The following is a 55976-nucleotide window of genomic DNA, read 5'->3' as shown; positions in this document are numbered from 1 at the left end:
GATGACGAAGGCCCCAGTGTCGGCAGCTTCGGCCACCGCGGCGCACGCCGCACCGCCATGTGGATCGACCCAAAAAACGGGCTGGCCATGGTGATTCTCGTCGAGCGTTTCGACATGACCGGCGAGGAGCAGAAAATCATGTACGGCGGCTTCATGAAGGCGGCGGTGGCGGCCTTTGGCAAAGCTGAAAAGAATCGCCCCTGACGACGTTGCCCTGGGATCCACCATGAAACTGCTGCTCATCCTAGGTCTCTCCGTTTTGCTTCTTCCGCAGTTCTTGCAGGCGGAGGGCAGGCGCCCCAACATCCTCTTCATCCTCGTGGATGACATGGGCTGGAGCGATCTGGGCTGCTATGGCGCGGATTTGCACGAGACGCCACGCATCGACCAGCTTGCAGCCGAATCGGTGCGCTTTACCAACGCCTATGCCATGTCGGTGTGCTCGCCCACGCGCTCGACCCTGATGACGGGCAAGCATGCAGCGCGGCTGCATTTCACCATCTGGTCTGAAGGCGCGCAGGAGGGCGGTCCCAAAAACCGCAAACTGCGCGATGCGCCGGCCATCTGGAACCTGCCGCGCTCGGAGACCACGATTGCGAAGCATCTGCACGACGCCGGCTATCTCACTGCTCTGGTGGGCAAATGGCATCTGGGCGACTGGCAGCATTACCCGGAAGCCCATGGCTTCGACATCAACATCGGTGGCACGAACTGGGGCGCACCGCAGACTTTCTGGTGGCCCTACAGCGGCAGCGGACGTTTCGGAAGCGAATTCCGCTATGTGCCGCACCTGGAGTTTGGCAAGCCGGGCGAATACTTGACCGACCGCCTCACGGATGAAGCGATCAAAGTGATGGACCGCGCGGGTGAGCAGCCGTTTTTTATCTACCTCGCCCATCATTCGGTGCACACACCCATCGAGGCCAAGGAGGCCGATGTGAAGCACTTTGATGAAAAGCTGCGCGAGGGCATGAACCACAAGCACGGGGTCTATGCCGCGATGAACAAGAACCTCGACGACAATGTGGGGCGTGTGCTGGATCATCTGAAGAAGAGCGGTCTTGATAAGAACACCCTCGTCATCTTCGCCAGTGATAACGGCGGCTACATCGGCTCTGACAAAGCCGGCGGGCGCGACATGCCGGTGACGAGCAATGCACCGCTGCGTTCCGGAAAAGGATCGCTCTATGAGGGCGGCATTCGCATCCCACTGATCATCCGCTGGCCAGGGATCACGAAGGCCGGCGTGTGTGACGAACCCGTGGTCACCATGGACCTCTTCAACACGCTGCTGGGCGCCGCCGGCCTGCCGCCTGAAAAAAACGATGGTCTTGATCTTTCCCCTCTGCTGAAGCAGCCCGCGACAAAGCTGGGCCGCGAGGCATTGTATTTCCATTACCCGCATTATTACCATACCACCACGCCGGTGAGCGCCATGCGTACCGGCGACTGGAAGCTGCTGGAGTTTTTTGAAGACCAGCATCTGGAGCTCTACGACCTGCGTAATGACCCCGGCGAGCAGCGCGACATGGCGAAGCAGATGCCCGAAAAGGCCGGTGCCCTGCGCGATCAGCTTCATGCCTGGCGCGCAGCGGTCAACGCTGCGGAGCCGGTGCCCAATCCCGACTTCAAACCCGGCAAAGGAAAGGCCAGACCATGAAACCCACCACCACCCGCCGTCATTTTCTTCGCAGCACCGGCACCGTCGTTGCGCTGCCTGCGCTGGAGTCCCTGGGATTTCGCGCCTTTGCCGCTCCAGCACCTGCGGCACGCCCGAAGCGCGCGATCTTTCTCGGCTTTGGCTGGGGCGTGACAGAGGAAACGTGGATGCCGGATGCCAAAACGACGGGCCCTAGTTACACCCTGCCGCCGGGCCTGGCGCCGCTGGCGCGGCATCAGAAGGACATCACCATCGTGCAGGGACTCTCCAACAAATTTGCCAATGAAGCGCACTGGGGCAGCACCTTCTGGCTCACCGGAGCCAACCGATATGCGGAGCCGGGCCAGAGTTTTCACAACAGCATCTCCGCGGACCAGGTGATCGCCGCCGGGCTCGGCAAAAACACGCGTTTTTCCTCGATCCAACTCAGCAGCCCGGACGGTGTGGCCAATGGCCATGGGCCCGGCCTGTCGCTGGCCAGGGATGCCCGCGGCAAGCCGGTGGCAGGAATTGACAGTCCGCTGCTGGCCTACCACCGCATGTTTTCGGATGAGACCATGCCGCTCGCGAAGCGGCAGGCTTTGCTGGCGCAGCAGCGCAGCGTGCTTGATGCGCTGATGACGGACGCAAAGCGTGTGAAACGCGGTCTCAATCAAACCGACAACGACAAGCTGGACGAGTATTTCCAGGGCATCCGCGACATCGAGACCCGGCTCTCAAAGGATGAGCAATGGCTGGGCGTGCCCAAGGCAAAAGTGCCGCTGGATGAACCCAAGCCGGGCCTGTCCGGACGCGATGAGATCCAGCCCACCTTTCACACCAAATGAGAAGCCAAATGCGCAAAAGACTCCGCCCTTCGCTGCATCAGTTCATGATCTGCGTGCTCACCTTCGCAGTGTGCCTGACAGTACGCGCCGCAGAAGTTCCCTCAAAGCCCAACATCTTGTGGATCATTGCCGAGGACGCCTGCAGAGACTTCGGCTGCTACGGTCTCGATGCGGCGCGCACGCCGAACATCGATCATCTTGCCTCCGAGTCCTGCCTGTATCGGAATGCCTTCGCCACAGGTCCGGTGTGCTCCGCCTCGCGCTCTGCTTTCATGACGGGTCTCTACCAGACGCGCATCGGAGCGCACAATCACCGCAGCCACCGGACGAAGGAGTTCACGCGGCCCGCAGGGGTGAGACTGATCACCGAGCGACTGCGTGAGGCAGGCTACTTCACCGCGAATGTGCGCACACTGCCACCGGAACTCGGCTTCAATGGTGCGGGCAAAACCGACTGGAATTTTTTTGAAAACGGCAAGGCTTTTGACAGTGCGAAGTGGAGCGATTTGAAGACGCGCCAGCCATTTTATGCGCAGGTAAATCTTCACGAGACTCACCGCCCCTACTACCGCGCGGCCAAGGACCCGACCGATCCCGCCAAGGTGGATCTCCCGCCTTATCTCGCCGATGACCCGATCATCCGCGCCGACTGGGCCGCTTATCTCGACGAAGTGGCGGTGCTGGACGAAAGAGTCGGCGCGCTGCTGCGCCTGATCGACAGCGAAGGCATGCGGGAAAACACGGTGGTGTTCTTTTTCTCCGATCACGGACGAGAAGATTTTCGGGGCAAATATTTCCCTTTCGAGCAGGGGTTTGAAGTACCGCTCATGGTGCGCTGGCCTGCCCTGCTGAAGCCTGGGAGCCACAATGACGACCTGGTGTCTCTTCTCGATGTACATGCCACTTCGCTATCCCTGGCAGGGGTGAATGCCACGGGCCTTGATGGAGCTCCCTTTTTTGGACCGGGGGCAAAGAAGCGCGCGTTTATCTTCGGCGCCCGCGACCGCATTGATGACACGCCTGACCGTGTGCGCACCGTGCGTGATGCGCGTTTCAAACTCGTCCGCAATTACGAGCCACAGCGCCCCTACCTGCAGCGCATGGCCTACGCAGAGCTGACGAATCCGACCTACAATCGCATGCGCCAGCTTTTTGCCGAAGGAAAGCTCAACGCCGACCAGGCCAGATTCATGGCCTCCGAACGCCCTGCCGAAGAGCTCTACGACCTTCAAAACGATCCCTTCGAACTGCACAACCTCGCCGCTGACCCTGCGCAAAACAACACACTGGTGCGGCTGCGCCAGCAGCTCGATGCCTGGATCTCCGACACGAATGACCAAGGGGCCGTTCCCGAGGATCCCAAGACCGCGGCAGAGGATCTGAAGCGCAATGAAAAGACCGACGAAAAGCTGCGCGCAGAATTCGGCCTCGGCCCCAATGAGGTACTGCTGAAGACCTTCGAACGCCCTGTCAAAACACACTGATATGCGCTTTTTCTCCCGTCTGATTTTTCCAACCCTCCTTTTCGCCCTGTCCGTCCAGGCGGCTGAGCGTGCACCCAACGTGATTCTCATCGTGGCAGATGACCTTGGCTATTCCGATGTCGGAGTGTATGGCGCGAAGGGCTTTGCAACGCCCAACCTGGACAGGCTGGCGCATGAAGGCGTGCGCTTCACAGATTTCCACGTCGCGCAGGCTGTGTGCTCCGCTTCGCGCGCGGCCATCATGACCGGGTGCTACCCCAACCGGGTCGGCATCGAGGGGGCGATGGAGCCTTGGTACAAATTCGGCATTCATGAAAAGGAGCTGACGATGCCCGGGATGATGAAGCAGAAGGGGTATGCCACCGGCATGGTGGGCAAATGGCATCTGGGCACACCCACGGAGTTTCTTCCCACGCATCGCGGCTTTGATGAATGGCTGGGCCTGCCTTACTCGAACGACCAGTGGCCGCTGCATCCGGAAAAGCCCGGCAAATTTCCCCCGCTGCCCCTCTACGATGGTGACAAAGTCATCAACCCCGACGTGAGCCATCGTGACATGGAGAAGCTGACGGAGCAGTACACCGAGCGCGCGGTGAGTTTTATTGAGCGGAACAAAGACCGGCCGTTCTTTCTTTATGTGGCGCACACGATGCCGCACGTCCCACTCGCAGTGAGCGAAAAGTTTCGCGGCACCACCCAGCGCGGCCTCTACGGTGACGCCGTCTCGGAGATCGACTGGAGCACCGGAGAGATCCTCTCCGCCCTGAAGAAGAACGGCCTCGAAGACGACACCCTGATCATGTTCATGTCTGACAATGGTCCCTGGCTGCTCTTCGGCAATCACGGCGGCTCGGCGCAGCCGTACCGCGAGGGCAAAACCACCGCCTGGGAGGGAGGCACGCGTGTGCCTTTCATCGCTCGCTGGCCGGGCCACATTCCTGCCGGCAGCGAATGCAAGGAGATGGCCTGCGCCATCGACCTGCTGCCCACTCTGGCCAACCTCACGGGAGCAAAACTGCCTGAGCACAAAATTGACGGGCAGGACATCTGGCCGCTTTTTGCCGGCACGAAGGATGCCAGAAACCCGCATGAAGCCTATTTCTTTTACGGCGTCCCGTTTGGCGGCTGGACTGGCGCTGAGCTCGAATCCGTGCGCACACGCGAATGGAAGCTCGTGCTGCCGCACAACTACCGTACCCTGGGCGGCCACAAGCCCGGCATGGACGGCTGGCCCGGCGAGTACATGAAACAGCCCGTCACCGAGCCCGAGCTCTACAGCATGGTCAGCGACACGGAAGAGAAGCACAATGTCGCCGCGGAACATCCGGACCTGGTTAAAAAGATGCTGGAACAAGCCGAGCAGTGCCTCGCCGAACTCGGCGACACGACGCTCAATCGGAAGGGTACTGGCGTGCGCGAACCTGGCAGGCTGCCCGAATGATCCTCCTCCCTGCCGGCCTCCGCTTGTGACTTTCTCCACCCTTTCGAACACCGCATTCCTGAGTGAAGCAGCCGCCCATGCCTCTTGACGTTTTATGCATCGGTCATGCGGCCTGTGATGTCAGCTTCTTCGTGGACCAGCATCCGCAGGAAAATACGAAGTGTGAAACGCATGAGTCTTTGGAGGCCTGCGGCGGACCGGCGGCAAACGCTGCGTGGCTGCTCTCATCATGGGGACTTCGCACCGGATTCGCCGGTCTGGCAGGCCACGACGCTCATGGCAGGCGCATTCGCGAGGAGTTTGTCTCTGTCGGCACTGATGTCTCACTGCTGGAGCTGCGCCCGGGACATCTGACGCCTCTGTCAATGATCCTGATCAATCGGCAGAACGGCAGCCGAACCATCATCAATCGCAAGGAGAAGGGAGCCTTCTTATCCGTGGACACCATTGCTCTTCTGCCGCTGAAGCCACGAGTGCTGCTTTTCGACGGCCATGAGCTTGAGGCCTCGCTCGCTGCCATGGAGGCATTTCCAGACGCCATCTCGATTCTGGATGCGGGCTCATGGCGCGAGGGCACCGCCGCCCTGGCTGGCAGGGTGAACTATCTCGCAGCCTCCGAGCGCTTCGCCCTGCAGGCCACGGGCCTGCCGGATTTGCAGGCCGATGCCAGCCGGCGCCAATGTCTGGTGGATTTACGAAAGCAGTTTGCCACACGGACGATCATCACACTGGGGGAGCGCGGCCTGATCTATGACGAGGGTCACGGCTTCAATGAACTGCCCGCGTTTCCAGCCCATGCCCTGGACACCACCGCCGCAGGAGACACATTTCACGGAGCTTTCGCATATGCCATTTTCTGCAGCATGCCTCTGCCCGACGCGCTGCGGTTTTCATCCATGGCGGCGGCACTGTCGGTGCGCAAAGCAGGCGGCAGAACGTCCATTCCCACCCTGACCGAAGTGAAGGAGGCGCTGGCGCATGTTTGAAGGTTCATCGCTCCGCGTCGTCTGCAACATCAACCGCGATGTGAAGACTTCGCCGCTCCGTGCAGCAGGCATCTGCAATGCGGTGAAAAATCCCCCCTCGTTCTCATTTCGACGCTTGTCGGCAAGCGTTCCACTGTTCGCATGAAAGCCTTTCTCCACCTCTTCGGCCTCTGCCTTCTTGCCGCCAGCCTGCATGCGGCCCCTTCCCTGCCCAACATCGTCATCATCCTTGCTGACGACTACGGTTACGGCAGCGCCGGCTGCTACGGGGCGGATGCCAGGCTGGTGCGCACGCCTAATATCGACCGCCTCGCGGCGGAGGGCCGTCGCTTCACGGATGCGAGCACCCCGTCCTCGGTATGTTCACCCACGCGCTACGCGCTGCTCACCGGGCGTTATTGCTGGCGCACCTCGCTGAAGTTTGAAACGCTCAGCACCTTTGCGCCGCTGCACATCGAGCCCGGCCGCCTCACCATGGCCTCAATGTTGAAGACGCGCGGCTATCAAACCGCCGCCATCGGCAAATGGCATCTCGGCTATGGCCCCCCGGGCAAAGATCCCAAATGGCGGACCGACTACACCGCAGAACTCAACCCAGGCCCGCTGGAGCTTGGGTTTGACCACCATTTTTCCGTCCCGCAGAATCATGGCGATGTGACCGGCGTGTTTGTGGAGGATCATTTTGTCTATGGCCTGCGTTCCGGAAAAATCCCTGCCGGCTTGAAACTTCCTGGCCCCGCTCCGGACGATGACCACTTTGCCACCGGATATGAAAGCGAAGCCCAGCAGAAGCGTGGCAAAATGCCCCTGGACCTCGATGCACCGCACCGCAAAGACGAGCATGTGATGACTGTGCTCACTGAGAAAACGGTGGCATGGATCGGGAAACAAAAGGCGGGCCGTCCCTTCTTTCTGTACTACACTCCCGTCGCCGTGCATGAGCCGGTCACACCACCCAAGGACCTGCAAGGCTCCAGCGCCGCTGGAAAATTCGGTGACTGGATTCATGAACTGGACCGCAGCGTGGGAGAGGTGCTCGGCGCCCTGAAGAAAAACGGCTTCGCTGAAAACACGCTCGTCATTTTCACCAGCGACAACGGCGGCATCTTTGAGCCAGCCAATGCAGCAAGACCCGAATCCCAGGCGGTGGCTGCCGGACTCAAGGTGAACGGCACCTGGCGCAGCGGAAAGACCCATATCTATGAAGGTGGTTTTCGTGTGCCTTTCATCGCACGCTGGCCGGGCCGGATTCCAGCAGGGACTGTCTGCGACGAGATGGTGAACGTGGTGGATCTCCTCGCCACAATCGCGGCCGTTGTGGGTGAAAAGCTGCCGCCTGGGGACACCGTGGCCGAAGACAGCCAGAACATTCTTCCCGCGCTGCTGGGGACTCCGAATGCGCCGCCATCTCGTGGTGACATGATCCTCCACAGCAATGACGGCGTCTTCGCCATCCGCAAGGGCCCCTGGAAATGGATCGAAGGCGTGCCTGCGGAGCGTCTCCCGCCGAACATGCGCAAATCCCACGCGAAGGAATTTCAGCGCGCGCTTTACAATCTTCATGATGATCCCGGCGAAACCCAGGATGTCAGCGCAGCACACCCGGAGATCCTCCAGGAGCTGGAAGCCCTGCTGAAGGCCCGACGCGGTGCCGGCGCCGCGCCGTAGGAAAGCGCCAGATAGATTCGTCACCTACGTTCCTTCTCCCAATCCCTCATGCCCGCAAAACTTCACCTTCTCCTCTGTGCGCTCGCTTTGATCACCTGTCCTGCTTCCGTTCAGGCTGCGGAGGCCCGTAACCCAAAACGTCCGGACATTTTGTTCATCATGACCGACCAGCACCGCTGGGACTGCATCGCGGCCAATGGCAACAAGCTCATCAAGACGCCCAATCTCGACCGTCTGGCGGCGCGCGGCGCCAATTTCACCCATGCCTTTGTCTCCTCGCCGGTGTGCGTGCCTTCGCGCATCAGTTTCTTCACAGGACGTTATGCGCATTCGCATAAAAACCGTGTGAACTACACACCGCTGGATCGAAATGAAGTCCTGATGCAGGCCCGTTTCAAGGAGGCGGGTTACCGCACGGCCGCGGTGGGAAAGCTGCACTACTACCCGCCGAACAAAGAGGAGGCCTTTCGCACCGGCTTTGAGACAGCCGAGTTGCATGATGGCTCCGGCATTACCGACCTATGGTCGGATTACGTGAAGTGGCTGCGGCAGCAAAATCCCCAGTTGAAGCCCTATTATCGGGCGACAGCCAAGGACATCGCTCCGGGCAGGAACCCGTATCGTTCAGTGCTGGATCTCAAATGGACCGACACCGCCTGGACCGGCGAACGCTCCCGGGCCGTGCTGAATGATTTGGTGAAGCAGGAGCAGCCGTTCTTCTTCTACGTCTCGTTCTGGAAGCCGCACTCGCCTTATGAAGTCGCGGCACCGTACGACTCCATGTATGACGATGTGGAGATTCCGATCCCCGCCACCGTCAGTCTGGAGACGGTCAAAGATCTGCCGCTGCCCGTGCAAAAGCTCGCCATGCGCCATGGCGGCCCCAAGCTGGACCGCGAGCGCCTGGAGTGGGCCTACCGCAGCTACTATGGCACCATCACTCACGTCGATCACGAGATCGGTCTGCTGCTGGATGCTCTCGAAGCCTCCGGCAGGGCGGCAAACACTCTCATCGTGTTCAGTTCGGATCACGGCGACCAGTTGTTTGAGCACGCCATCACGGACAAGAACTGCTTCTTTGATCCCTCCGTGCGCGTGCCCTTCATGGTGAGCCTGCCAGGCCGCATCAAAAGCGCGCGGTACGACCAGCTCATCGAAACCGTCGATCTCCTGCCCACGCTGCTCGAGTTTTCCGGTCTTCCCGAGCCCCGCGAAGTGGAGGGCCGCAGCTTTGCCCCGCTGATCGCCGACATGGGCCGGACCTACGAGCCGCACACGGAAGTGTTCAGCGAAAACATCATCCCCGAAGTGATCACCGGCGGGAAAAACGACATGCCCTTTGAAAAAGGCCAGGGCGTGGGCGGCATCCGCCATCCCGATGCCAAGATGGTCCGCACCGAGCGCTGGAAGTACTGCTATTACCCTTCCGGCTATGCCGAGCTTTATGACCTGCAGGCAGATCCGCTGGAAACAAAAAACCTCGCCGGGCAGACGGACAAACGTGAGGTGGAATTTGATCTGCGCACGCGGCTGCTGAACTGGCTCATCAACAGCCAGGAGACGGATCAGATCCAGAACCGCTGGCTGCTGCCGGAAAAAAAGTGAAACCAGCCGGCCGCTTTCCTCATTACATCGCATGATGAAAATCTGCCTCAGCTTGATCTGTGTGTTTCTTGCCACTGCATGGCTGCGGGCGGACGAGTTCACCTCCAGCGGTGTGAAAGTTTTCTACGCCGTACAGGGCAGCGGCACTCCGGTGGTCTTGATTCATGGCCTGCACTCCAGCGGCGCTATCAACTGGACCCTGCCCGGCACCACGGCGGCGCTGGCGCAGAAACATCGCGTCATTGTCATGGACTGCCGCGGTCATGGGAAGTCTGACAAGCCGCAGACGGAGGCAGACTATGGAGTCGCGATGGTGGAGGATGTGGTGTCGCTGCTGAACCACCTGGACATCCGGAAGGCGCACATCGCCGGCTATTCCATGGGCGGCATGATTGCGCTGAAGACGGCGGTGCTGCATCCCGAGCGCGTGCAGGGCCTGCTGCTCTGCGGCATGGGCTGGCTGCAGGATGGCAGCGCGCTGCAGGGCTTCTGGCAGCACATTCCCGTGCGGGAACGTTTGATCGGTGGCAGCAGCGGCAGCGCCTGCATGAAGGGCATGGCACGCCTGGCAGTGAGGGAGGCGGAGGTGAAGGCGCTCACAATGCCCGCCGCCATCATCGTGGGAGACTGGGATCCAGTGGAGAAGCTCTACGTCCTGCCCCTCGTGCATATCCGCCCCGGCTGGCCTGTGTCAAAGATCGCGGGGGCAGGCCACCTCACCTGCGTGATGAAGCCGGAGTTTCGAGATGAGGTGGTGAAGGCGATTGCGGCCTTTGAAAAGTAGGGCACTGCTCTGCACCCGACCATGAAACACCTTTTTTACACCTGCCTTGTCCTGCTGAGCACCTTACTGCATGCCCAGGAGCCGGAGCGCATTCGAGATGTCATCTACACCAAGCATGATGGCGTGGCCCTGACGATGGATGTCTTCAAGCCTGGGAAGCCCAACGGCGCGGGGATCATCAAAATCATCAGCGGCGGGTGGAAGTCGAACCACAACGGCATCAACGACGGCGGCTGGCCCAAGGCGGGCTACACCACGTTCGTGGTGGTTCACGGCACGCAGCCGCGCTTTCAGGTGGAGGAGATCGTGGCGGACCTGAACCGCGCGGTGAGATTTGTGCGCGCGCATGCGGCGGATTACGGTGTGGATCCGCAAAAGCTCGGCGTCACGGGCAGCAGCGCGGGCGGGCATCTGAGCCTGATGCTGGCCACGCGTGGCGGCCCGGGAGATGCAAAGGCGGCCGACCCGATTGACCGCGAAAGCAGCGCGGTGAATGCCGTAGCGTGCTTTTATCCGCCGACCGATTATCTGAACTGGTTCGAGCCGGGAGACAATGCCGTGGGCATCGGCAGGCTTTCGGCCTACGCCGCGGCCTTTGGTCCGAAAGCGGCGACCGAGGAGGGACGCGCAGCCCTGGGCCGTGAATTGTCGTCGATCTATTGGGTTCATAAAGGCCAGCCGCCCATCTTCATCGTGCATGGCGATGCCGACCCGCAGGTGTCCATCACCCAGTCGCAGCGTTTTCTGAAGCGCTGCCACGAAGAAGGAGCGGTGTGTGAACTCGTCATCCGCGAAGGCGCAGGGCATGGCGGCTGGCAGGAAATGCCGCAGGACACAGAGCGCATGGTGGAATGGTTTGACCTGCAACTGCTGGGCAAAAAACCCGCCAAGGCCTTCACGCTGGATGTCACGTTCCTGCCCAGCACACCGGTGAAGAAAAAATAAAATCCACGCCATCCTGCCATGAAGTCCCTGCTCTGCCTTCTCCTGCTCACCACCGCTGTTCGGGCGGATGATTCAGCCGTGCTCACGGAACTGCTGGCCAAAGGCGGCGTGGTGATGATTCCGGCAGGTGATTATCATCTCGATGGTGCGAAGCCGCTGCCCCTGGCTTCAAACATGACTGTCTTCGCACACGGAGCCAGGTTCATCCTGCCGGACACACTGCCGGACAAGGCGCGGGTGGTGCTGTTTGCGGGCCAGGACATCTCACACCTCACCTGGCATGGAGGAGAGTTTGTGGGGCATGTGTTTGACCCGGCGCAGAAGGAAAACCTCTGGGAGCCGAATGCGAACACGAAGGGCATCGAGATCACCACCAGCAAGGAAGGCGGCACGCATGACATCCTGTTTCGCGAGGTGAAATCCTCCGGCATGGCCGGCGCGGTGATCGGCGTGCATGGCCTCGTGGGAAAACGCAGCGAGAGCGAGGTCACCGCCTATGCCGAACGGGTGGCGGTGGAAAGCTGCACCCTGCTGCGCAGCGGAAAGTTCATGTGGGACTACGGCTACCTGTGGCAGATCATGACCTTCCCCGAGGCCTATGACCCCTGGGAGGTGGAGCGGGCCCGAAAGTATTTCCGCACCGATCTCGTGCGTGAAGTGGCCTTCAGCGAAGATCTGGTGAAGTTTGACAACACGAACCGCCCGCTCGCCGTCAGCGAAACTGATGATCCCAAGGAAGCGCTCACTTTCATGGGCGCGGATCTGCCAAAAAACATCGTCCGTGGCCGGCAGTACTTTGTGGTCGAATCCACCCCCGATCACATCAAGATCGCCGACCAGCCCAAGGGCGCGCCGATTCGCTTCGAAGGCGGAAGCGGCGGCAGCCTCGCCTTCAACATCAGCGGCACTTATCTGGGCGCCTATGCACCCACGGGCAGCGGCCCTGGAAAAGGGGCCTTTGACATCGTGGGGGCAAAGAACGTGCGCGTCACCGGCTGCCAGCTCAGCGCCGTGGGCGACACGATGCACATCCAGCGCTGCCGTAACGTGATCTTTGCCAGCAACCACATCCTCGGCAGCCGCATGGGCGCGTTTTTCCTGGCGGAGTACTGCCAGAACGCCGCCATCACCGGCAATCTCGTGGACGGCACCAACGGCTCCCGCGTGATCAGTGTGGAAAAGAGCTGCACAGACGTGACGATGACGGGAAACACCTTCCGCAACGGTGGCCGCGGTGCCTGGATCAACCAGCCCGTCAATTTCATCATGACGGGGAATGTCTTCGTGAACAACACCACGAAGAACGAGCCGGACATGCGGCGCGGCCGCATCGCCTACCGCACCGCAAAGCCGGGGCAGTTCCCGGAGCTCTATTTCACGATTTATGAGCCGGGAGCGACCTACGGGCCGGTCATTGTGCGTGACAACATCTTCATCCTTGGCGACTCCGCCCCCGCTGAAGCCGTCACTTTCGCGCCGAACGGCCACGACCTGCAGTTCACCGGCAACACGTTTCAAGACAAGGCCGCCACCATTGTCGTGGATCCCACCTGCAAAAAGGCGCTGGTCGAAAACAATCCAGGCGCCACCACCGTCAGCAAGCCGGTGGATTTTAATCATGGGAGGCGATAGGAGTCGGCACACGAATCCGCTCGAAAGGCGCGGGTGCCCTGTGCTATAGGCAGCTTCATGGCTCTCACCCGCATTTATCTCATCCGTCATGGCGCCACCATCCTGACCGCCGAGGACCGTTTTGCTGGCGCAACCAACGTGCCGCTCTCGGATGAAGGCCGCTCCCAGGCCGGACGTCTGGCTCAGCGCCTCAAAGGTTTGCCGGTCACGGCGGTTTATGCGTCGCCGCTGGACCGCACCATGGAGACAGCACGCATTCTGGCCGCCGCCCATGAGCTGGATGTGCATCCGCGCGAGGGTTTGAAAGAGATTTCACACGGCCATTGGGAGCAGCTCACCCGTGCTGAAGTGGAGCAGCAGTTCCCCACGGAGGCTGCCGCATGGGACGAAGACCCCTACACCTTCGCGCCTGAAGGCGGAGAAAGCGGCCTCGCGGTGACAGCCCGCGCCCTGCCGGCTCTCATGGAAATCGTGCGCCAGCATGAAGGGGAATCCATCATCGTCGTTTCACATAAAGCGACGATCCGCCTGCTGCTCAGCTCTCTGCTGGGATTCGATCCACGGCGGTACCGGGACAATCTGGATCAAAACCCGGCGGCCCTGAATGTCGTGGATTTCAAGGATCCCGTGCGTGCACGCTTGATGCTCTTCAACGACACCTCTCACTACTCCGAGGACACGCTGATCAAGCCGGACACGCCCAAGGCCTGCCTTTCGAGCTGGTGGGCGAAGTAACGATCCGCGTTATTTCTTCGCCGCACCAGCTTTGAATTTTGTCAGCAAGTCCTGCACTTTTTTGCGCAGCTCCACGGCTTCGGCGCTTTTGCGATCCATCCCCTGAAGCTTCGCGTTCAAGGTTTTGATCTCCGTGGCCAGCGCACGGCGTTCCTCCAGTGCCTTGTCCGCCGCCGAGGGTGGCGGAGCGGCTTCCACGTCATTCCAGTCGTCCGTGCGAAAGACAGAGGCAGGGAGCCCATCGCTGTTGATGAGATTGGCCCCTTCGGGATTTGCCGCCCACGCGTAGCGCACAGCCACCGGAGCCTTCACTTCGGTGCTGCTGAGGATGACGCTGTCTTTGCCATCCACTTTGGCATCTGCCCAATGCCAGACATGATCCGCGCCTGCGATCTCAAAGCGCTTCAATTCGCCGCCGTCGCGAGACTTCAATCCAGCGCCGGTCTGATCAAAGGTCACACGCACCGCACCATCCTTCACCTGGCTGGATTTGTACAAAGGTCCGCTGTAGATGATGTCGCGCCCGTAGTCCTTCGCCAGCGCCCAGCGAGCAAGGCGTTCTCCCGGAGTCTTCTTGTCCTTCGGGTGAATGTCATTCGCCTCGCCCACGTCGTTGATGATCGCCATGCCGGTCTTCGGTGTGGAAGTCAGGACATGGCGCATGCGATCCTGCAGCAGCGCCCACGGATCAGGCGTGCCCGGCGCGGTGGAGGGCGCGTGGAAGTTCGCCAGCTGCACAAAGTAGAAGGAGAACTCATCGCCCCAGCGCTTGCGCCAGTCATTGATCATCAGCGGCAGCGTCTGATCATACGGCACCGCTCCGGCCTTCGCATTGCCTTCACCCTGGTACCAAATGGCGCCGCGCATCGTGTAACCGGCAAAGGGGTTGATCATCGCATTGAAGAGCACACCCGGTTTGCCCTCGGTCTCCAGCGGTGGTTTGGGCTCGGCGGGTTTCTTCGGCAGGCGCCTGCGCTCCTCGGCGGATTTTCCCTTCGCTGCCGCCATCGTGGCCTTCCACTTTTCCAGACTGGCCTCGTAGGCAGTCTTGGCCTTGGCAGGGTCATACGCCGCGGCGTCCGCCATGAGCTTGTCCACCATCGCCTTGGTGCCTGGCAGCGTGTTCAGCGCCTCCCGGCTGGTGAAGGTCTCCACCGGCTTGCCACCCCAGGCGGTTTTCAGCACCCCCACCGGCACGCCCAGCTCCTGGTGCAGTTTCAGCGCAAAGAAAAATGCCACGGCGGAATAGCCGGGCACGGACTGCGGAGTGCTGGATGTCCACTCGCCCGCAATGTCATCCTGCGGGTCCACGGCCGTGACCAGCGGCGCATTGAACATGCGCAGGCCCGGATGCTCGGCTTTGGCAATGAGCTCCGCATACCCAGGCGTCCGGTTCATGGTGTAAAACATGTTTGACTGCCCCGAGGCCAGCCAGACCTCCCCCACCAGCACATCCTTGATCGTCACGCTGTCATCACCGGCCTTCACCGTGAGCACCGCCCCCTGGGCGTCAGCCTTGCCGGTTTCGATGGTGGCATGCCACCGGCCTTTGTCATCCGCAGTGGCGGCTCCGGTTTTGCCTTTGAACTCGATCTTCACCTCCGCCTTCGGATTCGCCTTTCCCCAGATCGCCGCCGCGCGCTCGCGCTGCAGCACCATGTGATCGCTGAAAAAATGCGGCAGTGAAAGTTCAGCCGCCAGACTGGCGGGCAGCCCCAGGCAGAGGGCGACGACGAAGAGATGCGGGAGTGATTTCATGGGAATTGGGCGGGTTGAGAACGATCTGGAAATCCCGGCCTATCGCGAAGATCGTTGCGAAATGCCCCTGCATCCCGACAGTCCGGCACCGATGAACGACGACCTCCTGCGCGACACCGAGCGCTTCCTCCATGAGCAGATCCCGCTCACACGCGCCATGGGCGTGCAGATGGAAAGCTACGATGGCTCGCAGCTCGTGGTGACAGCGCCGCTGGAGCCCAATCACAATCATCTCGGCACTGCCTTTGGCGGCAGCCTCAGCGCCCTGGCCACCCTGGCCGGATATGCCATGCTCTGGCTGCAGCTCGGCGACCGCCATGCTCACATCGTGATCCGCGAGAGCACCCTGCGCTACAAGCGTCCGGTGCGCGGCACCCTGCGCGCCGTATGCCTGCGGCCGGACGACGCCTCCATGACAGCCTTCAGAAACACCTTCGCAGACACCGGCAAAGCGCGGCTCGCCCTCCAGGTTCAGATCATTGACGCAGATCAAATCTGCGTGCTGTTCGAAGGCACGTTCGTAGCCTTGCGATAGTTCTCACAGATCCTGCGTCACGATTTTGCCGTTTTGAATGGAGCGCCGGCGTGTCTCCTTGCGGCGTCCTTCTCGCAGGTCGTAGTAGGTGTAGACAGGCAGCCTGCCGCTCCAGTCGATGCTGAATCCCTGACGCCCATCGTTGACGTCGAGCACCTGATCCGCCGAATTAACGAACGGGCTTTCTCCAATCGGCCAGTGCTCGAAATCGAGCTTCGCACCATTCACCGTTGCTTCCGGCAGCCACGTCCCTGGCACAGACTTCACGCTCAAGCGATGACCACGCGTGCTGGTGTAGGCCGCGGTTTTGGCCGAATGAAGCTGTGTGAGATCCAGAGCAGCCGCAGAAACGCGGGGCCGCATCGGAAACCCTGCCGTCATCTGCGGCAAAAGCCGGCAGCACGCCATAAGATCCGGCCAGCCCGCCAGCTGTGATTTGCGCTAGAAAGCTGCGACGCGTGAGAGAAAAGGCATTCATGGGAGCTTGAGGGCACCTGGTTTCACGAGGCCGCTGCCCCGCCGCCCTTCGAACGCGGAAAGAGGCGGAAAAAATCACGCAAATGAGCGCCGCTGCCGCTTTCAGCACCGCATTCGTGATGGAGAACAGCGGATGCGGCGTAGAAACAGGATGCGCTACCTGACTGCACTGCTGTTTTTCCAGCTCTCATCCTTCCTCCTCGCCGAAGGGGCCTTCACGCTCACCGTCCTTGAAATTCCGGACATCCAGCGCGGAGCGGGGCTCGCCATCGTCATGCAGACTCCGGAAGGCAGAACCTTTCTCTATGACACCGGCTCCGCCTACCCCTCACGCGCATCATCGGATGGCTGGGAGGCAAACTTCAATGCCGGCAGAGACCTGATCGATCCTTTTCTCAAACAGCAGGGCGTGAAGCAGCTCGATGGCGTGCTCATCAGCCACGCGCATTATGATCACTTCGGCGGCCTCATCTGGCTGGCAGATCATTTTCCCATCACCAAACTGATCGACTCCGGCTATGTCTTTCCCGGCACCGCCGACGGCAGCTATACAGGCGAGCTCGGCCACTACAACCAGCTTCGCGACGAATTCAAAAAGCGCGGCGCCTATCTCCAGGCCAACGCGGGCGACTCCATCACTCTGGATCCCGCGCTCAAGGTGGAGGTCATCGCTCCGCCAAAGACCTGGTTCTCTGAACCGAATCCTGAATCCCGCCCGAAGAATGATCCTCCTGCGCACTATCTCGTCAATTCCAACTCCCTCGGCATCCGCATTCAGCATGGCGACATCGTCTTTTACCTTCCAGGCGACATCCAGAGCGAGGACATCAATCAGAGCCTGCTCAAGTCGGTCGATCCGGCCAAATTGAAATGCCACGTGCTCATCGCCCCGGGTCATGGCATTCACTGCACGAAGGAATTCGCCGAGGCCACCAGTCCGGAGGTTTCCATCGCCAGCGTCTTCCCGCGCTACGCACGCGGTTTGAAAAGCACGCCCATGCTGAAAGCCGTGGGCGCCAAAACTTACATCACGGGCCTCAATGGCCGTGTGCAGGTCGTGTGCGATGGTCAAAGCTACCGTGTCATCACAGAACGTGACGACACCCAAAAGCCTGCTCAGTCGGCCAGGTAGTGGGCACCCCTTGTCGCTTTCGCCTCGCCCACCCGCTCTGCGTGGCTGCGCTTTCATTCTTAGCCACGGCACCGCGCACATGCGGACTTGCAAGAAGGAACGACAGGGAGCGTTGAATCGCTCCCATGATACGCACGACATTCCTATCCCTCCTTCTCGGCACGGCTTCCATCGCCGTTGCTGCCGAGCCCCTTCCTGAAAGCGCCAAAGTCGGCCAGTTCTACGCCGGCTGCCAGGCCTACACCTTCAAGGCCTTTGACCTCATGACGGCGCTCGAAAAGATCGCCGCCTGCGGTGGCAAGACGGTGGAGTTTTTCCCCGGCCACCTGATGTCCAAGGATGATCCGAAATCCAAGTTTGACCACAACACCACCGCCGAGCAGCGCGCCCCGGTGAAGGCCAGGCTCAAGGAGCTGGGACTCACCCCCGTGGGCTACGGCGTGGTGCGTCTGGCCAACAATGAGGCTGAGTGCCGCAAGATCTTTGACTTCTGCAAGGACATGGGCGTGGGCATCGTGGTCAGCGAACCCGCTGAAGACGCCTTCGACCTCATCGAAAAACTGGTGAAGGAATACGACATCAAGATGGCGATTCACAACCATCCCAAGAAGCCGCTCGACCGCAGCTACCGCTACTGGGATCCTGAATACGTACTGAGCCTGGTGAAGGACCGCGACCCCCGCATGGGTTCCTGCGCGGACATCGGCCACTGGGTGCGCTCTGGAGTGAAGCCCACCGATGCCATCAAAATCCTCAAAGGCCGCATCTTTGACAGCCATATCAAGGACCTCGACGCCTTCGGCGTGCGTGAGGCCAAGGACATGATCTGGGGCACCGGCCAGTCGGACATTCCCGCCGTGCTGAATCTCTACGCGGAGCAGGGCTTCTACGGCCCGCTGGATGCCGAGTGGGAAAAGGACTGGGAAACCAGCCAGCCTGATGTGACCAAGTGCCTGGAGTTCGTGAAGAATTTCAAGCCCACGACCACGAAGTAAACGTCATTCAGCAAATCAAAGAAATCCGGCGGCGAAGGGTCATGCATCCTTCGCCGCTTTCCTTTGGAGTCACGGCGTCGTGGCCTTCACATCGTCAAGCCAAAGCTTCCGGCCCTGCCCGACGAGAAACACCAGGCGCGACTTTGCCACGTCAAGCACCGTTCCTTTCGCCTCCAGTTTCTGTGCGTCGTTCACCGTCACGGTCACCTGATTGCCCCTGAGCACCACATCCAGCTTGATCCATTCGCCGGGCCTGGCCTGCAGCGGCGCGCTGGCCAGGCGCTCGGTGCGGTAGTATTTTGGATCCGCCAGTTGCTCCGGCGTGGGCGGCGGCACTTTTTTGCCCTCCTTGGCCAGCGCCGCGCGCAGTTTTCCGTGTTCGATGTGCGACTGCGGCGAGCCGCGGTCCTGCGCAATGGCCAGCGTGCCACCATAGATGGACACCCGCAGGAGGTGCGCCTGACCACCAAAGGCGGACTCGCCATCGACGAGCATCAGGCAGTTGCCTTTTTCATCCAGCTTCACCTTGCAGCTCAGGTCCAGATCACAGCCTGAGAGCGGAGCAAAAACGGCCGGCCCGTGGTCGTCATCCTTGGCACATTCGCCTTGCAGCATGCCATCCACCACGGTCCATGAGCTGGCGCGGCCGCCCGTGGTCCAGCCTTTGGGCAGTGTGGCGGCGGAGAAATCTTCGTGGATCAGTTCATTGGCAAAAGCAGACGTGCAAAACGCAAGAGCTAAAAAGTAAGGGCGCATCAAACCGAAACGACCTGACTTTCGCGGCTGTTGCGATCCACGCATGAATTATGTCCGCGGCCGGCATCCGGCATTGACCATCACACGCCAGCCCCCAAGATTCCCGGCATGAAACTCCGCAGCCTGCTCATCCCGTTTCTTCTGCTCTGCCTTGGCGCCACAATCATCCGCGCCGAGCAGTTTGTGCTGTTCGATGTCACCTTCACTTTCACTCAGGAAGACGCGTTTAATTCGAAGCCCAGCCAGTCCCACTACTATGTGAAAAGCGACCGTCTCAATCCCGCACGCCCCAAGGACTGGACTTCTCCCGTGGACTATCGCAATGGCACCGTGCATCTGCGCCTCGAAGTTCTGGAAAAGCCCGCCGGTGACCAGCCCACCTCCTGGAGCGTCTGCTACATCCCCTACAAGGGCCAGAACCATGGCTACGGCTGCATCGGCACCGGCGCCTACACCACCACCGGCGTACATGAAAAGGATCTCTCCATGACCACCTTCTGGCAGAACAACGACATCATCTGGAGCGAGGGCATCAAAGAAATGCACCTCGTTCTCAAAGACGATCACAATCTCCACGCGCACAAACGGCCGGATCCCGGGAAGTTCTTTCCCACCAAGGTGCGCATGACCCTGATCCAGGTGTCCAAAGGCACCACGTATGATCCGAAGCAGGTGCCAGAGCTGCAGACGGCAAAACAGAAGTAGCAGCCATCAACTCTTACCGGCCTGCTTTCTCATCTGGCGTCCTTTGCGTACAAGCAGCACCAGAGGCACAAACCAGACCAGATTGAGCAGGCTCGCGTAATGCATCGCCTTTCGGGTGAGCTGGAAAAACGTGCTGTGATTCAAAGCGGCCTTGGCCACGGCATCATTCACGTGCCGGGCCACAGCCACTGCGCCCAGGGCGTGATGACGTGCCGCTACCATGCCCCCCTGCACCGCCTCCCAGCCCACCGCGCAGCCGCCGTAGGCCTTCCAGCCAAGAGCACAGCCGCCAATGGCCCAAACCCCCAGGCCGAGGCCGCCCCAGCAGACCACTCCGGCAGCCAGCCCGCCCAGTGACAGCAGTCCGAATGCACAGCCCCCCAGGCTAATGGGAGCGATGGTGCAGGCACCGAAGGCACCAATAACACCAACAGCCAGATCCCCTGCGGCGAACCATGCCTTCACAGGACGGATGCGCTCACCGCGCTTTCTGCCAAAGCGCATGTGCACCAGCGGCAGGCCCAGCAGCGTGACCTTGCTGCGATACTCCAGCTCTGGCACTCCCCATTTGCCTATGGGAAGGCTTTCAGAGGATGCCTCGCCTGCTTCCTTCACAGACACGTTCCTGCTCTGCCGGAAACCCCATGCCAGTCCGCCGACACAAAACAGCTGGCATGCCGCAATGAGCCCACCCAGCAGGGAGACATACGCTCCTGGCTGCTGACGCGCCAGAGAAGGCCCGGCGAAAATCAGCGAAGTCATCAGCGTGCAAAGAATGACGATGACCGTGATGATGAAGAGGAAGAACCGCCGGATCATCCGCCGCTCCTCCATGGAGCGCGCGCTGTCCATGCTGACCTTGTAGCCGATGCCTGCGGCCACAAAGGCCAGCAGCGGACTCAACACCCCGTTCAGAAGTGAGATGAAAAAGGCCTTCCCTCCCGCTCCACCTTTGGCCAGCGTCACCCCGGCAGTGGCGGCGGAGGCAGACGTGGTGGCCAGAGGCAACGCGGCAAGCACGCAGCAAGTGAAGGCGGCTGTGGGCATGCTCTGACGCAAGGTGTTTCCCAGCCTGCGCTCCACCTGCTCCGCCAGCATGGCACGCCCACGTGCCAGCCGCTGCTTCACCGCGTCTTCTGAAAGCCCCAGAGACTCTGCTACGGCTGCCACAGATTCATTCTGGCGATAGAAGAGCACCATCGGCTCACGGTAGTTTTCAGGCAGGCTCTGCAGAGCACGCCAGAGCATCGCGCTCTCCTGCTCATTGATCGCGCATTCATCCGGCGAAGGTTCATCCGAAACCGGCGGGATCACCTCGCCCAGCTCCGCCGCCATCGCGGTCGGCGTGCGCTGCTGCTTGCGCAGGAAGTTATGGATCACATGCCGGGCGATGCCGCAGAGCCACCCGCGCAGGTTGCCTCTCTCGCGCAGATTGCGCAGTTGCTGCCAGGCGGTGATGAAGGTCTCCTGCGCCAGGTCCTCGCTCACATGTACATTGCCGCAGGCGCTGTAGGCCAGCCCGCAGACCAGCGACTGATGCCGCTCCACGATGTTGCCGAAAGCCCGCGTATCGCCACGCAGGCTGAGTTCCACGAGCTGGGCGTCGTCTGAGGTTCCGGGGATGAGGGTTGCAGTATTCATGTCATCCTCCAGTGGTCGGCTGCGCGCCTGCGGTGACAAAAAAGATGCGTTTTTTCGCCATCGCGTCAAATGGCGGCCTGCTCCCGCAGCCATTCGATCCGGCGCTGGAGCCGCGCCTGACGTTCCGCATTGGGATTGGGGTAGAGAATCGGATACCAGGCCGTCATCACCGCCGCACGGCCGATGAGGCTGCACTCCAGCGCCCCGGCATCGATGCTTCCTCCCGCTGCCCTGTAGGCCTCGCAGACCGCCTCCACCGTGGCGTGGTCCTCCTCCAAAATCTGCGTATTCCAGATCACCGAGGCCACATCCCACTCCACAGGCCCGGCGAAAGTATCCTCCCAGTCCGTCCACAGCAGTCCCCGCGTGGTGTTCATGAGATTGCCCATGTGCGCATCCCCATGCAGCGCCTGCTGCGGATGCTGGCTGAGCACCGCCATGGACGCCGTGAGGCGGTCCGTCAGCATCTGCTGCACCGTTTGCGGAAACAGCTCGCGATCCTGCAAAATCTGGAGGCTCTCCGTGATGATGGCCAGATGCGGCAGCGGATCCGGAAAACGGCTCATGATCTCATGACACTGGCGCAGCGTGCGGCCGATCTCACCCGCCTCAGGCTCGGCATCGATGCGCGTGACGAACTCCCAGAAATTCATCGGATACCCCAGATGCTCATGCGGGCCCGGCGGCAGATCAGGATGCAGCGGAATGACAGGGGCGCCATTCTCCGTCAGATGCCGGGCGATGGCATTTTCCCGTGCAAACCACTCCGTGCCCTGCCTGGGGCCGCTGGTGTCCTGCACCACACGCGCCACCAGTGTTTCCGTCAGGCGCAGCACCAGCGTGCTGCCGTTTTGCAAAACATCGCAGCGGTCCGGCACGATGCCGTGAGCGATGGCTGTTTCAGTCGCGGCGCGAATGGGAAGATCCGTGGAAGGCATGGTCAAAAACGAGGGGGGGTTAATCTACCAGCTCACACGATTTCACGCGGGCTCCTCCCAGCGTCGCCGCCCAGCGCACGCGCCATCCGGCGATCTCCGTGGCATACTCCCGCCCGGCATCTTCGTGGTAAGCCGGCTGCGGTTGCAGAGCCAGCGATTCATCAATGATCACCCGCACCCCATCCGGCACGCAGCTCTCGCAATCCCAGTGCACAGGCATCTTCTTCGGCGCTTCGTCAGCGAATCCGCTGCGTGCATCAGGAACGGAGTCGGCATACCGCACATACGGTTTGATGTCGAGCACCGGCGTTCCATCCACCAGATCCACGCCCGAGACAAAGAGTCGTGGCGCCCCCTCGCCTTCCACTTCCACGCGGTCCAGCTTCACCACGCTCAGCGTCAGCCGGTTTGGCCGGAAAGGCGAGCGCGTGGCAAACACCCCGCGACGTTCATTTCCCCCCAAGCGTGGCGGCCGCACCAGCAGCGAAGCTGGCTCGCTCTCCACCAGATGAAACTGCGTGATGAGCCACAGGTGGCTGAACTGCTCGATGCCGCGCACCGCCTCCGGTCTTCGATAAGCCGCCTCAAACTCAATGATCCCCCACGCGCTCGGCGCCAGCCCTGGCTGCCTCGGCACGCCGAACTTGTCCGTATAGCACGTGCGCAGCGTGGCGATGACGTTCAGAGAAATCATGCCGCAAGTAGGTCAATGCCGACTCAGCAGCAAGGCGGGATTTGCATCATCGGCCATCCCTTTGAAGGCAGGAAGGCCGTTTCCCGATGCCCCGGGGCTACTCCAGCACTTTCACCTCGCTTGGCAGCAGCTTCACGCTTCTGGGGAGTTCCGGAAAAAGCCGCCAAAGCAGTTCTGGATCCTTGCTGACGCTGCCGTTGTCCAGAAACGTCCATTTCCCGTCCTCCAGCACACAGATGAAGAAAGCCACAACGCTGACCCGCTTGCCCTGCACAAGAATCACCGACTTCCGTGGCAGGAGGCAGAGCTCGCCGTCCTTGATCTTCCAGCATTCAGTGGGCTCACCATCTGCAGCGGACTCAAATTTCACATCTTTCATCGACGCCATTGCCTGACGTGTCAGCGCCTCAAACTGCTCCTGCGAAACGATCTTCGTGATGGCCTTGTTGGTCCCCCGGATGATGGCGTCCGCATCGCCGTTTTCAAAACCCTTTTGCAGCGCCGCCGCGGCTTCCAGCAGGGAGGCACGTTCCGCGTCCGTCAGCTTGCGCGATTCATCCGCGGCAGCGGCATACAGATGTGCCGCCACAAACAGCAGCCCGAGAATTCGCCCGATGTGTGTCAATAAAGAAGCGTTGTGCATCCCGCCCATTCGAGCGTCTCGTCAGCAGCACGTCAACTCTGGAAAACGGATCCCGCCGTGGCTTTCGCTTCACCCCTTGCTGAATCCACTCACTGGCTCATCTTCACCCTTCATGTGTCTCACCCGCCGGCTGCTCCTCCTCCTGCTTCTCTCCATTCCCGCCCATGCAGAAAACATGAGCTGGCTGGAAAACGACCGCCTGCGTCTCGGAGTGGATCTCGATCTCGGCGGCGCCATCACCTTTCTGGCCGGAACCAAGGACAGAGCGAATGTGATCAACAACTTCGACCTCGGCCGTCAGGTGCAGCTTTCCTTTTTCTCCGGCCCCGTCCCGTTTGAAGCAAACGGGCAGAAGCCTTCCGAGCACTGGCGGCACATCGGCTGGAACCCCATTCAGACAGGCGACGATTTCAAAAACGCCAGCCGCATTCTCGCGCACGAGAACGATGGAAAACGCATCCACCTGACCTGCGTCCCCCTGCAATGGCCGCTCAACAACATCCCAGGCGAGTGCACCTTTGAATCCTGGCTGGAACTCGACGGCGCGGTGGTCAAAGCCCGTGCCCGGCTCAATAACGCACGCTCCGACCATACTCAGTACCCCGCGCGCCTGCAGGAACTGCCCGCCGTGTATGCCAACGCCGCCTTTCCCCGCGTGGTCAGCTACACCGGCACGAAACCCTTCACCAACGACGCCGTTTCCCTCATCCCGAAATCCGAAACCAAGCACCCCTGGACCTTCTGGACCGGCACCGAGCGCTGGGCGGCCCTGCTTGATGACACCGACCACGGCCTGGGTCTCATCACGCCCGGCCGCGTGCATTTCACCGGCGGCTTTGCCGGCAAGCCGGGCCCCAATGACACCCGCGGGAACAGCACCGGCTACCTCGCCGGACAAGGGCTGGAGATTCTCGACCACAACATTGCCTATGAGTTCCGCTACGAGCTCGTCCTCGGCAGCCTCGAAGAAATCCGCCAGCGCGCAGCCACCCATCGCCCACAAGTCCCGCCCGTCTGGACCTTCACACAAGACCGCCAGGGCTGGCACTACCAAAACGCCTCTGACACCGGCTGGCCTGTGAAGGGCCATCTGAATCTCCTCCTGGAAGAGGATGATCCCCAGCTCATCAGCCCCATGGATTTCTGGCAGGCCGCGGAAGCTCCTTATCTGGTGCTCGATGCCGCCTTCCACACCACACAAAAACAGGGCGTGCTGATGTGGCAGCCCCACGGAGAGAAAGGTTTCCTTCCCGCCCATGCTGTCACCTTTCCGCTCGTTGCCGATGGCGAATTTCACCGGCACATCATTCCCCTCAAATCAAACTCCGCCTATCAAGGCGCCATCCTGCGCCTGCGAATCGATCCCATCGGCAAGGGCGAGCCCGGGGCCTGGATGAAAGTGCACGATGTGCGGCTTTCAGCTTCGCCTGAGTGACTTCCCGGCATGAAGGCGACATGCGCGGAAATCTTTCTTCCCTCACGGCGTTTCTGAGGAATGCCACGCCTCCACTTTATTGCTTTCACCTTGGTGCTGTCGTTCCCTGTTTTGGGGCTCGCCGCTCCCGCAGCCACACCCACCTTCGCCGACATCGTCTTCGCAAAAGTGGGCGATCATGAATTGAAGCTCGACCTTTACCTGCCGAAGGACATAAAGAAACCGCCGCTCGTCGTCTTCATCCATGGCGGCGGCTGGAAAGCGGGCTCGTACAAGAATTGTTCCACCTCATGGCTCACGGAGCGCGGCTTTGCCGTCGCCAGCATCAGCTACCGTCTTTCCCAGGTGGCCGTGTTTCCTGCACAGATTCATGATTGCAAAGGCGCTGTGCGATGGCTGCGCGTGCATGCGGATGAGTATGGCTATGACACCACGCGCATCGGCGCGGCAGGCACCTCGGCGGGCGGTCATCTGGTGCTGCTGCTGGGAACCACCGGCGGCGTGCCGGAGTATGAAGGCACCGTGGGTGGAAACCTCGACCAAAGCTCCGCCGTGCAGGCCGTGGCAGATTACTTCGGACCCAGCGATTTCATCCTGCGCTCGGAAAATCAGCCCATCAAAACGGAAGACCCCAAATCAACCGTGTTTCTTCTCCTCGGCGGTCCGGTGAAGAAAAATCTCGAACTCGCCCGCTTCGCGAGCCCCGCTTTTCAAGTCAGCTCAGGCGACGCCCCTCTCCTCATCATCCACGGCGACAAAGACACGACCGTTCATCTCGATCAGTCCCAGCGCATGGTGGACCTCTATCAAAAAGCTGGGCTCGAAGTCGCCCTGCAGGTCGTGCCCGGTGGCGGTCACGGCGGCAATGCCCATTTCACGCCTCCGCTTCGGGAGACTGTCGCCACGTTCTTTACCAAGCACCTGCGCCCGGCCGCACCTTGATTCAAGCCGAGAGCCGCCACGTCAGCTCCATTCCCATACCCGCCGGCAGCGGTGTCACCGGCCCCGCGGGCGTTTCGAGCAGCTCCATCTTTTGCGCCGCCCTCTCCAGCGTAAACCGCTGCGCTGAGGCCGGAAATCCGTAAAACGCCGGGCCATTGAGACACAGGAAGCGCTCAAACAGCGCCCGCCCTTCGGCAGTTCCCAGATCCGCGCCCGCCTCTTCAAACGCCATCGCATAAAGCTGCGGTGCGCAGCCTCCGGTAAAGCAGCCCGCCGCGCAGCCGCAGGCCGTCGCCTTCGTCGTATGCGGCGCGCTGTCCGTACCCGCGAAAAATTTCGCCTGCTCCGCCGTCATCACCACCGCGCGCAGCGCCTCGCGATCATCCTGAAATTTCACAATCGGCAGGCAGTACAGATGATACTTCAGCCCCTGAATCAGATGCCCCAGCGTGTACAGCAGGTGCTGCGGCGTGATCGTCGCGCCCACATGCTCCGGCGCAGCTTTCACAAACTCCGCCGCCCTCCGCGTGGTGATGTGCTCGCACACGATCCGCAGCTTCGGATGCGCCGCCAGCAGCCGCGGCATGCGCTCCGTGTAAAACCGCGTCTCCGCATTCTGCTGCGCATCGATGTAGTCCGGCCCGCTCAGCGCATGCTGCTCACCGTGGATGCACAGCACCACTCCGCACTCCTCCATCGCCCGCAGCACTTCGCCGCCGATCAGATCGTCCATCGGCACGCCATGCTCTGAATTCGTCGTTCCATGCGGCGGATAGTATTTGCAAGCCCGGAGCAACCCCGAAGCCGCGCCCTCACGAATCATCGCCGCTGTCGTCTGCCGAGTCAGATACAGCGGCACAATAAGCTGCTCAAACCCGTCCGCCCCCGCCGCCCGTAGTTCCGCCGAGTAACTCTCGATCGACCAGCCATCGCTCTGCGCAGGCCCTGAGACTCGCGAAACCGGCGGCTGCGTGTTTGGCATCGCCAGCGCCCCCGCGCAGCCCATGTCCCGGTGCGCCTTCACATAAGCGGCCATCGCGGAGCCTTGGCGAAAGTGGATGTGCAGATCAAACCAGCGGGGAAGCGTGAGTATCATGCCATTTCGTTAGCGTGGGGTGGCCGCGACAGCAAGCAGGGGAGCGCCGCCGCCTAAACATTGATAAACAAGCCGCCCGCCCGTTCGTTTAGAAATGCCTCACCTCATCCCCCCCCATGCTCCGCACCCCTCTTTTCTTTGGCCTGTCTTTGCTCGCCATCACGCTCCCCCTTCGGGCCGAAGACCCACCGGAAGGCTTCACCGCCATCTTCAATGGCAAAGACCTCAGCGGCTGGAGCGGTGGCAGCACCTGGTGGTCCGTTGAAGATGGCTGCCTCACCGGCGTCACCGATGGCAAGCTCGACTACAACCGCTTCATCACCTGGAAGGGCGGCAAGGTGAAGAACTTCGAGCTGCGCGTGAAGGTCAAAGTCACCAAAGGCGGCAACAGCGGCCTGCAGTACCGCGGCCTGGAGCGCCCAGACCTCGGTGAATGGGTCGTCACCGGCTACCAGTGCGATGTCGTTCCGGACAAGGACGACTACAACGGCATGCTCTATGAAGAGCGCGGCCGCCGCATCCTGGCCCACACGGGTGAAAAAGTCATCATCGACACCCAGGCCCAGCCCTGGGTGGTGGGCAAGCTGCCCATTCAAAGTCATCCTGCCGGGCAATGGCACGACTACCGCGTACTCGTTGAGGGAAATCACCACCAGCACTGGATCGACGGCGTGCAGACCGTGGACGTCATCGACCTCGATGAAAAAGGCCGTGCGCTGGAAGGCGTCATCGCCGTGCAGGTCCATCGCGGTCCGCCCATGAAGATTCAGTACAAGGACTTCCTCCTGAAGCACCTCCCCGACAATCTACCCCTCATCACGCCCGCGCAGGCCCCGGTGCCTGCGGATGCTGTGAAGGTGGTGCCTCAAGGCGGACCGCCAAAGAAGGCGGCCAGGTAAGCGGCCCGCGAAATCACTTCACGCCGTAGGCGTTGGTCAGGTAGTCGATCAGCGCCGTGTTGTCTTCAGGCAGTGGCGCGGCGTACTTGTCCTTCATCTTTTTCACCGTCGCCTCCCAGAACTTGCGGGGCAGCGGCGGCTGGGTGGACACATACTCGGTGGAGTGGCAGGTGATGCAGAGACCCTGCGCCAGCTCCACACCCGCGCCGGGCTTGTAGGTGCCGCTTTCCACCGGCCACACAAAGCTGGAAAAATCCGGCTCACCGCCGGCGGCAGCGGTCTTGTCTGCGGCGGAAATGCGGGCGGCACTGGCCGCGATGAGGAGCAGGCTGAGAAAGATCTTGTTCATAATGCAGCGGAGAAAAGATGGAGGGTGAATGATCAGGCCACGGTCACATGGGTGGTCTCCACCACGTTGCGCATGTAGCCCTGCGGGTTCCACAGCGGCTCCAGCGCCTGGCTCTCGCCAATGCGGTTCACTGCACGCACCTTCAGCTCGCAGGGGCCTTTTTTCTGCGGCTTCCAGGCGAAGGTCCAGGGGCGGAAGGAGTAGCGGCCCAGATCCTTGCCCAGCTCCGCAGCCTGCCAGGAGCGGCCGCCGTCGTCAGACACCGCCACTTCGGTGATGCCTGCGCCATGATCAAAGGCGATGCCGCTGAGCTGTGTCACCGCACCGGCCTGCACCTGCGCACCATCCAGATGGCTGGTGAGGAAGGAGCGCACCTTGAAGCGTGTGATGGGCACCGTGCTTGTAGGCGTGGTGCCCGGCTCCACACAGCCGCCGGGTGTGGTGGCGATGCGGTAGCCCGTGGCCATGAAAAATCCCTCAAACGCATCCTTCACCACATTCAGCTCGTTCAGGTGCTTCACCCAGTAGGTGCCGTAGTAGCCGGGTGCCACGAGGCGCAGGGGGTAGCCGTTCAGCAGCGGCAGCGGCTCGCCATTCATTTCGTAGGCCAGCAGGATCTCGCCATCCAGCGCGTGGTCCATTTCCAGAGCTTTGATGAAGTCCGGCGTCTGCGGCAGCGTGGGAGTGTCCAGCCCGTTGCACACCACCTGCTTCGCCCCGGCCTGCACGCCGGCTTTGGTCAGCACATCCTTCAGCCGTACGCCGCGCCACCTGGCATTGCCCATGGCGCCGTTGCCGAGCTGGCCGCCGCCCACGCGCGGCTGGAAAAATCCCCGGCTGTTCCCGGAACACTGGTTCACCGCCACCACCTCCACCTGCTCATACTGCGTCTTCAGCTCCTTCAGGGAGAGCTGCAGCGGCTTCTCCACCAGCCCCTTCACCTCCAGGCGGAAGGCGGCTGCGTCCACACTGCGCGGCACATTGGCCAGATGGTAGCGCACAAAAAAAGCGTCGTTCGGAGTGATCACCTCCTTGAAGACCTCCATCGGCGTCTCGATCTGCGGCGGGCGTGTTGTCAGCAGGATGAGCGGGCGCTTCTGCGGAAACTGCACCATGCGCCGCTCCCCATTGGCAAAGGGCAGCGTCACGCTCTGCTCGGCACCGGCTGCACGGCTCAGCCCCAGACCGGCCACGGCCGCACTGGCCTGGGAAAGAAACTGACGGCGGGAGGAGCGTGGCTTTTGGATCATGATGAATGGGAAACGATTGAGTGGTCGGATGAGGGACACAAGGGGAGCTGGAGAAGTCGCGTCCTCATCTCCAGCACCGTGCTTAGAACCAACGCTCCACATGCATTGAATTCTATCAAGTCCTGCCGACGTTCGACCACGCATTCGCACCGTTTGCGGCTCTCAGCCCACCAGGCTCCAAGTCAGCTCCAGCCCCATGCCCACCGGCAGCGGCGTCACGGGACCTGCAGGCGTCTCCAGCGGCTCCATCTTGGAAGGCTTTTTCTCCATCACAAAACGCTGTTCTGACGCCGGAAATCCATAATACGCCGGGCCATTGAGACAAAGGAAGCGCTCAAACAGCGCCCGCCCTTCGGCAGTTCCCAGATCCGCGCCCGCCTCTTCAAACGCCATCGCATAAAGCTGTGGTGCACAGCCTCCCGTAAAGCAGCCCGCCGCGCAGCCGCAGGCGGTCGCCTTCGTCGTATGCGGGGCGCTGTCCGTGCCCGCAAAAAACTTCGTCTGCCCCGCCGTCATCACCGCAGCCCGCAGCGCCGCGCGATCATCCTGAAACTTCACAATGGGCAGGCAGTACAGATGATACTTCAGCCCCTGAATCAGATGCCCCAGGGTGTACAGCAGGTGCTGCGGCGTGATCGTCGCTCCCACATGCTCCGGCGCAGCCGCCACAAACTCCGCCGCCTTCCGGGTGGTGATGTGCTCGCACACAATCCGCAGCTTCGGATGCGCCGCCAGCAGCCGCGGCATGCGCTCCGTGTAAAACTGCGTCTCCGCATTCTGCTGCGCATCGATGTAGTCCGGCCCGCTCAGCGCATGCTGCTCACCGTGGATGCACAGGCCCACCCCGCACTCCTCCATCGCCCGCAGCACCTCACCGCCGATCAGATCATCCATCGGCACACCATGCTCTGAGTTCGTCGTTCCATGCGGCGGGTAATACTTGCACGCTCGCAGCAGCCCCGAGGACGCGCCCTCACGAATCATCGCCGCCGTCGTCTGCCGCGTCAGATAAAGCGGCACAATCAGTTGCTCAAACCCACCCGCCCCCGCCGCACGCAGCTCCGCGGAGTAACTCTCAATCGACCACGCATCCCCCTGCGCCGCCCCCTTGACCCGCGCCACCGGCGGCTGCGTGTTCGGCATCGCCAGCGCCCCGGCGCAGCCCATGTCCTGGTGCGCCTTCACATAAGCAGCCATCGCGGGGCCTTGGCGAAAGTGGGTGTGAAGGTCGAACCAGCGGGGGAGGGAAAGTGTCATGGAAATCCGTTAGCGTGGGGAGAGGAGCAGAGCAAGAAGGGAGCGCGGACGCGCCCTTTCATTCAGAGTTTGGCGTGACTTCATGCGCGGAGTGTGGCAAACACATGCCCGCAACCGCCCCACTCAACCGCTTTCCGAACCCATGACATCGACTCCGCTTACACGCCGCAGCTTTCTTGGCACCGCCTTCGCCGCCGCCACAGGCCTCACCCTTCCCCGTTTTGCTTCCGCCGCGGACAAACCGAACTCCGTCTTCGGCGGTGTGCGCATCGGCTGCATCACCTACAGCTACCGCAGCATGGCCAAGACCGCCGAGGAGACGCTCAAGGCGCTGCTCGAAGACGGCCTCAGCGAGACCGAGCTCATGGGCGGACCGACCCAGCTTTACGCAGGCATCAAAGGCGGCAAGATCACCGACGCCGAGCGTGAGCAGGAGCTCGCCAAGTGTGCCGAAATGCGGAAAATGTACAACGACGCAGGCGTGAACATTCACATTCACAAGATGGGCTTCGGCCAGTCGGATGAGGAGATCGAGTTCAACTTCCTCGTGGCCAAGGCGCTGGGCTGCACCGCCGTAACCACCGAGCGCAACGCCATCCTCGCCGCGCGCCTCGCGCCGTTCGCCGACAAGCACAAGATCTGGGTCGGTTTTCACAACCACACCAACAACCTGCCGGAGATGGACAAGTTCGACTCCATCCTGGAACTCGGCCAGTACATCGGCTTGAACGTGGACATCGGCCACTACGTCGCCGGCACGAAAGGCAAGTCCCCCATCCCCGTGCTGGAGAAATATCACGACCGGATCACCAACCTTCACCTCAAGGACCGCACCGCCGACGGCGGCAACGTGCCCTGGGGCCAGGGCCAGACCCCGATCAAGGAAGTGCTGCAGCTCATGAAAAAGGAAAAGTGGACCTTCCCTGCCGAGATCGAACTGGAATACAAAATTCCCGAAGGCTCCGATGCGGTCAAGGAAGTGGCCAAGTGCGTGCAGTACTGCAAAGAAGCGCTGGCTTGAGCAAGCCTTACTCCTTTCAGCAAGTCACGGCCTCGGAGTTGCTTGATGCGGCCCCGAGGCCTGTTGTTTTGGAGAACGCCGAAAGGTGCAGGGCGGCGAGACGCTCGGTCACGGAATCTTGAGCAGTTCCTGTTCTGTCCACGAATCGGTACGTCGCGCTTCCTTTTCGCGGACCGCTTTGAGAAAGTCCGCTGAGACGGGCTCCGCACCATGCTCCCACTCACGTCGGAGATAAGTGAGAATGGCCGCCAGAGGTTCATCGCCCAAAGCGCCCAGCGGAGGCATGTCGAGCTGGTAACGCCTCTTTTTGACCGTGATGTAGCCGCGCACGCCGTGGAGAACAATGCGACCGAGCCGTTCGGGCGAGCCATTGACCCATTCGGAATCAATCAGCGGTGGGGCGATGCCATCGAGGCCTGAACCACTTGGCTGATGGCAGCCAGCGCAGATGCCGGAATACAGCGCCTTGCCCATCTCAAAACGGCTCTGCTCATCAGACGTCAGCGGGCGCGGCGGCTTGAACCCTGCGGGCACAGGCTTGCCCGGCCAGGTCAGCATGGCCGCCACCTTTTCGGTGCCGGGAGTGTCGAGAAGAGCAGGTTTGGCTTCGAGCTTCACCTTCCGGCGTGTGAAGTCCGTCGAATTGGCGGTGAAGCCAGCGAGCAACGTTTTGCGAGGCGTGGCACCGGCCTTTTCCGCGAGTGCCAGGAACCGTGAGACACGGGCTGGATTGCGTTCGCTGGCCACACAGCCCGCCAGGCTTGGGATCAGAGTCTTGCCGCTTCCAGAGGCAAGGCAATGCTCCAGCAGTTCCAGCTCGCGGCCTTTGACCCCGCTGAGGATGGCTTCCGTCAGATAGGGGTGATCGGGCACGCGGCTGGCCATCGCAGCCATGGCCAGATCGGCCGCCGGGTCCTGGCACTCGCCAAGCGTCAGGGCGATTTGAGTCTGCACCTGCGAATCCGGTTCGGTGGTGGAGAGGGCGATGAGCCTGGCCACCACAGCGGCGCGCCCTTCCCCGGCCAGGAACACTTCAGCGATGCGCACGGCACTGTTGCGCACGCGGGCATCGACATCAGCGAACGCTGCCTCGATCACCGGCCAGGTGGTCTTGCCCATGCCATCGAGCGTCCACAAGGCATGCAGGCGGCCGAGCGCGACATCGCTGTGCGTGAGAGCTTCCAATGCGGGGACAACCCCTGCATCCGCACGCTCGACCAGCAGGCGCTGGGCGGTCTCCCTGTGCCAGGAATTGGGGTGAGCGAGGATGGGGACGAGCTCTGCATTGCCAAGCTTCGCCAGATTGGGTGCAGGACGTGTCCCGGCATTTTCAGGAACGATGCGCCAGATCCGCCCCAGGCCGCGTGGATTCACAAGATCGTGCTCCTGGATGTATTTTTCCAGATAGGGACTGAGTGAGATGCGGTGCTGGATGATGCCCCGGTAAAAATCAACGACGTAAAGCGCTCCATCGGGCCCCGTGGTCATGCTGACAGGACGGAAGCGCTCATCCGTGGACGCTAAAAACTCACGCTGATTGTAGGCTTCACGCGCCACGAGCCTGCCTTTTTCGAGGGTGACAATGTCTCGCTTCACCAGATGCAGAGCCGGCTCGCAGGCGAAGGCATTGCCAAGAGCATCCGTCGGGAAGAGATCGCCCCGGTAAATCCAGGGTGAGCACGCGGCGGTAAAGTTCTTCAGTTTGTAACCCGCCATGTTTTCAGGAATGTAGGCGCGGTTCGTGCCGGGGGTCACACGGATGGGCCACACGGCCTGGTTCACCGGCGGGGTGATGCGGCCTCCTGACTTCTCATAGTGCGGATTGCGCAGACGGTACTGCGAAGGCCACATGTCACCCAGCAAGTGGCCAGAGTTGTAGTTGTAAAAGAGACGGCCAAAGTCATCCTGACTGAGCCCATATTGGCCACGCACGGATGAGAGGCTGCGTTCGAAAGTGCCCGCGCCACGCCAGCGAAAACGCGCCGCGTATTCCGCAAAGTAGATCCAGTTGTCCAGCGCCCAAAGCGGCGAGTTCGCGCCATGTTCCGGGTTCGCCAGTTCGGGGCGGCCAGGGATGGTTTGTGCACATGAGTTGATCGAGAAAGACCTTGCTTTCATCGAAGCGCCCGTCGCCATCGGTGTCCTTGAGAATCACGATCCGGCCCACCGGCTCATCCTCACGATTGCCCTGAATGTCCGGCATGTACCCGAGCATCTCCACCACCCAGAGCCGCCCATCCGGACCAAACTGCGCAAAGATCGGATCCCCCACCAGCGGTTCACTGGCTGCCAGTTCCACCCGGTAGCCCGGTGCCACCTGAAAGGTTTTCAATTCCTCATCCGCAGACAAAGCCCGCGTGTCCGGAACAAGCTCCGCCGGCACCAGCGAAGGCGGCACCTTCCCCATGGCGTCCCCATTTTGGCCGTAGACCGTTGAGACAAAAAACAAGACAGGCAGAGCGAGGATCCGGGAGAGAGGGGTGCGTGTGGAATTCATGGATGGCTGCGAACGCGGCGTTCATTGCAATACGACCATGCACCCTATGATCTTTAGCACCATAAGCCAATCGCAGTGCATCTGGACGCTTCAACGTCCTCTGGGGCCAAGGTCAGACCGCGTGCTGCAGTTCATGAAAAAGAAAAAGCGGACCTTTCCTGCTGAACCGAAGCGCCTCGAAGGTAGCCAGCTGCAGGCTGGCCGAAGGGCAAGCGCAGCAAGGCAAATTGAGCTGGAATACAAGCTCCCCGAAGGTTCCGACGCGGTCAAAAAAGTGGCCAATTGCGTGTGTGACGCTGATCGAAAACAGTCAGCTTGTTTCTGCCATGACGAAGCACCATAGATGCCTCCAAGTATGAAGACCTTTCATCAACTTTACGATCAGGAAGCACCAATCTGGAATATATACCTCCAATTCGTCTTTTCAGATCTTGAAAATGAAGCTCCTCCATCATTGGAAAGAGCAATCGAGTGGTTTCGACAATATCCGGGCTTTGAAGGCTTCCCAGGCGAGACAAACAAAGAGCTGATCAGCCTGACGAACGTGACTGCAGAATCAGTCGAAGAGCTCAGCCCTGAGCACGGGATCGAATTTCTGGAGAACACCATCACGGAAGCCATCCACTATTCCACTAGCAGACGGCTCGAAACTGGTGGCGCAAGAGTGCTGGCCGAGTCGTTTATGGCTGAATTCAAATCGCCTCGAGTTTTTTCCAACTGGACTCGGGGCACGGGTCCCTATCATTGGGGCGGATGCTGCGGTTACGTCACTAGAGAAGACGGGAGTTGGACTCTCGAATATTTTCTTTGCTGCATTGACCGCAAGAGAATCGGATTTGTTTTCTCGTTAAACAATGAGTGAAGAACGAAACCGGCCAACAGGGGAACTCTGCCGTTAGCCGCTCAAAAACTCAGCATGAGCTGCCGACCCAATCCTTGCTAATCCCCTCATGCGCCGCCGCCACAGCCGCGTCACGCTCGCGGGCCTGCGCATAGCGCGCCGCAAAACTCCCCGGCTCCTCCGAGCCCATGAGCAGATGCTTTGACTCCGCCACAAGCGCATCCATGCGTTCTTTAGTCACAGGGGGCTTCTCCTCCATCGCCTCGTCCATCATCACCACGAGCTGTGAAAGCTGGCGCAGCCAGGCAAAGCGCTCATGCTCCATGAGCAGCTTCAAAAACTCCATCGGCGACCGGATCTCATTCCCCTCCGCCTCATACGCCGCACGCTCGGAATTCATGAGCAGCTTGTGCAGGCTGAGAAGTTGATTACGGAGGGTGGGCAGAGGATGATCGTTCATGGTTGTTGCTCCAGCCCATCAGGCAGCAGCCTGGGCAGGCTTCCGACGACGGAGCGGTTTGTTAGGGGTCACATGATGCTTGTTTCCCAGCACCCCAGGGAAAACATCACTGTCATCCAGACCACGCGCCAGCATGCGGGCTTTGAGCGCAGCTTTTTCGGCGAGCGTCATCTTGGCGATTGGCTTGTTGATTTTCATGATTTTAATTTATGGCTCAGGATGCTTTCCAGCAACCTGAAGTTCGATCACCCGATGCGAACATTTTCAAGACTCGCTGAGAGCCGGGCGATTTCTGCAGTGCTGATCGTAAATTGGTCATCCACCGGTTCTTCGAGATATCTGCGATAAAACGGCGCTGAGTCCTGGGTGGTCTCTCCCCACACCCGTTGACAGCCCAGAGCATGAGCAACCACACAAATGCCTTGCAGCAACTGCACCCCCACGGAACGCACGTCAACGAGCTTGCTTGAGATACGCGGATGCACAAAAAGAAAATCCAGAGCGAGGTGATGATACCATGTGCGACGAACCATTGCTCCTCCCAAGCTGCCCGGAAACCAGTCTGCGGTGACTTTGAGATGAAAGCAAAACTCCCCTTCAGCATCCTTGGCGATCATGCGCTGGAGTTCAGCAATGCTCCGAGCAGTATTGTGTATATCGCGATAATGCCGCCAACGCTTGGCCGCAAGCAGAGCAAACTCTCTCGAATCGGCAGCACGAGACCTCATGACAGGATCCGCCAGCTGAGGCACCCTCCAGCGGGTGGTTAATGCCACATCCGTGTTGTTAGCAAAGTTCAATGTCACCTCGGCAGGTTCACCGCTATGTAAGACGGCAAACCTGACCGGAAGGAGTGACTTAAATTGGGGCATGAGTCCCGTCTGTTTTACTTGTGATACTCCTGCAGCGCCCGCACCTGCACCTCGCTCCCTTGCAATGACTTGATCGCCCGCAGCGCGGCATCGGCGCCGCGCAGCGTGGTCATGATGGGGATGCGGTTCTGCATCGAGGCCGTGCGGATCTTGATCTCGTCCTCACGCGGGTTCTTGCCGCTCGGCGTGTTGATCACCAGGGCCATGTCCTTGTTCTTCATCAGGTCGATGACGTTCGGACGCTGGCCGCTGGCGAGTTTGGGAAGGATGTTCACCGCAATGCCGGCTTCCTTGATCACGCCACCCGTGCCGCTGGTGGCGTAGAGGGTAAAGCCGAGGTCGGCGTAGCCTTTGGCGATGCGCACCACGTTCGGACGGTCGGTTTCCTTGACGCTGATGAAGACATTGCCCTTCGTCGGCAGGGTGCCGCCGGCGGCCATCTGGCTCTTGGCAAAGGCCATGCCGAGATCGTCGTCGATGCCCATGACTTCGCCGGTGCTCTTCATTTCTGGTCCGAGGATGATGTCCACGCCTGCGAATTTGCTGAAGGGAAAGACAGCCTCCTTCACACTGTGGTGCTTGGGATGCACTTCTTCGGTGAAGCCCAGTTCCTTGAGCGTTTTGCCCGCCATGATCTTCGCCGCCAGCTTCGGCAGCGGCACACCGATGGCCTTGCTCACAAACGGCGCCGTGCGGGAGGCACGCGGGTTCACCTCGATCACATACAAATCATCGCCCTTCACCGCGAGCTGCATGTTCATCAAACCGCGCACGCCCAGAGCCTTCGCCAGTTTCTTCGCGGCATCGCGGATGCGGTCCTGCATGGCAGGCGTGAGGCTGAAGGGAGGGATGACGCAGGCGCTGTCGCCGGAGTGGATGCCCGCCTCTTCGATGTGCTCCATGATCGCGCCGATCACCGTGGTCTCGCCGTCGCTAATGCAGTCCACATCCACTTCCGTGGCGTCTTCCAGGAAACGGTCCACCAGCACCGGACGGTCTGGCGTGGCCTCGACAGCGTTCTTCATGTAATGCGTCAGCTCAGCATCACTATAAACGATCTGCATGGCGCGGCCGCCCAGCACGAAGCTTGGGCGCACCAGGCTCGGGTAGCCAATTTTCGCGGTGATGGCCAGCGCCTCCTCCAGCGAGGTGGCAGTGCCGCTCGGGGCCTGGGCGAGACCGAGATCGTCGAGCAGCTTGGCGAACATCTTCCGGTCTTCCGCCAGTTCAATGTTCTTGGGCGAGGTGCCGATGATGCGGACGCCGTTTTCTTCGAGTCCCTTGGCGAGATTCAGCGGCGTCTGACCACCGAACTGCACAATAACGCCGAGCACCTGATCGTGGCGGTTTTCGCGTTCGTAGATGTTCAGCACGTCCTCCAGCGTGAGGGGCTCGAAGTAGAGCTTGTCGCTCGTGTCGTAGTCGGTGGAGACCGTCTCGGGATTCGAGTTCACCATGATGGTCTCATACCCCAGCTCGCGCAGGGCGAAGGAGGCATGTACGCAGCAGTAGTCGAACTCAATCCCCTGCCCGATGCGGTTCGGGCCGCCACCGAGGATCATGACTTTCTTCCGGTCATTGTCCCGCACCTCGTCCTCGATGCCGTAGGTGCTGTAGTAGTAGGGCGTGTAGGCTTCGAATTCCGCCGCGCAGGTGTCCACGAGGCGGTAGGTGGGGGTGATGCCGAGAGCTTTGCGGGTGGCCCGAACATCGAGAGGGGAAACACCTTGATTGTCCTTGATGCTCTCTTGGCTTCCATCCGCTTTATAAACCATGACGGAATTGTTGCGGCTTTGCTGGCTGATCTGAACGTCAGAGAAACCAAAGCGCTTGAGGCGCCGAAGCTTCTCGCGGCTCTGCGGCACAGTTTGGGCAAGATCAGCATCAGGCTTCGACTCACGGACCAGGTTCAAGGTGTGAAGGACATGACGTTCTGAATTGGCAGCAATGACGTCAGCATCTTTGATATTGAGCAGACCAACATCTGTCCAGTTCGTCAGCTCCACCTGCTCCTTCACAATCTCCTCAATCTGCCGCAGGAACCACCGGTCGATCTTCGTCAGCTCAAACACCTTGTCCACGCTCCAGCCCTTCGCAAAGGCCTGGCCGAGGAAGAAGATGCGTTCGGCATTCGGCACCGTCAGCTTGGAGGTCAGCGTCTCGTCATCCACTTCCTTGTCGGCGCCATCACCGATGAGACCAAAGCGTTTGATCTCCAGGCTGCGAAGCGCCTTCTGCAGCGACTCCTTGAACGTGCGACCGATCGCCATCGCTTCGCCGACGGACTTCATCTGCGTGGTCAGCGTCTCATTGGCACCGGGGAATTTTTCAAAGGTGAAGCGCGGCACCTTGGTCACCACGTAGTCGATGGACGGCTCAAAGCTCGCCGGCGTCTCGCGGGTGATGTCATTTTTGAGTTCATCCAGCGTGTAGCCCACCGCCAGCTTCGCCGCGATCTTCGCAATCGGGAAGCCGGTGGCCTTGGAGGCCAGCGCGGAGCTGCGGCTCACGCGCGGGTTCATCTCGATGACGATCATGCGCCCCGTGTCCGGATGCACGGCAAACTGGATGTTCGAGCCACCCGTCTCCACGCCGATCTCGCGGATGCAGGCAAAGGAGAAATCGCGCATGATCTGGTACTCGCGATCCGTCAGCGTCTGAATCGGCGCCACGGTGATGGAGTCACCCGTGTGCACGCCCATCGGGTCCAGGTTTTCAATGGAGCAGATGATCACGCAGTTGTCCGCCTTGTCGCGCATCACCTCCATTTCAAATTCCTTCCAGCCCAGCAGCGATTCCTCGATGAGCACTTCCGTCACGGGCGAGAGATCCAGACCGCTGGCCGTGATGGTTTCAAACTCCTCCTTGTTATACGCGATGCCGCCGCCCGTACCACCCAGCGTGTAGGCCGGGCGAATGATCAGCGGCATGGTGCCGATCTCCTCGGCAATCGCCCGCGCCTCCTCGATCGTGTGGGCCACGCCGGACTGCGGCAGGTCCAGCCCGATCTTGAGCATGGCGTTCTTAAACAGCAGGCGGTCCTCGCCCTTTTCGATGGCGTCCGGCTTCGCACCGATCATGCGCACACCGTGCTTTTCCAGCGTGCCCGCACGGTGCAGGGCCATGGCGCAGTTCAGCGCGGTCTGGCCGCCCAGCGTGGGCAGCAGCACGTCCGGCTTTTCCTTGATGATGATCTTCTCCACCATCTCCGGCGTGATGGGCTCGATGTAGGTGCGGAAGGCGAACTCCGGATCCGTCATGATCGTGGCCGGGTTCGAATTGATGAGCACCACTTCATATCCTTCTTCGCGCAGGGCCTTGCAGGCCTGGACGCCGGAGTAGTCAAATTCACAGCCCTGGCCGATGACGATGGGGCCGGAACCGATGACGAGGATGCGATGGATGGTGGTGTCTTTGGGCATGGGGAGGGGAAAATGACGAAATCCGAATGCGGAATGACGAATGTCGGAGGGTTGGAGTTGAAAGCGTATGATCTGGGCGCTTTCGGAGCGAAGGAGTCACTGGCGGCAGGCCAGTGCTACGGCATCGCGGGGCCGGAAAGCCCGGCATCTTGCACAGTCGATGCGGTGCGTCAAACGCGGGGGTGCAAAAGTCGCGAAATAACGCATGAAGCGTTTAGCAACGGGAGGGAGTATTCTGGGAGGGCCAGGTTTTTGCCGGTGTTCATGCGCAGCCCTGCCGACACGCCTGAGGAATGTGACTTCCCGCCTGGCGGAGTGCTCGCGTATCCCCAGGCGTTGAAATAGTTGAAACGGTTGAACTTCCGGCGGTGTCCCCTTCATCCATATATGGTATTTTGCACAGCGAAAGCATTCCAAGACGCCAAATTCTATTCCCCATACTCAGTCGCTCCATTCATGCGTAAACCCCGAAATAGCCCCCATGAAATGCGCTATTTTCGCGATTTTTTCCCTCCTCAGCTCAGTCCACCGAGATTTTGACGCCGATGCTCTTGTATGCCTCGGTCATTTCCTTCGCGATTTGTGAATAACTCCGCCCGTCCAGCAGCAGGTCCAGGTGCTTGAAGGGCGCGGAATCAGGCTTCATGTCCGGCGGCGGGAAGTTCGTCGGGTAGCTGAAGCGCCCGTCTGGAAAATGCTTCACCCGCGGGTCTTTGAAAAAGGTGCGCAGCGCCTCGGTGTCGCCATACACGGCGTCCATGAACTTGATGAAGCGCAGGCCCTTCTTGTCCTTGTCACCGTCCAGGTGGCAGAAGAAATACACCGCCAGCACGGAGCGGAAGTAGAGCTCACCCATCTTCCGGTTCGAGGTGTTGGCGATGCCGGACCATTTGTCCCGCCGCATCGTCAGGTGCTCCTCCAGACTGCCTATCTCCACGGCATACCCCCGCTTCTGCATTTCCTGAATGTGGTCCTTCATCCCCTTCTGGTGCGCATCTGCACGGAATTTCCCCGCATTGTACGGCAGCATCTCCGTGTACTCGGCGGTGCCCTCGATCACCCACACTGGCAGAAAGGTCAGGTAGGCGTCCATCACCTGGTGCGTGATCTCATGGATCAGCGTGCCGCCGTCGTAGTTGTCGTCCTTCGCGTAGGTCTTCCCCAGCAGCTTCAGGCCGATGCTGGGAAACGGCACGCGGAAGATCTTGTCCCCGCTCATGTACACCCCGCCGGAGTTTTCCGGCCCGCCTGCGGCGATGTAGTCCTTCCGCGTCTCAAACAGCTCCGCCTTGTAGCGCTCAAATCCCTCCGGCGGCTTGCACACCACTCCCCAGGGCAGGGAGGAGACCAGCGTCTTCGTGGCCTCAAAGGTCCGCGCCACCTCCTTCATCACACTTCCCGCCAGCTTGGCCTGCGAGTTGAATTCAAAGCCTTCAGAGCGGTAGAGAAACTTCCGCGCCGCAGGGTTTTCCTCCACAACCTGAATCTCAATGGATTTGGTGGGCACCACCACATTCTCCGGCCAGGTGCGCTTCTCCACAGGCAGCCGGTCCAGGGCAGGCGCGACCACGGCAGGTGCCGCCTTTTGGGTGGCGACCGGAGCCGACATCTGGCTTTTCACGAACGCCTGGTCCTCTGCACACAGGCGGGTCAGCGCCAGTTGGTGCTCCCTTCCATCCGCCATCCTCAGCGTCACGCTGTCCGCGGTGGCGCTGACAAAGGTGGCCTGAATGACCCTTCCCTGCGCATCCTTCCACGGTCGCAGTGCGGCCTCCTGCGCACAAACACTGGCGGCGGCGAAAGCTGCCGCGATGAAGAGGCTGCGGTTGGCGGGCTTCATGGTGGCAGTGAATATCACGAGCCTGGAAATTAGGCAAGACGGGTCTGCAATTCATGCGAGAATCAGCCCGTGGCCCGCGTCCTGCTTGGCAAATGCCCGGCGCTGGTTTCTTTGCTCCCCACTTTTCGATGGTTCCTGCCACCCCCCATTCACCCCGCGCCCTGCTGCATGTCTTCAATCGCTACCTCTTCCGAGGCGGGGAGGACCTCATCGCGGACAAGATCCACGCGGACCTGGCCACCTGCCATGACATCACCTGGTGCCAGTTTGACAGCGCGGAGTGGACGGGGGAAAGCGCCCCCTCCAGGCTCGAGCAGGCGCGGCGCCTATTCTACAATCGCGATGCGCGGCAGCGCTTCGAGTCCGCGCTGGAGAGCTCCGGCGCGGGTGCGGCCGTGTTTCACAATGTCCATCCGGTGGGCTCCCCTTCCCTCTACCACGCCGCCAAAAAGCGCCGCCTGCCCGTGGTGCAGTTCCTTCACAACTTCCGCCCCTTCTCCGTCGGCGGCACGCTGCAGGTGAAGGGCAAACTCACCCCCGATGCCCTCTACGGCAGCTACTGGAAGGAGGTGTGCGCCGGAGCCTGGCAGGGCTCCGTGGTGAAGAGCGCCCTCTTCGCGCTCATGCTCAAGGGGCTGCACCGCAGCGGCTGGCTGAAAAGCGTGAAGGCCTGGATCGCTGTGTCGGATTTCATGCGGGAAAAGCTGGTCAGCACCGGCGCCCTGCCCGCGGCACGGGTGCACACCCTGCGCCATTCCTGGAACCCCATGCCCCAGCCACCCGCGATCGAAGACGCCGGCTACTACCTCTATATCGGCCGTCTGGCGGAGACCAAGGGCATCCTCCCCCTGCTGGATGCCTGGGACGAACTGCACCAGCGCCTCGGCAAAAACACCCCGCTGCTGCACATCGCCGGAGAGGGCCCCCTGCACGTCACAGTCCAGCAGCGCCTGCGCACCAATCCCTACATCGGCCAGCTCGGCCACATCGGCGGCGAGACCAAGCGCGAAGCCCTGCGCCGCTGCCGCGCCGTCATCATTCCCTCCACCTGGTGGGAGCCCCTGGGCCTCGTGGTCTATGAAGCCTACGACTATCGCAAGCCTGTGCTCGCCGCGAGATCAGGCGGCCTGACCGAGATCGTCCAGCACGGCGTCACCGGCCTGCAGCATGAGCCCGGAGACGTCCAGGCCCTCGTGCAGGACGTCCTCTCCATGGAAGCCACCCCCGGCACCGCCCGCCTCCTCCTCGGCAGCGCCGGCCGCCAGTGGCTCCTCCGCGAAACCAGCACCCAGGCCTGGCTCCAGCGCTTCGAGGAAATCCTGGCTCAAGCCGTGAAGAGTTGACGGTGGTTTACGGTTGTTGACGAGGGTTGACCGTTGTTTTCCAATCTCTCCTTCTCGTGCGTGACGGACCACAAGATCACCCATCGCTCCCGCGCTCGCCCTTCCGGCAAACCACCGTCAACAATCGTCAGCCACTGTAAACAACCGTAAACGGTTTGGCCTCCCCTACCGCATGATCGTCACCCGCGCACCCACCGGAGCGTGCTGAAAGATCGTCTCGGCCATGTCCCGCGGCAGGCGGATGCAGCCGTGTGAGGCCGGAGATCCAGGATTCGGAATGGGGCCCGCATGCATGCCCACACCATAGCCGGTGATGCGCATCCAGTACGGCATGCTGGCTCCCACAAAACGGCAGCCTGGCGGGACGCGGGAGACGCCCGCCGTCGCGTTGCTGTTCACCACATTTCCATGGCTGTCCACGATCATACCGTAGCGGTTCGAGCGCTTGTTCACGATTTTCTCCATGATGCGGAACGTTCCCGTGGGCGAGGCAAAACCACTCCGGCCTGAGGCGACATACGTCCAGCCGACGTTTTCACCGCCTTTGAAGAGGTAGGCCTTCTGCTCGCTCAGGTCGATGTTCACACTCAGCGGACCGGGCCTGCTGCTGCCATGCCACACATACATCACCGGCTGGGAGGAAAACGGCGGCATGATCATCATCGGCCGTCGCACCACTTCGGAGCGCGAAGAGAACAGCGGGAAGTCCGAAATGGCGCACTGGCTCAGGAGAAGCGCGCATGCGGCAGAAATGAAAAGTCGTGTGGCTCTCATAGCGGGTATGAGTTTATGAGCACATCCCGCGCCCTTGCAACCCGACTCCTAGTCCCTACAACCCCTATTAAATTTCACTGGCTTCGCTGATTCCAGTAAATCTTAACATTCTTACTACGACGGCCCGCGGCGATCACTTCCAAATCGCGGTCTCCATCCAGATCGGCACAAACGGCGTCTTCACAGGCCATGCCACCGTCATCAATGAAGGCCTCCTGCCACCCGCTGCCGTCCTCTTTCGTCGTCCAGAACAGCTTCACCGCCACCTTGCCCACCTTCTGCTGCGCACGCCAGCCCACCACGATCTGCCGGTTGTTCAGCCCCAGCAGATCATGCGTGGCGATGGCATGCCCGTCCACAAGCTGGTCGCTCAGCACACGGCGCTGCCACTCGCCATTTTTCGGTCCGCCCGGCTTCGGTGTGTAAAGCACCAGCTTGTCTCCATGCATCGGCTCAATGGTGGTGACATACGGCTGACCGCCCGCAAAGGCACCCCAGCGCACCTCGCCCGCCCCCTGCAGCTCGGTGGAGTCTTTGGGGTGCTGCGTGATCCACTGCTCCTTCCAGCCGTTGTCGGTGTGGTCCAGCCGCACCACTCCTTCACGTCCGGCGAGCAGCAGGCTCTCCGCCTCAGTGCCCGGAGCGGGAATGATGTCCAGGTTGTGCGTCTTGTGCATCGTCCCCTGCACCAGCGTGGTGTTCCACTCCTTGCGCGGATCGTCCGGCATGTGGTAGGCCAGCACCCGCACGCCCGCGCCTTCCCCGTTCTTGTCATTCCCGCGTCCATGCAGCGGCACCACGATGAGGTCATAGCGTCCGCCCCGGTTGCGCACCCATTTCATGCGGTGGGTAGTTGGCTCGTGCGTCAGTCTCACCGGCTCCCACTTCTGCGTGCGGTCCGCCGGCGGGATCAGGTAAAACACCGCGCCGCTGCCCACCGTGTCTCCGGGGTTCCACTCCGCCCCCACGGCGATTTCGCATTTTCCATCACCATCGATGTCACGCGCCGCGAGGCACACATGGTCCTTCTCCGTCAGGTGCTCGGCGATGATGTGCTTCTTCCACGTCGGGTTCTCATACCACACGATCACCTTGCTGTCCGCCAGCAGGATGTCCTGCCGCTGGTCCCCGTTCACATCCGCGATCGCCAGCCCGTAGCCGATGCCCACCGCATCATCAATCTGCTGCTCTTTGAAATTCGGAGTCTGCGCCTGCACAGCGGCGGCGGCAAAAAGGGAGGCGAGAAGGAGAGCGTTTTTCATGATCACCCAGCCTAGACGTAAACGCCGGCGGAAATCAATCGCGCAAACTCAAACCTCCGCGACTTTGCGCCGCCACCTCATCCCCAGCGCCACGCTCCACTGGTACTTCCGCGCATGCTCGCGGATCAAAAACGGCATGTCGCAGGTCTTGGACAAATCAAAGTGCGGCTCCAGCAAAGACGTCAGCCATTCCCGCGTCGAGCCCTGCGGCCAGTTCCCACGCGGCGTGAAGTCCTCCAGCCACGTGCATGGCGTCGTCAGCAAAAGCTGCCCGCCCGGCCGCACCAGGCTCGGCAGCCGTTCGATCAACTTCAGTGGATCCGTCAGCCGGCACAGCAGATTCGCCGCATGCACGATGTCATAGTCGCCAAGGTCGCTGCGCAGGTTCATCGCATCCCCCTGCTCAAAGCGCACCCGGTCCCGCCGCAGGTTCTCCGGCACGCGGGCCACCAGCGCCGTCCGCGCGCTGCCTTCATCCACGCGCTCGTAGTTCATGCTGCCATCCCGCGCCAGCGCCGCCGCCGCATCCACAAAACTTTGCGAGTAGTCAATGGCCAGCACCCCCACGCCGAAAGTCGCCAGCTCAAAGCTCGAACGTCCCACCGCGCAGCCGAGGTCGAGCGCAACGGCCTCGCAGGGCGTGCGCGGAAGATCAATGAGCTCCATGACCGTGCGCACTGGAAAACCCAGCGCCTCCCGCGGGCCGCTCTCCCAAGGCAGCACTTCGGAGGGCTGGCCGTAGTGGAAGAGCAGGTATTCGTCGAGCAGGCGACGGGTCTCGTAGATGTTGGCGTGGGTTTCGGCGGTGGTGATGGTGGACATGCAGGAGGAAAAAGGAAGGACGGCCAACGGCTCGGCTTCATCACAACAACCTGATCAGAAGGGCCGAGATCTTCTCTCGCCGTGCGATCATGCCGTGCATGAAACCAGCCAAACCAGCCGGTCAGGTAGATACGCGGCCACCAAAAAAAAGCTGCCAGAATCTCCCGCCACACTTCCTCACGAAATACCCCAGCGTTCACAACTGACGCTTCGTTGCCCACAATGCGGGCAGGGCATTTGCCTCTCACCTCCACTCAGTGGGCGGAGACGAGTTGCGGCACAAGCGGGACAGCCTCTGAGGCGCAGCGCGGCATTGCGGGCCTGCCATCGTGTCTTGTTGCGACGGTCGAGAAATAAGCCCGCTCCGAACATTGCAACAAACCCCGCCACAAATGAAACGGGCAGCGACATGCCGCCTCCAAACGAGGCAGCAAGCACCGCCAAAACTCCAACTGCCGGAGGCAGCCCGCAACCTACGACGTGCGCCACCCGCAGATCCTGGGCAAGAGTGCCACATTCGTCGCAAGTCATGACGGAACCCGCAAGTATTCGCCCTTGTGATGCCGCAATGCCCCAGTCCTCTCCCATCCCGGCAAGGGCGCTGCCCTCCCCGGGATGCGGCAGCGAGAACATGTCGCCTGAAGGCGACTCAAAAGCCGAAAAGGTGCTGGAGACAAGCGGCCCGTTCGCATGCTCGCCCACCAAAGACTTGCACCGCCGTTCGTAGTGCGGCGCCTGCTGACAAGAATGACAGCTGATGTGAAGTATGATCGGCACCTTGCGGTGAGCTTTGCCCAGCCCTTATGCCGTCGCAAGCGCCTCCAGCAAATACTTCGACGGCTGGAAATGCTCATTGAGCACTGTCACCGCTCCATCGCGGTACATGCGCGTCTGCTTGATGTCAAAGTTCGGCGTCTTGTGCGGCGCAAACAGGATGTCATCATGCGTCGCGTTCTGGTGCCGCTTGAACTGCGCAGGCGTGATGTGCCCGCCGAGATGGTCGTCACGACCCGTGGCCAGATGGCAGGTGCCCAGCACCTTCTCATCCTGGATGTCCGCGCCCGAAACCGGCAGCACCTGCGTGCCAAAGCCCAGCTCTCCCAGCACGCCCGTCATCGGATCATCCGCCAGCTTGGCATTGTGCTCGTCGATGGTCTTCTGATTCCCGGCGATCAGCTCCGCCTTGATGATGCAGCCTTTCGTCACGGTCAGCTTGCCCAGCGTGCCGTCTTCATACTTCAGCGGGAAAGTGCCCTCGGCGCCCGTCGGCACAAAGTAAACTTCACCAGCAGGCAGGTTGGCAATGTCGGGCGCATCTCCTTGGCAGAGGCCATGGCTTTTCTGCGCTTCCTGCTGACCAAGCTCAAGGCGCACCGTCATGTCGGGGCCGTTTTCCACCGTGAAATCGATCTCCACCGCATCCGCGCGCGTCATGGCTTTGCGCAGCTTTTCAGCATCCTTGCTCACCACTTCGTAATCGACGGCGAGACCGGAGTTGAGGATGACATCATTCACTCCGTGAAGAGTCGCGCCGCGGAAGCCATACTGCTTGGCAAAAGCCGTCAGCGGCGCCGTGGCGGAGAAGGTGGAGATGCACAGAATGATGTCGTAGTTTGGATACACATCCTTCTCCAGGCTCAGCTCCCTGCCACTCATGTCCACGCACAGGTCGGGCAGGTCCAGATTGCTGCCCGTCGTCTGCTTGTAGGCGTACATTTCTCCGCCCTTGAGCGCCAGCTCCTCGGCCACGCCATTTTTCAGCCCTTGGTAAAAGTGGTCATGCGCACGCTTTTGGATCGGACGCGCCGGATTTTTCAGGAAAGCATAATCTTTCGCTTCGGCGAGATCTGGCAGGTCGATGAGAATGCAAATCTTCCGCCCAAACGTGGGCTTGAATACGGTACCGAGCAGGCGCGAGAGATCGAATTTAGGAAACTGACGCCCTTGGGCAGTGGTTTGGACAGTGGTCATGGGAGCGGCGATCATAGGCATGGGAGAGTGACAGGCAAATACGCCCTGCATTTTCAGACGGATTCAATTGTTTGGGACCGACCCGTCCTCCTTGAATGATTGAGAGGCCTTCAGTCTTTCCCCCGGGGCCAATGACTATGCCTTTCGATCGAATGCGCTATACCCTCGGCATAGCCCTGGTCCGTTCGCAGATCTTCGAAAAATGTCCATCCCACGCCTTCGTAGCGGGCCCAGCCTGCATCCCCCGCGGGAACGGAACGATGGGTGAGAAACAACCGCATCTTGAACAACCGCAAGTTGTAGCAAATCCCCTCTTCGGTGTATGTCGGTTTGTCATCGTCTGAGCTCCGGCAGGGCCCTCCGTCGATGAACAGGTCCCCATACCCCAGCCCCTCCTGCCAGGTGACAATCTGCGGCCGCCATCCCCGCGTGAAAGGCAGCCCGTCTGTCAGCACATGAATCGTCAGCGCATCCATCAGCGCCTTTCCCGTGGCGATGGCCCTGCGGCGCTGCTCGGCACACAGAATGCGCAGCGTCTGGTAGTCATCTCCGGTGTGCATGGAGACAATGCGCACATCCGGCCGCGCCACGATTTCCCGCAGCCTGTCGTAGTAGGCACTCGTGCGCCGGGGGCTGACAAGTGAATGCGAAGCAGCGCCAGGACACGTGATCTCCACCGGCGGATTCGGCTGTCGATCCAGGTGGTGAGTCTGCTGGTCGATGCCGCGCAGTTCCGCCTGGATCAACACATCATCCGAATGGCGCAGCTCATCCTGGGCCTGCCTCACTTCCGCATACAACGTGTTCAAAGTCTCGTTAAACTCCGCCCCCTCCCGGTACGTCAGCCATGTGGAGGACTCAGGCTCAGTGTCGTCCCAGGCCCAGTAGAAAAACGAGTCAAATTTCAGCAAAGGCAGGCAGCCCGCAGGCCATTGCCTGTCCGCCGCATCACGACAGCGGGATGCCACGGAGCGCGGCACATTGATCACACGCACCCAGAGGTATTTCAGCACATCACCCGGCCTGCGGATCATCATCAGCTCGTAAAGACGATGGCACTGCCGCGCATCTGCCACCAGAGTATGCAGAGTGTCCCGCAGCAGCTCCACGTGAAACGGAATGCTGTCATTGCGCCACTGATGACAGCTCAGCTCGATCTTCACCGGCACCGGGACACCGTGCAGCTGCGCCAGGATCAAGGCACGCTTGTCTTCGGGCATTCCCCATCGCTCCATCAGCCAGGCAAGGCAGCGTGCACTGCCGCCATGCGCCACTGCAGCGTAATCCGCCGTCGTCAGTTTCAGAGACAGCCCCAGTTCTGCCAGACGCTCCAGCCGTCCCACATCATCCGCCTCCAGCAGAGACTCAAGCACCGTGTGCCACATGCCGCCCTGACCATTGCCTTCATAAAACCATGAGACATGGTCCGGCGGCACGCATGGCAGCTCTGCCGCTAGCCGACGCGCCAGCTCCAGCTCCTGCGGTTGGAAAAACACGCTGAACGGACCGCAGCTCTCAGCCTTTTCCTCCGCGTTCATCGCTTGAACCCAGGTCGGCACCTCATCGTGCTCAAATGCCACGCCCTTGGCGCAGAGCACTTCCACCCACTTGTCGTGCGTCTTCCGCAGCGCCCACCACAGTGCCACGGCCTGGGCGGGGCCGGCCTCGATACCCGGATGGTTCAGCAGCAGTTCCACAAACTCAGGTTTGCACAGTCGCATGGCCAGACTGAGGCCCGTATGCCTCTCACGGAAGCTGCCCTCCACCCGCAGCATCCGCGCATTGGGATTTGCCCCATGCTCAAGCGCCAGTTTCACCCCTTCCAGGTTCTCGGATTTCACCGCCACCTCCAGCACCAGATCAATCACCCGCCTGCTGGCCCACGCCACGTCTGCCGCCAGCCCGCTTTCACGATCACGAGACCACTGCACCTCCGCCGCGGGTTCCATTCGTTCCACCTCGTCTTGCAGACGGCTCTTTCCATGGTCGAGCACGGCCCTGAGTATTTCTAATTCGGGCCTGTAACTCTGCACTGCGGCACAGGCCACCTCAAGCACCCCTTCGGCGCTCAACTCCGCTTCACACATGTGGGACAGAAGCCACTCTGAGTTTATCCCATATCTCTCCCCCTCGCTGTAGCCTGCCAGAAAATGGCCGCGCGTCAGCCGCTCCATTTGGGACCAGCACTTTTCTGCCAGATGCTGCAGCTCCAGCCTGCCCGCCTCCCAGGCGTGCCGACGGAATACCGCGAAAACAGCCTCGCTCAGGCACGTCGGTTCCATCTCGATCCCAAGACTGAGGTTTTCGAGATCGGCTGTATGAGGCCACTCAGGCCTCCAATGCCTCTTCATCCAATTCCCATGGTGGGTCCACCGAAATTCACCACGCGGGATTTCTGGCAACGCCGCAGCCAGACGGTTCAGCATCTCCTCCCACCCGGGAAAAAGCCTCTGACCAATCCAGTGGCGCGCAAAATCATCAAAACACACGGGCTCTGCCAGCGACGCCCCTTCGATGCGCGGACGCTGCCCTTCGGTTCGATGATGATTCAGGACGCGTTGCAGGGACGGCTGGCTTTCATGAAGACTTTCCAGCTTGCGGATCACCGACGTGCGGCAGAAGGACTCAGCCTCCTCCAGCGTCGCATGCATCTTCTCTTTGCCTGAAATGGGGCGGTCCCACCGGTCAACAAAGACCACCCGAAAAGCGCTGGCTTCAGTCTGCATGCTCATATCGTGCACTGGCTCGCAAACTCGCTCCCGATCCGCAAGCGGGAAAAGATCCCCGTCTCTCCAAACGAATCCGGCTGGCTTCCATAGCGCGCAAAAGGCTCCGCTGCCACGTCCTGCCTCCGGTGCAAAAAACGACGTCTTCAAATCCACTTGCATTAACAGTGTTACTGTCATAATATCCCTTTGTGAACCTGACCGTCGATGCTCTGGCCGAGAAAGTCACCGCTTGGTGTTCGAAGCACCGTGTGGTTCCCGCCAATGGCCAGGTTTCCATGGACACCCATGTCCGCACGCTCCGCTACTACCGGACCATGGGTGTGCTGGACGCACCCACGGAGGGTGGCGGCAGCGGCTATGGGGAGCGCCACTTTTTGCAGGCCTGCTGTGTGCGCGTCCTGCAGTCGGAAGGCCTGCCGCTCACCCGCATCCAGTCCCTCCTCTTTGGGCGCAGCGACGCGGACCTGCGGGAGATCATGAGCGGCCGCACCGTCGCCACTGCCGCTCCCGCCGCGCCTCCCGCGCCCATGCAGCCGGAATCCTGGCAGACCTGGCCGCTCGGCCCGGAATTCATGCTGGTCGCCCGCCGCCCCGGCTTCAGGCTCACCTCAGAGCAGATGGAGGCCATTCAGAAGATCCTGAGCCAGGCCACGCCCTGACACCACCTCATGCCCTTTCAGCAGTTCGTCTCACATCCACTAACCCAATCCAGCTCAGCCATGAATCACACATCCTTCGGCCTCATCGCCTGGCTTTCGTCCACACGCATCCATCTTCCGCTTTCCCACGTGGAAACCCGTTTCCGCGTCACCGGAGAAGTGGCCGTGGTGGAAATGGAGCAGGTCTTTGAACAAACCGCCCGCGATTCCCTCGACGTCACCTACACCTTCCCGCTGCCGGGCAGCGCGGCGGTTTTTCGCTGTGAAATGATCATCAACGGCCGCGTCACACGCGCCGTGGTCATGGAGGAGAAAGAAGCCCGCCGCGTGGTGGAGGAAAAGAAGGCCGCGGGCCACCGCACCGCCCTGGTCGAAATGGAGCGGGACAACCTCTTCACTCTCCAGCTCGGCAATGCGGCGCCAGGAGATACCATTGTGATCCGCCTGGCCTATTTCGAAACCCTGGACCGCCTCGGCACCCGGCTCAGCCTGCGCATTCCTTTCAGCCCCGGTTTTCGTTACATCCCTGGAAAGCCTCTCCTGCGCTCCAATTCCGGACGCGGCAGCACGGATGACACTGACCAGGTGCCGGATGCCTCCCGCATCACACCACCGCGCATCGCTCGCACACATCCCGACGCCGCCACTCTGTATGTGCATGGCATCTTTGATGCTGATGAAGTCTCCACCACCTCCCTCACCAGCCCCACCCACCCCGCTGTGGTCTTCCCAAAAGGCGAGCAGGTCGAAATCGAACTCGCGCTGGCGGAAGAAGTCCCGGACCGCGACTTTGTGCTCCGCTGGGAGGAAAAGACAGCCATTGAACCACAACCGCGCGCATGGACCTCAGTCCAAAACGGGGAAACCCACGCCCTCCTCCAACTGCGCGCGCCCCAGGCCGCCGATGTTTCCGTGGCGGGGGAAGACCACGTGCAGGACATCTATTTTCTGCTCGACCGCTCCGGCAGCATGCAGGGCCAGAAGTGGCAGAAATGCGCCGAAGCCCTGCACGCCTTTGTGCGCGAGCTAGGCGCCCGAGACCGCATCTGGATCACCTGCTTTGAAAGCGCCTATCAGGACTTCGCCGAAAAACTCATGCTGCGGGATGAACTGCTGGCAGACCGCGGGTTTCAGACGCTGGCACGCCTGGGCACCGCCGGCGGCACCGAACTCCTTCCGGCTTTGGAACATGTGCTGAAAGTCCGCAAAACCCACGGCGCCTCGAAGACGGCGCGCCTCATTCTCATCACGGACGGCCAGGTAGGAAACGAGCCAGCCATCCTGGACCTCCTGAAAAAGCCCGCTCATTCCACACTGCCCGTCCATTGCTTCGGCATCGATGACGCCGTGAACGACGCCTTTCTGAAAAGCCTCTCCCGCCAGACGGGAGGCCGCTGTGCGCTCATGACGCCCAAGGACGACATCCCCGCAGCCGTGCGCTCCCTCGCGGTTTCGCTGCGCCGCCCAGTCCTCACCGACCTCAGGCTGGAAGGTGAAGCCCCCCCTCCCCAGCGAGGACACCACCTCCCTCGCGGACCTGCACGCAGGCGAAGTCATTCTCGTTCCCGTCCGTCTTCGCGAAAGCCAGCATCCCCATGTCGCCATCACGGCCCGCCGCACGGATGGCAGCCTGTGGCGCCAGTCTTTTGACCTTCACATCCACGCCGCTGCATTCACCTCACCAGCCCCGCGACTGCTGTGGGCACAGCGTCACATCAGCCATCTCTTGGACCAAGGGCAGAAGCCCCGGGCCGTGCAAACAGCCATCGCCAATAACCTCGTTTGCGCAGGGACTTCCTTCGTCGCCTGGGACGAGGCGGAGAAAGTACCCGTGGCCACCCGCGAAGTCTTTCAGCCATCGCTGGAGCCGAGCACTGCCGTTTTAGTCTGTGCCAGCCCCATGGTTCACTTTAGTGCTGCACGTTCCGTGTCATCAATCTATGAAGAACCGTTGGCCCGCGCTCCTGTGGGCAGCGGACCGGTTAGCAGCCCGAAGCGCTCGCTTCCAGGAGCTCTTAAGCCCATGTGCAAAGTCAGAGAAGCGGCTCCCTTCGATGCAAGCTTTGCGGAAGTCAGCGCCTTGCTGGCTGAACTAAGCGCACGTTACGAGACGTGGGATCTGGTTGTCGCCTCCAAGTCCTCGGACTGGGCCCTTTCCTTCCGTCATCTCCTCAAATCCTCAGGCCTGTCGCTGGAGGCTGCCACGGCCGCCGTCATCATCCTTCATGCCTGGATGAAGGAGTCATCATCACGACATCTTCAGTTGGAAAGATTGGCCGTTTCCATGGCCTTGTCCAAAACGCCTCAGGTGGAGCTTGGCGAGTTCATTGAAACACACGTCACCGCACCTCATCTCGATGATCTTCGTCGCATCCTCTCCTGGCTGGCACAGTCCACCCCGGAGACTGCCACCAATTTTTCGACTCCTTAAATGCGGGGCGGACTACATCCCAAACTGATCCCACAGCAGCTTCGCCACCATCGCCAGCACCACGCTGATGAAAATGACCCGAATGAACGGCGCCCCATGCCGGATCGCCATTCCCGCCCCAAGCCTTCCCCCAATGAGCTGTCCGGCGATCATCGCCGCGGCGATCTCATAGTTCACTCTCGCGCTGATCACAAAAACGATCAGCGAAGCCGCATTGCTCGTCAGATTCACCACCTTGGTGAAGGCCGTCGCACGCGTCAGCTCCAGCCCCAGCAGCGAAATGCAGGCCAGCGTCCAAAAGGTGCCCGTGCCAGGGCCAAAGAAACCGTCATAAAAACCCAGCACGCTGCCCGCCAGACACGCAAAGGCCCCCAGGCTCAGCCGCGCCTTCGCCGCCGTTCTTCCCAGCCCCGGACTCAGCAGCACATACACCGCGATCCCCAGCAGCATCCACGGCACGATCTTTTTCAGCACCTCATTGCTCACCTGCGTCACCGTCCACGTCCCGAGACAGGCAAACACAAAGGTGAAAAGCACCGTGAGCCGCACCTGCGGCCACGAGACAAACCCCGCCTTCGCATACTTCCGCACCGCCATCAGCGTGCCCCACACCGCCTGCATCTTGTTCGTCCCCAGCGCCACCTGCGGCGGCAGGCCCGCCCAAAGAAGCGCAGGCACAGAAATCAGCCCGCCACCTCCCGCCACGGCATCAATGAAGCCCGCGCTCAGGCCCGCGAAAAACAGCAGCGCAATCGTCTCCCAGCTCATGATTTGCGCCCGAGAATGCGGTCCAGCGAATCCGACGTCTGGTAAATCAGCGCCTCCGGATAATGCGCATACGGATGGAAATACTCAAAGGTCAGGAACCCCTCGTAACCCGTGTCCGCGAGCGCATCAGTCACCGCCGGCCAGTTCGTCGTGCCATCCAGCAGCGGACGGAAAGTCTCCAGGCTGAAGTCCGTCCCCTTCTTCGTGAACTCCTTCAGGTGCACGTTCTTCGTGCGCTTGCCCAGCACTTTGGCCCAATGCTCGGGAAACTGAAACATGCTGATGTTCCCTGTGTCGAAATGCACGCGCACATGCTCGCTGCCAAAGCTGTCCACAAAGGCGTTCATCTCCATCGGCGTCATCAGGTAGCCGTTGAAAAAGATGTTCTCAATGTTCAGGCACACCTTCAGCTTCTCCGCCTGCTTCGCGAGCTGCCCCACCGCTTCACGCGCACGCTGGTCGCACACATCATTCGCCACCGGCTCATGGTCCGTGCGCCACGGGATGTGCACCGCCCCCGGCACCACCAGCACATTCTCCACGCCCAGATCATGCGCACATTGCGCGATCTTCCCCGCCAGCTCCATCCCCTGCGCCCGCTTCGTCGCATCATTGCTCGTCAGCGGATACGGCCAAAAGAGAAACGAGCACAGCCCGCTGATTTGAATCCCGATCTCATCCGCCATCTTGCGGATCTTCACGTAGTCCGCGGTGCCATGCTTCGGCGAGAGATCATTGTCCAGATCGTAGTTCAGCTCGATGCCGTCAAACCCCGCATCCTTCGCCAGTTGCAGGCACTCCCGCAGCGTCATCCTCTCAGGATATGGAAACGCCCACAGGTTGATCGATTTCTTCATGCTGTATTTTTTCACCGCTCCCCGCCGCGCATCCGGCGCAGCCGCGGGAGCCGCTTGGGCAGGCTCAAACGCCAGCGCCCCCAGCCCCACGGAGGCGATCGTGGCTTTCAGGGCATCTCGGCGGGACAGGAAGTCGGA

Annotated in this window: 52 protein-coding genes (2 of these 52 running past the window's edge); 27 read left to right on the top strand and 25 right to left on the bottom strand. The window is 61.0% G+C overall.

Annotation, left to right across the window (positions count from 1 at the left end):
- The 12 genes from ACILSQ_RS10380 to ACILSQ_RS10325 form a co-directional block, all read left to right on the top strand.
- A protein-coding gene (locus ACILSQ_RS10380; protein WP_395743542.1) for a serine hydrolase domain-containing protein crosses the window boundary here: on the top strand, positions 1-204 show its final stretch. The gene continues 1035 nt to the left of window position 1, outside the view; only the last 204 of its 1239 coding nucleotides appear in the window; its start codon lies beyond the left edge, outside the window; the stop codon is at positions 202-204.
- A gap of 22 nt (positions 205-226) precedes the next feature.
- Positions 227-1660: a sulfatase gene (locus ACILSQ_RS10375; RefSeq protein WP_395743541.1), complete on the top strand. Its 1434-nt coding sequence runs from the start codon at positions 227-229 to the stop codon at positions 1658-1660.
- Positions 1657-2487 (top strand): DUF1552 domain-containing protein, encoded by an 831-nt coding sequence (locus ACILSQ_RS10370; RefSeq protein WP_395743540.1) that lies wholly within the window; start codon positions 1657-1659, stop codon positions 2485-2487. The genes ACILSQ_RS10375 and ACILSQ_RS10370 overlap by 4 nt, the downstream gene beginning before the upstream one ends.
- An 8-nt stretch (positions 2488-2495) precedes the next feature.
- Positions 2496-3971: a sulfatase gene (locus ACILSQ_RS10365; RefSeq protein ID WP_395743539.1), complete on the top strand. Its 1476-nt coding sequence runs from the start codon at positions 2496-2498 to the stop codon at positions 3969-3971.
- 1 nt (position 3972) lies between these two features.
- Entirely contained in the window at positions 3973-5412 is a 1440-nt protein-coding gene (locus ACILSQ_RS10360) for a sulfatase (protein ID WP_395743538.1), read from the top strand.
- A gap of 77 nt (positions 5413-5489) precedes the next feature.
- On the top strand, positions 5490-6398 hold the full coding sequence (locus ACILSQ_RS10355; RefSeq protein ID WP_395743537.1) for a carbohydrate kinase family protein: 909 nt from the start codon (positions 5490-5492) through the stop codon (positions 6396-6398).
- A gap of 141 nt (positions 6399-6539) precedes the next feature.
- Positions 6540-8066: an arylsulfatase gene (locus ACILSQ_RS10350; RefSeq protein ID WP_395743536.1), complete on the top strand. Its 1527-nt coding sequence runs from the start codon at positions 6540-6542 to the stop codon at positions 8064-8066.
- Between the two features lie 48 nt (positions 8067-8114).
- The gene (locus ACILSQ_RS10345) at positions 8115-9671 is read left to right on the top strand and encodes a sulfatase (protein WP_395743535.1); all 1557 of its coding nucleotides are present in this window, start codon (positions 8115-8117) and stop codon (positions 9669-9671) included.
- Between the two features lie 31 nt (positions 9672-9702).
- Positions 9703-10455 (top strand): alpha/beta fold hydrolase, encoded by a 753-nt coding sequence (locus ACILSQ_RS10340; RefSeq protein WP_395743534.1) that lies wholly within the window; start codon positions 9703-9705, stop codon positions 10453-10455.
- A gap of 21 nt (positions 10456-10476) precedes the next feature.
- Positions 10477-11400 (top strand): prolyl oligopeptidase family serine peptidase, encoded by a 924-nt coding sequence (locus ACILSQ_RS10335; protein ID WP_395743533.1) that lies wholly within the window; start codon positions 10477-10479, stop codon positions 11398-11400.
- 18 nt (positions 11401-11418) lie between these two features.
- Positions 11419-13032: a right-handed parallel beta-helix repeat-containing protein gene (locus tag ACILSQ_RS10330; RefSeq protein WP_395743532.1), complete on the top strand. Its 1614-nt coding sequence runs from the start codon at positions 11419-11421 to the stop codon at positions 13030-13032.
- Between the two features lie 57 nt (positions 13033-13089).
- On the top strand, positions 13090-13767 hold the full coding sequence (locus ACILSQ_RS10325) for a histidine phosphatase family protein (protein WP_395743531.1): 678 nt from the start codon (positions 13090-13092) through the stop codon (positions 13765-13767).
- Between the two features lie 9 nt (positions 13768-13776).
- Here the strand turns inward: ACILSQ_RS10325 and ACILSQ_RS10320 are convergent, their stop codons facing one another.
- The gene (locus tag ACILSQ_RS10320; protein WP_395743530.1) at positions 13777-15525 is read right to left on the bottom strand and encodes a sialate O-acetylesterase; all 1749 of its coding nucleotides are present in this window, start codon (positions 15523-15525) and stop codon (positions 13777-13779) included.
- A gap of 61 nt (positions 15526-15586) precedes the next feature.
- Between ACILSQ_RS10320 and ACILSQ_RS10315 the strand changes: the two genes are divergently transcribed.
- Positions 15587-16060, top strand: coding sequence for a thioesterase domain-containing protein (locus ACILSQ_RS10315; protein WP_395743529.1), 474 nt, complete (start codon positions 15587-15589; stop codon positions 16058-16060).
- A gap of 3 nt (positions 16061-16063) precedes the next feature.
- Here the strand turns inward: ACILSQ_RS10315 and ACILSQ_RS10310 are convergent, their stop codons facing one another.
- On the bottom strand, positions 16064-16327 hold the full coding sequence (locus tag ACILSQ_RS10310) for a hypothetical protein (RefSeq protein WP_395743528.1): 264 nt from the start codon (positions 16325-16327) through the stop codon (positions 16064-16066).
- Positions 16328-16688: 361 nt separating this feature from the next.
- Between ACILSQ_RS10310 and ACILSQ_RS10305 the strand changes: the two genes are divergently transcribed.
- Together ACILSQ_RS10305 and ACILSQ_RS10300 are read left to right on the top strand one after the other, a co-directional pair.
- Positions 16689-17669, top strand: a complete 981-nt coding sequence (locus ACILSQ_RS10305) for a ComEC/Rec2 family competence protein (RefSeq protein WP_395743527.1) — start codon at positions 16689-16691, stop codon at positions 17667-17669.
- Between the two features lie 125 nt (positions 17670-17794).
- Positions 17795-18664, top strand: coding sequence for a sugar phosphate isomerase/epimerase family protein (locus ACILSQ_RS10300; protein WP_395743526.1), 870 nt, complete (start codon positions 17795-17797; stop codon positions 18662-18664).
- Between the two features lie 69 nt (positions 18665-18733).
- Here the strand turns inward: ACILSQ_RS10300 and ACILSQ_RS10295 are convergent, their stop codons facing one another.
- Positions 18734-19420 carry a family 16 glycoside hydrolase gene (locus ACILSQ_RS10295; RefSeq protein ID WP_395743525.1) on the bottom strand — a complete coding sequence of 229 codons (687 nt, stop codon included), beginning with the start codon at positions 19418-19420 and terminating at the stop codon, positions 18734-18736.
- Between the two features lie 108 nt (positions 19421-19528).
- Here ACILSQ_RS10295 and ACILSQ_RS10290 point away from each other — a divergent pair, with 108 nt between their 5' ends.
- The gene (locus ACILSQ_RS10290) at positions 19529-20125 is read left to right on the top strand and encodes a hypothetical protein (RefSeq protein ID WP_395743524.1); all 597 of its coding nucleotides are present in this window, start codon (positions 19529-19531) and stop codon (positions 20123-20125) included.
- A gap of 6 nt (positions 20126-20131) precedes the next feature.
- Here the strand turns inward: ACILSQ_RS10290 and ACILSQ_RS10285 are convergent, their stop codons facing one another.
- The 4 genes from ACILSQ_RS10285 to ACILSQ_RS10270 all read right to left on the bottom strand — a co-directional run bounded on the left by ACILSQ_RS10285 (position 20132) and on the right by ACILSQ_RS10270 (position 24041).
- Entirely contained in the window at positions 20132-21766 is a 1635-nt protein-coding gene (locus ACILSQ_RS10285) for an RNA polymerase sigma factor (RefSeq protein ID WP_395743523.1), read from the bottom strand.
- Between the two features lie 65 nt (positions 21767-21831).
- A complete protein-coding gene (locus tag ACILSQ_RS10280) occupies positions 21832-22704 on the bottom strand; it encodes a phosphotransferase (protein WP_395743522.1) in 873 nt (290 codons plus the stop codon).
- A 19-nt stretch (positions 22705-22723) separates the two neighbouring features.
- Complete coding sequence (tsaA, locus tag ACILSQ_RS10275) at positions 22724-23398, bottom strand: tRNA (N6-threonylcarbamoyladenosine(37)-N6)-methyltransferase TrmO (protein ID WP_395743521.1); 675 nt, start codon at positions 23396-23398, stop codon at positions 22724-22726.
- 97 nt (positions 23399-23495) lie between these two features.
- Positions 23496-24041: a hypothetical protein gene (locus ACILSQ_RS10270; protein ID WP_395743520.1), complete on the bottom strand. Its 546-nt coding sequence runs from the start codon at positions 24039-24041 to the stop codon at positions 23496-23498.
- A 112-nt stretch (positions 24042-24153) separates the two neighbouring features.
- Here ACILSQ_RS10270 and ACILSQ_RS10265 point away from each other — a divergent pair, with 112 nt between their 5' ends.
- Both ACILSQ_RS10265 and ACILSQ_RS10260 read left to right on the top strand, forming a co-directional pair.
- Complete coding sequence (locus tag ACILSQ_RS10265) at positions 24154-25476, top strand: hypothetical protein (protein ID WP_395743519.1); 1323 nt, start codon at positions 24154-24156, stop codon at positions 25474-25476.
- Positions 25477-25536: 60 nt separating this feature from the next.
- Positions 25537-26418: an alpha/beta hydrolase fold domain-containing protein gene (locus ACILSQ_RS10260; protein WP_395743518.1), complete on the top strand. Its 882-nt coding sequence runs from the start codon at positions 25537-25539 to the stop codon at positions 26416-26418.
- Between the two features lies 1 nt (position 26419).
- Here the strand turns inward: ACILSQ_RS10260 and ACILSQ_RS10255 are convergent, their stop codons facing one another.
- Complete coding sequence (locus tag ACILSQ_RS10255; protein WP_395743517.1) at positions 26420-27514, bottom strand: dihydroorotase; 1095 nt, start codon at positions 27512-27514, stop codon at positions 26420-26422.
- Between the two features lie 116 nt (positions 27515-27630).
- Between ACILSQ_RS10255 and ACILSQ_RS10250 the strand changes: the two genes are divergently transcribed.
- Positions 27631-28413: a DUF1080 domain-containing protein gene (locus ACILSQ_RS10250; protein WP_395743516.1), complete on the top strand. Its 783-nt coding sequence runs from the start codon at positions 27631-27633 to the stop codon at positions 28411-28413.
- Between the two features lie 13 nt (positions 28414-28426).
- Here the strand turns inward: ACILSQ_RS10250 and ACILSQ_RS10245 are convergent, their stop codons facing one another.
- The 3 genes from ACILSQ_RS10245 to ACILSQ_RS10235 form a co-directional block, all read right to left on the bottom strand.
- The gene (locus tag ACILSQ_RS10245) at positions 28427-28762 is read right to left on the bottom strand and encodes a cytochrome c (RefSeq protein ID WP_395743515.1); all 336 of its coding nucleotides are present in this window, start codon (positions 28760-28762) and stop codon (positions 28427-28429) included.
- 32 nt (positions 28763-28794) lie between these two features.
- The gene (locus ACILSQ_RS10240; RefSeq protein ID WP_395743514.1) at positions 28795-30012 is read right to left on the bottom strand and encodes a molybdopterin-dependent oxidoreductase; all 1218 of its coding nucleotides are present in this window, start codon (positions 30010-30012) and stop codon (positions 28795-28797) included.
- Between the two features lie 162 nt (positions 30013-30174).
- On the bottom strand, positions 30175-31269 hold the full coding sequence (locus ACILSQ_RS10235; protein WP_395743513.1) for a dihydroorotase: 1095 nt from the start codon (positions 31267-31269) through the stop codon (positions 30175-30177).
- Positions 31270-31411: 142 nt separating this feature from the next.
- On the opposite strand from ACILSQ_RS10235, the gene ACILSQ_RS10230 reads away from it, so the two are divergent.
- Complete coding sequence (locus ACILSQ_RS10230; protein WP_395743512.1) at positions 31412-32290, top strand: sugar phosphate isomerase/epimerase family protein; 879 nt, start codon at positions 31412-31414, stop codon at positions 32288-32290.
- A 108-nt stretch (positions 32291-32398) separates the two neighbouring features.
- On the opposite strand, the gene ACILSQ_RS10225 is transcribed toward ACILSQ_RS10230, so the two are convergent.
- Both ACILSQ_RS10225 and ACILSQ_RS10220 read right to left on the bottom strand, forming a co-directional pair.
- Positions 32399-34222: a c-type cytochrome gene (locus tag ACILSQ_RS10225; protein ID WP_395743511.1), complete on the bottom strand. Its 1824-nt coding sequence runs from the start codon at positions 34220-34222 to the stop codon at positions 32399-32401.
- Complete coding sequence (locus ACILSQ_RS10220; protein ID WP_395743510.1) at positions 34191-34787, bottom strand: hypothetical protein; 597 nt, start codon at positions 34785-34787, stop codon at positions 34191-34193. Before ACILSQ_RS10220 ends, ACILSQ_RS10225 begins: the two co-directional genes overlap by 32 nt.
- A 133-nt stretch (positions 34788-34920) precedes the next feature.
- On the opposite strand from ACILSQ_RS10220, the gene ACILSQ_RS10215 reads away from it, so the two are divergent.
- Together ACILSQ_RS10215 and ACILSQ_RS10210 are read left to right on the top strand one after the other, a co-directional pair.
- On the top strand, positions 34921-35130 hold the full coding sequence (locus ACILSQ_RS10215) for a hypothetical protein (protein ID WP_395743509.1): 210 nt from the start codon (positions 34921-34923) through the stop codon (positions 35128-35130).
- A 12-nt stretch (positions 35131-35142) separates the two neighbouring features.
- Positions 35143-35649, top strand: a complete 507-nt coding sequence (locus tag ACILSQ_RS10210; RefSeq protein ID WP_395743508.1) for a hypothetical protein — start codon at positions 35143-35145, stop codon at positions 35647-35649.
- A gap of 49 nt (positions 35650-35698) precedes the next feature.
- On the opposite strand, the gene ACILSQ_RS10205 is transcribed toward ACILSQ_RS10210, so the two are convergent.
- From ACILSQ_RS10205 to ACILSQ_RS10185, 5 genes are all read right to left on the bottom strand, one after another.
- The gene (locus ACILSQ_RS10205; protein WP_395743507.1) at positions 35699-36088 is read right to left on the bottom strand and encodes a hypothetical protein; all 390 of its coding nucleotides are present in this window, start codon (positions 36086-36088) and stop codon (positions 35699-35701) included.
- A gap of 18 nt (positions 36089-36106) precedes the next feature.
- Positions 36107-36286, bottom strand: coding sequence for a hypothetical protein (locus ACILSQ_RS10200; RefSeq protein ID WP_395743506.1), 180 nt, complete (start codon positions 36284-36286; stop codon positions 36107-36109).
- Between the two features lie 47 nt (positions 36287-36333).
- Positions 36334-36960, bottom strand: a complete 627-nt coding sequence (locus ACILSQ_RS10195) for a hypothetical protein (protein ID WP_395743505.1) — start codon at positions 36958-36960, stop codon at positions 36334-36336.
- 14 nt (positions 36961-36974) lie between these two features.
- Complete coding sequence (carB, locus tag ACILSQ_RS10190) at positions 36975-40382, bottom strand: carbamoyl-phosphate synthase large subunit (protein WP_395743504.1); 3408 nt, start codon at positions 40380-40382, stop codon at positions 36975-36977.
- Positions 40383-40902: 520 nt separating this feature from the next.
- Positions 40903-42222, bottom strand: a complete 1320-nt coding sequence (locus ACILSQ_RS10185; protein WP_395743503.1) for a hypothetical protein — start codon at positions 42220-42222, stop codon at positions 40903-40905.
- 128 nt (positions 42223-42350) lie between these two features.
- On the opposite strand from ACILSQ_RS10185, the gene ACILSQ_RS10180 reads away from it, so the two are divergent.
- Positions 42351-43565 (top strand): glycosyltransferase family 4 protein, encoded by a 1215-nt coding sequence (locus tag ACILSQ_RS10180; protein ID WP_395743502.1) that lies wholly within the window; start codon positions 42351-42353, stop codon positions 43563-43565.
- Positions 43566-43730: 165 nt separating this feature from the next.
- Here ACILSQ_RS10180 and ACILSQ_RS10175 read toward each other — a convergent pair whose 3' ends face one another.
- The 5 genes from ACILSQ_RS10175 to ACILSQ_RS10155 all read right to left on the bottom strand — a co-directional run bounded on the left by ACILSQ_RS10175 (position 43731) and on the right by ACILSQ_RS10155 (position 50388).
- Positions 43731-44339, bottom strand: a complete 609-nt coding sequence (locus tag ACILSQ_RS10175) for a L,D-transpeptidase (protein ID WP_395743501.1) — start codon at positions 44337-44339, stop codon at positions 43731-43733.
- Positions 44340-44413: 74 nt separating this feature from the next.
- Positions 44414-45601 carry an FG-GAP repeat domain-containing protein gene (locus tag ACILSQ_RS10170; RefSeq protein ID WP_395743500.1) on the bottom strand — a complete coding sequence of 396 codons (1188 nt, stop codon included), beginning with the start codon at positions 45599-45601 and terminating at the stop codon, positions 44414-44416.
- A gap of 48 nt (positions 45602-45649) precedes the next feature.
- A complete protein-coding gene (locus tag ACILSQ_RS10165) occupies positions 45650-46423 on the bottom strand; it encodes a methyltransferase domain-containing protein (RefSeq protein ID WP_395743499.1) in 774 nt (257 codons plus the stop codon).
- Positions 46424-47224: 801 nt separating this feature from the next.
- Positions 47225-48394 carry a hypothetical protein gene (locus tag ACILSQ_RS10160; RefSeq protein WP_395743498.1) on the bottom strand — a complete coding sequence of 390 codons (1170 nt, stop codon included), beginning with the start codon at positions 48392-48394 and terminating at the stop codon, positions 47225-47227.
- Between the two features lie 110 nt (positions 48395-48504).
- Positions 48505-50388: an ankyrin repeat domain-containing protein gene (locus tag ACILSQ_RS10155; RefSeq protein ID WP_395743497.1), complete on the bottom strand. Its 1884-nt coding sequence runs from the start codon at positions 50386-50388 to the stop codon at positions 48505-48507.
- A gap of 156 nt (positions 50389-50544) precedes the next feature.
- Here ACILSQ_RS10155 and ACILSQ_RS10150 point away from each other — a divergent pair, with 156 nt between their 5' ends.
- From ACILSQ_RS10150 to ACILSQ_RS10135, 4 genes are all read left to right on the top strand, one after another.
- Positions 50545-51060, top strand: coding sequence for a hypothetical protein (locus ACILSQ_RS10150; protein ID WP_395743496.1), 516 nt, complete (start codon positions 50545-50547; stop codon positions 51058-51060).
- Positions 51061-51311: 251 nt separating this feature from the next.
- Positions 51312-51782 (top strand): MerR family transcriptional regulator, encoded by a 471-nt coding sequence (locus tag ACILSQ_RS10145; protein WP_395743495.1) that lies wholly within the window; start codon positions 51312-51314, stop codon positions 51780-51782.
- Positions 51783-51842: 60 nt separating this feature from the next.
- Positions 51843-53432 (top strand): VIT domain-containing protein, encoded by a 1590-nt coding sequence (locus ACILSQ_RS10140; RefSeq protein ID WP_395743494.1) that lies wholly within the window; start codon positions 51843-51845, stop codon positions 53430-53432.
- 103 nt (positions 53433-53535) lie between these two features.
- Entirely contained in the window at positions 53536-54213 is a 678-nt protein-coding gene (locus ACILSQ_RS10135) for a hypothetical protein (protein ID WP_395743493.1), read from the top strand.
- 12 nt (positions 54214-54225) lie between these two features.
- Here the strand turns inward: ACILSQ_RS10135 and ACILSQ_RS10130 are convergent, their stop codons facing one another.
- A complete protein-coding gene (locus ACILSQ_RS10130; protein ID WP_395743492.1) occupies positions 54226-54981 on the bottom strand; it encodes a TSUP family transporter in 756 nt (251 codons plus the stop codon).
- Positions 54978-55976, bottom strand: the 3' portion of a protein-coding gene (locus ACILSQ_RS10125) for a sugar phosphate isomerase/epimerase family protein (RefSeq protein WP_395743491.1). 12 nt of this gene lie beyond the right edge of the window; only the last 999 of its 1011 coding nucleotides appear in the window; its start codon lies off the right edge, out of view; the stop codon is at positions 54978-54980. Before ACILSQ_RS10125 ends, ACILSQ_RS10130 begins: the two co-directional genes overlap by 4 nt.

The organism is Prosthecobacter sp. (assembly GCF_044227185.1).
Lineage (GTDB): Bacteria > Verrucomicrobiota > Verrucomicrobiia > Verrucomicrobiales > Verrucomicrobiaceae > Prosthecobacter.
This window is presented reverse-complemented; position numbering and strand designations above follow the sequence as displayed.

What these genes read in the sequence shown, in the direction of transcription:
- ACILSQ_RS10270 (WP_395743520.1), bottom strand. Translation starts at nt 24,041, where the DNA reads ATGCACAACGCTTCTTTATTGACACACATCGGGCGAATTCTCGGGCTG.
- ACILSQ_RS10360 (WP_395743538.1), top strand. Translation starts at nt 3,973, where the DNA reads ATGCGCTTTTTCTCCCGTCTGATTTTTCCAACCCTCCTTTTCGCCCTG.
- ACILSQ_RS10260 (WP_395743518.1), top strand. Translation starts at nt 25,537, where the DNA reads ATGCCACGCCTCCACTTTATTGCTTTCACCTTGGTGCTGTCGTTCCCT.
- ACILSQ_RS10240 (WP_395743514.1), bottom strand. Translation starts at nt 30,012, where the DNA reads ATGATCCAAAAGCCACGCTCCTCCCGCCGTCAGTTTCTTTCCCAGGCC.
- ACILSQ_RS10340 (WP_395743534.1), top strand. Translation starts at nt 9,703, where the DNA reads ATGATGAAAATCTGCCTCAGCTTGATCTGTGTGTTTCTTGCCACTGCA.
- ACILSQ_RS10230 (WP_395743512.1), top strand. Translation starts at nt 31,412, where the DNA reads ATGACATCGACTCCGCTTACACGCCGCAGCTTTCTTGGCACCGCCTTC.
- ACILSQ_RS10205 (WP_395743507.1), bottom strand. Translation starts at nt 36,088, where the DNA reads ATGAACGATCATCCTCTGCCCACCCTCCGTAATCAACTTCTCAGCCTG.
- ACILSQ_RS10285 (WP_395743523.1), bottom strand. Translation starts at nt 21,766, where the DNA reads ATGAATACTGCAACCCTCATCCCCGGAACCTCAGACGACGCCCAGCTC.
- ACILSQ_RS10335 (WP_395743533.1), top strand. Translation starts at nt 10,477, where the DNA reads ATGAAACACCTTTTTTACACCTGCCTTGTCCTGCTGAGCACCTTACTG.
- ACILSQ_RS10320 (WP_395743530.1), bottom strand. Translation starts at nt 15,525, where the DNA reads ATGAAATCACTCCCGCATCTCTTCGTCGTCGCCCTCTGCCTGGGGCTG.
- ACILSQ_RS10200 (WP_395743506.1), bottom strand. Translation starts at nt 36,286, where the DNA reads ATGAAAATCAACAAGCCAATCGCCAAGATGACGCTCGCCGAAAAAGCT.
- ACILSQ_RS10220 (WP_395743510.1), bottom strand. Translation starts at nt 34,787, where the DNA reads ATGAATTCCACACGCACCCCTCTCTCCCGGATCCTCGCTCTGCCTGTC.
- ACILSQ_RS10130 (WP_395743492.1), bottom strand. Translation starts at nt 54,981, where the DNA reads ATGAGCTGGGAGACGATTGCGCTGCTGTTTTTCGCGGGCCTGAGCGCG.
- ACILSQ_RS10210 (WP_395743508.1), top strand. Translation starts at nt 35,143, where the DNA reads ATGAAGACCTTTCATCAACTTTACGATCAGGAAGCACCAATCTGGAAT.
- ACILSQ_RS10160 (WP_395743498.1), bottom strand. Translation starts at nt 48,394, where the DNA reads ATGACCACTGTCCAAACCACTGCCCAAGGGCGTCAGTTTCCTAAATTC.
- ACILSQ_RS10250 (WP_395743516.1), top strand. Translation starts at nt 27,631, where the DNA reads ATGCTCCGCACCCCTCTTTTCTTTGGCCTGTCTTTGCTCGCCATCACG.
- ACILSQ_RS10195 (WP_395743505.1), bottom strand. Translation starts at nt 36,960, where the DNA reads ATGCCCCAATTTAAGTCACTCCTTCCGGTCAGGTTTGCCGTCTTACAT.
- ACILSQ_RS10265 (WP_395743519.1), top strand. Translation starts at nt 24,154, where the DNA reads ATGTGTCTCACCCGCCGGCTGCTCCTCCTCCTGCTTCTCTCCATTCCC.
- ACILSQ_RS10330 (WP_395743532.1), top strand. Translation starts at nt 11,419, where the DNA reads ATGAAGTCCCTGCTCTGCCTTCTCCTGCTCACCACCGCTGTTCGGGCG.
- tsaA (WP_395743521.1), bottom strand. Translation starts at nt 23,398, where the DNA reads ATGATTTCTCTGAACGTCATCGCCACGCTGCGCACGTGCTATACGGAC.
- ACILSQ_RS10375 (WP_395743541.1), top strand. Translation starts at nt 227, where the DNA reads ATGAAACTGCTGCTCATCCTAGGTCTCTCCGTTTTGCTTCTTCCGCAG.
- ACILSQ_RS10215 (WP_395743509.1), top strand. Translation starts at nt 34,921, where the DNA reads ATGAAAAAGAAAAAGCGGACCTTTCCTGCTGAACCGAAGCGCCTCGAA.
- ACILSQ_RS10315 (WP_395743529.1), top strand. Translation starts at nt 15,587, where the DNA reads ATGCCCCTGCATCCCGACAGTCCGGCACCGATGAACGACGACCTCCTG.
- ACILSQ_RS10245 (WP_395743515.1), bottom strand. Translation starts at nt 28,762, where the DNA reads ATGAACAAGATCTTTCTCAGCCTGCTCCTCATCGCGGCCAGTGCCGCC.
- ACILSQ_RS10345 (WP_395743535.1), top strand. Translation starts at nt 8,115, where the DNA reads ATGCCCGCAAAACTTCACCTTCTCCTCTGTGCGCTCGCTTTGATCACC.
- ACILSQ_RS10180 (WP_395743502.1), top strand. Translation starts at nt 42,351, where the DNA reads ATGGTTCCTGCCACCCCCCATTCACCCCGCGCCCTGCTGCATGTCTTC.
- ACILSQ_RS10290 (WP_395743524.1), top strand. Translation starts at nt 19,529, where the DNA reads ATGAAACTCCGCAGCCTGCTCATCCCGTTTCTTCTGCTCTGCCTTGGC.
- ACILSQ_RS10150 (WP_395743496.1), top strand. Translation starts at nt 50,545, where the DNA reads ATGGCCGCGCGTCAGCCGCTCCATTTGGGACCAGCACTTTTCTGCCAG.
- ACILSQ_RS10355 (WP_395743537.1), top strand. Translation starts at nt 5,490, where the DNA reads ATGCCTCTTGACGTTTTATGCATCGGTCATGCGGCCTGTGATGTCAGC.
- ACILSQ_RS10365 (WP_395743539.1), top strand. Translation starts at nt 2,496, where the DNA reads ATGCGCAAAAGACTCCGCCCTTCGCTGCATCAGTTCATGATCTGCGTG.
- ACILSQ_RS10305 (WP_395743527.1), top strand. Translation starts at nt 16,689, where the DNA reads ATGCGCTACCTGACTGCACTGCTGTTTTTCCAGCTCTCATCCTTCCTC.
- ACILSQ_RS10300 (WP_395743526.1), top strand. Translation starts at nt 17,795, where the DNA reads ATGATACGCACGACATTCCTATCCCTCCTTCTCGGCACGGCTTCCATC.
- carB (WP_395743504.1), bottom strand. Translation starts at nt 40,382, where the DNA reads ATGCCCAAAGACACCACCATCCATCGCATCCTCGTCATCGGTTCCGGC.
- ACILSQ_RS10255 (WP_395743517.1), bottom strand. Translation starts at nt 27,514, where the DNA reads ATGATACTCACGCTTCCCCGCTGGTTTGATCTGCACATCCACTTTCGC.
- ACILSQ_RS10350 (WP_395743536.1), top strand. Translation starts at nt 6,540, where the DNA reads ATGAAAGCCTTTCTCCACCTCTTCGGCCTCTGCCTTCTTGCCGCCAGC.
- ACILSQ_RS10295 (WP_395743525.1), bottom strand. Translation starts at nt 19,420, where the DNA reads ATGCGCCCTTACTTTTTAGCTCTTGCGTTTTGCACGTCTGCTTTTGCC.
- ACILSQ_RS10140 (WP_395743494.1), top strand. Translation starts at nt 51,843, where the DNA reads ATGAATCACACATCCTTCGGCCTCATCGCCTGGCTTTCGTCCACACGC.
- ACILSQ_RS10280 (WP_395743522.1), bottom strand. Translation starts at nt 22,704, where the DNA reads ATGCCTTCCACGGATCTTCCCATTCGCGCCGCGACTGAAACAGCCATC.
- ACILSQ_RS10185 (WP_395743503.1), bottom strand. Translation starts at nt 42,222, where the DNA reads ATGAAGCCCGCCAACCGCAGCCTCTTCATCGCGGCAGCTTTCGCCGCC.
- ACILSQ_RS10235 (WP_395743513.1), bottom strand. Translation starts at nt 31,269, where the DNA reads ATGACACTTTCCCTCCCCCGCTGGTTCGACCTTCACACCCACTTTCGC.
- ACILSQ_RS10175 (WP_395743501.1), bottom strand. Translation starts at nt 44,339, where the DNA reads ATGAGAGCCACACGACTTTTCATTTCTGCCGCATGCGCGCTTCTCCTG.
- ACILSQ_RS10165 (WP_395743499.1), bottom strand. Translation starts at nt 46,423, where the DNA reads ATGTCCACCATCACCACCGCCGAAACCCACGCCAACATCTACGAGACC.
- ACILSQ_RS10370 (WP_395743540.1), top strand. Translation starts at nt 1,657, where the DNA reads ATGAAACCCACCACCACCCGCCGTCATTTTCTTCGCAGCACCGGCACC.
- ACILSQ_RS10325 (WP_395743531.1), top strand. Translation starts at nt 13,090, where the DNA reads ATGGCTCTCACCCGCATTTATCTCATCCGTCATGGCGCCACCATCCTG.
- ACILSQ_RS10170 (WP_395743500.1), bottom strand. Translation starts at nt 45,601, where the DNA reads ATGAAAAACGCTCTCCTTCTCGCCTCCCTTTTTGCCGCCGCCGCTGTG.